At 72.6% G+C, this 57,033-nt stretch carries 46 protein-coding genes (1 of these 46 only partly in view); 19 read left to right on the forward strand and 27 right to left on the reverse strand.

Annotation, left to right across the window (positions count from 1 at the left end):
- The first annotated feature begins 201 nt into the window (after positions 1 to 201).
- Entirely contained in the window at positions 202 to 1,230 is a 1,029-nt protein-coding gene (locus ACIQV3_RS03290; protein ID WP_403709269.1) for an endonuclease/exonuclease/phosphatase family protein, read from the forward strand.
- Between the two features lie 19 nt (positions 1,231 to 1,249).
- Here the strand turns inward: ACIQV3_RS03290 and ACIQV3_RS03295 are convergent, their stop codons facing one another.
- The 4 genes from ACIQV3_RS03295 to ACIQV3_RS03310 form a co-directional block, all read right to left on the reverse strand.
- Positions 1,250 to 3,004 carry an NAD+ synthase gene (locus ACIQV3_RS03295; protein ID WP_403709271.1) on the reverse strand — a complete coding sequence of 585 codons (1,755 nt, stop codon included), beginning with the start codon at positions 3,002 to 3,004 and terminating at the stop codon, positions 1,250 to 1,252.
- Between the two features lie 71 nt (positions 3,005 to 3,075).
- Positions 3,076 to 4,314, reverse strand: coding sequence for a DUF4352 domain-containing protein (locus ACIQV3_RS03300; protein WP_403709273.1), 1,239 nt, complete (start codon positions 4,312 to 4,314; stop codon positions 3,076 to 3,078).
- A 175-nt stretch (positions 4,315 to 4,489) separates the two neighbouring features.
- A complete protein-coding gene (locus tag ACIQV3_RS03305; RefSeq protein WP_403709275.1) occupies positions 4,490 to 6,202 on the reverse strand; it encodes a multicopper oxidase family protein in 1,713 nt (570 codons plus the stop codon).
- Between the two features lie 90 nt (positions 6,203 to 6,292).
- Positions 6,293 to 6,826 (reverse strand): hypothetical protein, encoded by a 534-nt coding sequence (locus ACIQV3_RS03310; RefSeq protein WP_403709277.1) that lies wholly within the window; start codon positions 6,824 to 6,826, stop codon positions 6,293 to 6,295.
- 243 nt (positions 6,827 to 7,069) lie between these two features.
- On the opposite strand from ACIQV3_RS03310, the gene ACIQV3_RS03315 reads away from it, so the two are divergent.
- Both ACIQV3_RS03315 and ACIQV3_RS03320 read left to right on the forward strand, forming a co-directional pair.
- Positions 7,070 to 7,732, forward strand: coding sequence for a DUF998 domain-containing protein (locus tag ACIQV3_RS03315; protein ID WP_403710118.1), 663 nt, complete (start codon positions 7,070 to 7,072; stop codon positions 7,730 to 7,732).
- A gap of 59 nt (positions 7,733 to 7,791) precedes the next feature.
- Entirely contained in the window at positions 7,792 to 8,643 is an 852-nt protein-coding gene (locus ACIQV3_RS03320; protein ID WP_403709279.1) for an alpha/beta fold hydrolase, read from the forward strand.
- Between the two features lie 11 nt (positions 8,644 to 8,654).
- Here the strand turns inward: ACIQV3_RS03320 and ACIQV3_RS03325 are convergent, their stop codons facing one another.
- The 4 genes from ACIQV3_RS03325 to ACIQV3_RS03340 form a co-directional block, all read right to left on the reverse strand.
- Positions 8,655 to 9,074 (reverse strand): CBS domain-containing protein, encoded by a 420-nt coding sequence (locus tag ACIQV3_RS03325; protein ID WP_403709281.1) that lies wholly within the window; start codon positions 9,072 to 9,074, stop codon positions 8,655 to 8,657.
- Positions 9,075 to 9,473: 399 nt separating this feature from the next.
- Positions 9,474 to 10,163 (reverse strand): DUF305 domain-containing protein, encoded by a 690-nt coding sequence (locus ACIQV3_RS03330; protein ID WP_403710120.1) that lies wholly within the window; start codon positions 10,161 to 10,163, stop codon positions 9,474 to 9,476.
- A 23-nt stretch (positions 10,164 to 10,186) separates the two neighbouring features.
- The gene (locus ACIQV3_RS03335; RefSeq protein WP_403709283.1) at positions 10,187 to 10,840 is read right to left on the reverse strand and encodes a DUF3105 domain-containing protein; all 654 of its coding nucleotides are present in this window, start codon (positions 10,838 to 10,840) and stop codon (positions 10,187 to 10,189) included.
- Between the two features lie 87 nt (positions 10,841 to 10,927).
- On the reverse strand, positions 10,928 to 11,329 hold the full coding sequence (locus ACIQV3_RS03340; RefSeq protein ID WP_403709285.1) for a hypothetical protein: 402 nt from the start codon (positions 11,327 to 11,329) through the stop codon (positions 10,928 to 10,930).
- A 172-nt stretch (positions 11,330 to 11,501) separates the two neighbouring features.
- Here ACIQV3_RS03340 and glnA point away from each other — a divergent pair, with 172 nt between their 5' ends.
- Entirely contained in the window at positions 11,502 to 12,863 is a 1,362-nt protein-coding gene (gene glnA, locus ACIQV3_RS03345) for a type I glutamate--ammonia ligase (protein ID WP_243329674.1), read from the forward strand.
- A gap of 84 nt (positions 12,864 to 12,947) precedes the next feature.
- Here glnA and ACIQV3_RS03350 read toward each other — a convergent pair whose 3' ends face one another.
- The 5 genes from ACIQV3_RS03350 to ACIQV3_RS03370 all read right to left on the reverse strand — a co-directional run bounded on the left by ACIQV3_RS03350 (position 12,948) and on the right by ACIQV3_RS03370 (position 18,648).
- Positions 12,948 to 13,190, reverse strand: a complete 243-nt coding sequence (locus tag ACIQV3_RS03350) for a TM2 domain-containing protein (protein WP_327307024.1) — start codon at positions 13,188 to 13,190, stop codon at positions 12,948 to 12,950.
- 127 nt (positions 13,191 to 13,317) lie between these two features.
- Positions 13,318 to 13,728, reverse strand: coding sequence for a DUF2752 domain-containing protein (locus ACIQV3_RS03355; protein WP_403709288.1), 411 nt, complete (start codon positions 13,726 to 13,728; stop codon positions 13,318 to 13,320).
- A 138-nt stretch (positions 13,729 to 13,866) separates the two neighbouring features.
- Positions 13,867 to 15,960 (reverse strand): PIG-L family deacetylase, encoded by a 2,094-nt coding sequence (locus ACIQV3_RS03360; protein WP_403709290.1) that lies wholly within the window; start codon positions 15,958 to 15,960, stop codon positions 13,867 to 13,869.
- Positions 15,961 to 16,236: 276 nt separating this feature from the next.
- Positions 16,237 to 17,262: a hypothetical protein gene (locus ACIQV3_RS03365; protein ID WP_403709292.1), complete on the reverse strand. Its 1,026-nt coding sequence runs from the start codon at positions 17,260 to 17,262 to the stop codon at positions 16,237 to 16,239.
- 249 nt (positions 17,263 to 17,511) lie between these two features.
- The gene (locus ACIQV3_RS03370; RefSeq protein WP_403709294.1) at positions 17,512 to 18,648 is read right to left on the reverse strand and encodes a PIG-L family deacetylase; all 1,137 of its coding nucleotides are present in this window, start codon (positions 18,646 to 18,648) and stop codon (positions 17,512 to 17,514) included.
- A 227-nt stretch (positions 18,649 to 18,875) separates the two neighbouring features.
- Here ACIQV3_RS03370 and ACIQV3_RS03375 point away from each other — a divergent pair, with 227 nt between their 5' ends.
- The gene (locus tag ACIQV3_RS03375) at positions 18,876 to 21,863 is read left to right on the forward strand and encodes a bifunctional [glutamine synthetase] adenylyltransferase/[glutamine synthetase]-adenylyl-L-tyrosine phosphorylase (protein WP_403709296.1); all 2,988 of its coding nucleotides are present in this window, start codon (positions 18,876 to 18,878) and stop codon (positions 21,861 to 21,863) included.
- A 109-nt stretch (positions 21,864 to 21,972) separates the two neighbouring features.
- Here the strand turns inward: ACIQV3_RS03375 and ACIQV3_RS03380 are convergent, their stop codons facing one another.
- From ACIQV3_RS03380 to ACIQV3_RS03395, 4 genes are all read right to left on the reverse strand, one after another.
- Entirely contained in the window at positions 21,973 to 22,914 is a 942-nt protein-coding gene (locus tag ACIQV3_RS03380; RefSeq protein WP_403709298.1) for a hypothetical protein, read from the reverse strand.
- The gene (locus tag ACIQV3_RS03385) at positions 22,911 to 23,435 is read right to left on the reverse strand and encodes a SigE family RNA polymerase sigma factor (protein ID WP_403709300.1); all 525 of its coding nucleotides are present in this window, start codon (positions 23,433 to 23,435) and stop codon (positions 22,911 to 22,913) included. The genes ACIQV3_RS03380 and ACIQV3_RS03385 overlap by 4 nt, the downstream gene beginning before the upstream one ends.
- A 126-nt stretch (positions 23,436 to 23,561) precedes the next feature.
- Entirely contained in the window at positions 23,562 to 24,380 is an 819-nt protein-coding gene (locus ACIQV3_RS03390; protein ID WP_403709302.1) for a siderophore-interacting protein, read from the reverse strand.
- A gap of 176 nt (positions 24,381 to 24,556) precedes the next feature.
- Positions 24,557 to 25,432, reverse strand: a complete 876-nt coding sequence (locus ACIQV3_RS03395; protein ID WP_403709304.1) for an NAD(P)H-binding protein — start codon at positions 25,430 to 25,432, stop codon at positions 24,557 to 24,559.
- Positions 25,433 to 25,541: 109 nt separating this feature from the next.
- Here ACIQV3_RS03395 and ACIQV3_RS03400 point away from each other — a divergent pair, with 109 nt between their 5' ends.
- Positions 25,542 to 25,961 (forward strand): winged helix-turn-helix transcriptional regulator, encoded by a 420-nt coding sequence (locus ACIQV3_RS03400; RefSeq protein WP_403709306.1) that lies wholly within the window; start codon positions 25,542 to 25,544, stop codon positions 25,959 to 25,961.
- A gap of 12 nt (positions 25,962 to 25,973) precedes the next feature.
- Here the strand turns inward: ACIQV3_RS03400 and ACIQV3_RS03405 are convergent, their stop codons facing one another.
- The 3 genes from ACIQV3_RS03405 to ACIQV3_RS03415 all read right to left on the reverse strand — a co-directional run bounded on the left by ACIQV3_RS03405 (position 25,974) and on the right by ACIQV3_RS03415 (position 28,240).
- Positions 25,974 to 26,714, reverse strand: a complete 741-nt coding sequence (locus tag ACIQV3_RS03405) for a PP2C family protein-serine/threonine phosphatase (protein ID WP_403710122.1) — start codon at positions 26,712 to 26,714, stop codon at positions 25,974 to 25,976.
- A 115-nt stretch (positions 26,715 to 26,829) separates the two neighbouring features.
- A complete protein-coding gene (locus ACIQV3_RS03410; protein ID WP_403709308.1) occupies positions 26,830 to 27,501 on the reverse strand; it encodes a hypothetical protein in 672 nt (223 codons plus the stop codon).
- A 106-nt stretch (positions 27,502 to 27,607) separates the two neighbouring features.
- The gene (locus tag ACIQV3_RS03415; protein ID WP_403709310.1) at positions 27,608 to 28,240 is read right to left on the reverse strand and encodes a TetR/AcrR family transcriptional regulator C-terminal domain-containing protein; all 633 of its coding nucleotides are present in this window, start codon (positions 28,238 to 28,240) and stop codon (positions 27,608 to 27,610) included.
- Positions 28,241 to 28,378: 138 nt separating this feature from the next.
- Between ACIQV3_RS03415 and ACIQV3_RS03420 the strand changes: the two genes are divergently transcribed.
- Entirely contained in the window at positions 28,379 to 29,890 is a 1,512-nt protein-coding gene (locus ACIQV3_RS03420; protein WP_403709312.1) for an APC family permease, read from the forward strand.
- Positions 29,891 to 30,029: 139 nt separating this feature from the next.
- Complete coding sequence (locus ACIQV3_RS03425; RefSeq protein ID WP_403709314.1) at positions 30,030 to 31,631, forward strand: amidohydrolase; 1,602 nt, start codon at positions 30,030 to 30,032, stop codon at positions 31,629 to 31,631.
- Between the two features lie 43 nt (positions 31,632 to 31,674).
- Here ACIQV3_RS03425 and ACIQV3_RS03430 read toward each other — a convergent pair whose 3' ends face one another.
- The 3 genes from ACIQV3_RS03430 to ACIQV3_RS03440 form a co-directional block, all read right to left on the reverse strand.
- A complete protein-coding gene (locus ACIQV3_RS03430) occupies positions 31,675 to 32,580 on the reverse strand; it encodes a phosphatase PAP2 family protein (RefSeq protein WP_403709316.1) in 906 nt (301 codons plus the stop codon).
- Between the two features lie 126 nt (positions 32,581 to 32,706).
- A complete protein-coding gene (locus tag ACIQV3_RS03435) occupies positions 32,707 to 33,747 on the reverse strand; it encodes a LacI family DNA-binding transcriptional regulator (RefSeq protein WP_403709318.1) in 1,041 nt (346 codons plus the stop codon).
- 26 nt (positions 33,748 to 33,773) lie between these two features.
- Positions 33,774 to 35,402 carry a glycoside hydrolase family 13 protein gene (locus ACIQV3_RS03440; RefSeq protein ID WP_403709320.1) on the reverse strand — a complete coding sequence of 543 codons (1,629 nt, stop codon included), beginning with the start codon at positions 35,400 to 35,402 and terminating at the stop codon, positions 33,774 to 33,776.
- A gap of 220 nt (positions 35,403 to 35,622) precedes the next feature.
- On the opposite strand from ACIQV3_RS03440, the gene ACIQV3_RS03445 reads away from it, so the two are divergent.
- The 7 genes from ACIQV3_RS03445 to alc all read left to right on the forward strand — a co-directional run bounded on the left by ACIQV3_RS03445 (position 35,623) and on the right by alc (position 43,883).
- A complete protein-coding gene (locus ACIQV3_RS03445; protein WP_403709322.1) occupies positions 35,623 to 36,900 on the forward strand; it encodes an extracellular solute-binding protein in 1,278 nt (425 codons plus the stop codon).
- A gap of 7 nt (positions 36,901 to 36,907) precedes the next feature.
- A complete protein-coding gene (locus ACIQV3_RS03450) occupies positions 36,908 to 37,954 on the forward strand; it encodes a carbohydrate ABC transporter permease (protein WP_403709324.1) in 1,047 nt (348 codons plus the stop codon).
- Between the two features lie 2 nt (positions 37,955 to 37,956).
- A complete protein-coding gene (locus ACIQV3_RS03455; RefSeq protein WP_403709326.1) occupies positions 37,957 to 38,841 on the forward strand; it encodes a sugar ABC transporter permease in 885 nt (294 codons plus the stop codon).
- A 52-nt stretch (positions 38,842 to 38,893) separates the two neighbouring features.
- Positions 38,894 to 40,510, forward strand: coding sequence for a glycoside hydrolase family 13 protein (locus ACIQV3_RS03460; RefSeq protein ID WP_403709328.1), 1,617 nt, complete (start codon positions 38,894 to 38,896; stop codon positions 40,508 to 40,510).
- The gene (locus ACIQV3_RS03465; protein WP_403709330.1) at positions 40,507 to 41,511 is read left to right on the forward strand and encodes a LacI family DNA-binding transcriptional regulator; all 1,005 of its coding nucleotides are present in this window, start codon (positions 40,507 to 40,509) and stop codon (positions 41,509 to 41,511) included. Before ACIQV3_RS03460 ends, ACIQV3_RS03465 begins: the two co-directional genes overlap by 4 nt.
- Before the next feature lie 121 nt (positions 41,512 to 41,632).
- Positions 41,633 to 42,586 carry an IS481 family transposase gene (locus ACIQV3_RS03470; RefSeq protein WP_403709332.1) on the forward strand — a complete coding sequence of 318 codons (954 nt, stop codon included), beginning with the start codon at positions 41,633 to 41,635 and terminating at the stop codon, positions 42,584 to 42,586.
- A 133-nt stretch (positions 42,587 to 42,719) separates the two neighbouring features.
- Positions 42,720 to 43,883, forward strand: coding sequence for an allantoicase (alc, locus tag ACIQV3_RS03475; RefSeq protein WP_403709334.1), 1,164 nt, complete (start codon positions 42,720 to 42,722; stop codon positions 43,881 to 43,883).
- Positions 43,884 to 44,627: 744 nt separating this feature from the next.
- On the opposite strand, the gene ACIQV3_RS03480 is transcribed toward alc, so the two are convergent.
- On the reverse strand, positions 44,628 to 44,957 hold the full coding sequence (locus ACIQV3_RS03480) for a DUF6415 family natural product biosynthesis protein (RefSeq protein WP_403709336.1): 330 nt from the start codon (positions 44,955 to 44,957) through the stop codon (positions 44,628 to 44,630).
- Positions 44,958 to 45,151: 194 nt separating this feature from the next.
- Between ACIQV3_RS03480 and ACIQV3_RS03485 the strand changes: the two genes are divergently transcribed.
- Positions 45,152 to 46,375, forward strand: coding sequence for a tetratricopeptide repeat protein (locus tag ACIQV3_RS03485; protein WP_403709338.1), 1,224 nt, complete (start codon positions 45,152 to 45,154; stop codon positions 46,373 to 46,375).
- Here ACIQV3_RS03485 and ACIQV3_RS03490 read toward each other — a convergent pair.
- Entirely contained in the window at positions 46,356 to 47,021 is a 666-nt protein-coding gene (locus ACIQV3_RS03490) for an HAD family hydrolase (protein ID WP_403709340.1), read from the reverse strand. The genes ACIQV3_RS03485 and ACIQV3_RS03490 overlap by 20 nt on opposite strands.
- Before the next feature lie 134 nt (positions 47,022 to 47,155).
- On the opposite strand from ACIQV3_RS03490, the gene ACIQV3_RS03495 reads away from it, so the two are divergent.
- The 3 genes from ACIQV3_RS03495 (at position 47,156) to pulA (ending at position 55,820) form a co-directional block, all read left to right on the forward strand.
- Positions 47,156 to 47,944, forward strand: a complete 789-nt coding sequence (locus ACIQV3_RS03495; RefSeq protein ID WP_403709342.1) for an aminotransferase class IV — start codon at positions 47,156 to 47,158, stop codon at positions 47,942 to 47,944.
- Between the two features lie 680 nt (positions 47,945 to 48,624).
- Entirely contained in the window at positions 48,625 to 50,397 is a 1,773-nt protein-coding gene (locus tag ACIQV3_RS03500; RefSeq protein WP_403709344.1) for a carbohydrate-binding module family 20 domain-containing protein, read from the forward strand.
- Positions 50,397 to 55,820 carry a pullulanase-type alpha-1,6-glucosidase gene (gene pulA, locus ACIQV3_RS03505; RefSeq protein ID WP_403710124.1) on the forward strand — a complete coding sequence of 1,808 codons (5,424 nt, stop codon included), beginning with the start codon at positions 50,397 to 50,399 and terminating at the stop codon, positions 55,818 to 55,820. Before ACIQV3_RS03500 ends, pulA begins: the two co-directional genes overlap by 1 nt.
- Positions 55,821 to 55,835: 15 nt before the next feature.
- Here the strand turns inward: pulA and ACIQV3_RS03510 are convergent, their stop codons facing one another.
- On the reverse strand, positions 55,836 to 56,381 hold the full coding sequence (locus ACIQV3_RS03510; RefSeq protein WP_403709346.1) for a GNAT family N-acetyltransferase: 546 nt from the start codon (positions 56,379 to 56,381) through the stop codon (positions 55,836 to 55,838).
- Between the two features lie 39 nt (positions 56,382 to 56,420).
- A protein-coding gene (locus ACIQV3_RS03515) for a TetR/AcrR family transcriptional regulator (protein WP_403709348.1) crosses the window boundary here: on the reverse strand, positions 56,421 to 57,033 show its 3' portion. 131 nt of this gene lie beyond the right edge of the window; only the last 613 of its 744 coding nucleotides appear in the window; its start codon lies beyond the right edge, outside the window; the stop codon is at positions 56,421 to 56,423.

Here is a 57,033-nt window from a genome sequence, read left to right on the forward strand (position 1 = left end):
ACGAGCCACGCACGAGGCCCGGTTCGCCGGGGCGGCCGGACCGCGGGGCAATGTGCGCGTTTGGTGACAAGCGGAACCCCGGCCGCTGGGACGTTCGTCCTCCCGGACGTACGGTCGACACAATCGGCGCGGAACCCTCCGTCCATCGCCTAGGGTCAAGAGGCGGGGACGGAGCGCGAGCACGGCAGCGAGGGCAGTGGCATGGCACAGGCGTACATGACGGAGACGGGGAGCAACGGCTCGGAGCCCGAGCCCTCCCGAGCTGGTCTCCGGCGCCGGCTGGCCGAACTGCGGCGGGATCCGGGCATCTGGCGCCGCGGCATCGTGCTCGCCGCGCTCTCCGTCCTGATCTCGCTCGTCATGATCTTCCACGCCGAGCTGCCCAACGACATCGGCAACCTCGGCAGCCTCACGGAGACCTTCCTGCCCTGGCTGGGCCTGGCCGTCCCGCTGCTGTTCGCCGCCGCGCTCTTCCGCAAGTCCGCGACCGCGCTGATCGCGATACTGCTGACCGCCGCGGTCTGGGCGAACCTCTTCGCAGGCCTCGTCACCGACAAGGCGCAGACCGGCGGGAACCTCACGGTCGCCACCCACAACGTCGACGCCGACAACGCCGATCCCGCCGGCACCGCCGCCTCGGTCGCCGCGGCCGGGGCCGACGTCCTGGCCCTGACCGAGCTCAAGGGCAGCGTGGTTCCGGTCTACGAGAAGGCCCTCGCGGAGACGTACAAGTACCACTCGGTCGAAGGCACCGTCGGGCTCTGGAGCAAGTACCCGCTGGTGTCCAGCAAGCCCGTGGACATCAAGATGGGCTGGACCCGGGCCATGCGCGCCACCGTCAAGACCCCCTACGGAGACGTGGCCGCCTTCGTGGCGCACCTCCCCTCGGTCCGCGTCAAGCTCAACGCCGGCTTCACCGCCAACCAGCGCGACAACAGTGCCGACGCCCTCGGCGCCGCGCTCGCCGCCGACCCGCTGCAGCGGGTCATCCTGCTCGGCGACCTCAACGGAACCGTCAACGACCGGGCCCTGTCCGAGGTCACCTCGCAGCTGCGTTCCACCCAGGGCGCGTCCGGCGACGGCTTCGGCTTCAGCTGGCCCGCGCAGTTCCCGATGGCCCGCATCGACCAGATCCTGGTCCGCGGGGTCACCCCCGAGGCCTCCTGGACCCTGCCCCGCACGGGCAGCGACCACCTGCCGATCGCCGCCCGCGTCACCGTGAAGCCGTAGGCCGCGGCCCGCTCCGCTCCTACGCCTGCTCGCGCCAGCCGTTCGTGATGGGCAGCCGGCGGTCCTTGCCGAAGCCCTTCGCGGAGATCTTCGTGCCCGGCGGGTACTGCCGGCGCTTGTACTCGGCGGTGTCCACCATCCGCAGGGTCTTCGCCACCAGCTCGGGCTCGTACCCCGCCGCGACGATCGCCTCCAGGCCCTGGTCGCGGTCCACGTACAGCTCCAGGATCCCGTCCAGCACGGGGTAGTCCGGCAGCGAGTCGGTGTCCACCTGCCCGGGGCGCAGTTCGGCGCTCGGCGGCTTGACGATGGAGTTCTCCGGGATCGGCGGGGTATCGCCGCGCTCGGCCGCCGCCCGGTTGCGGTACTCGGCGAGCCGGAAGACGTCCGACTTGTACACGTCCTTGATCGGGCCGTACGCGCCCACCGAGTCCCCGTACAGCGTGGAGTAGCCGACGGCCAGCTCCGACTTGTTGCCCGGGGCCAGCACGATGTGGCCCTCCTGGTTGGAGAGCGCCATCAGCAGGGTGCCGCGCAGCCGGGACTGGAGGTTCTCCTCGGCGAGCCCGGTCAGGCCCAGCGCACCCATGTACGCGTCGAACATCGGCTCGATGGACACGGTCCGGAAGTTCAGGCCGGTCCGCGTCGCCAGCTCGGCGGCGTCGCCCCGGGAGTGCTCCGAGGAGTACTTCGACGGCATCGAGACGCCGTACACGTTCTGCGCGCCGATCGCGTCGCAGGCGATCGCGGCGACGAGCGCGGAGTCGATGCCGCCGGAGAGGCCGATCAGGACCGACCGGAACCCGTTCTTCCGTACGTACGCGCGCAGTCCCACGACCAGCGCGTCGTAGACCTCCTCGTCGTCCTCCAGCCGGTCGGCGTAACCGCCCGTCACGACCGGCTCGTACGGTTCCACCGGCTCCTCGGTGAGGATCACCCGGTCGATGCGCAGGCCGTCGTCGACGGTGCCCTCGACGGGGGTGGCCGAGGCGGCCGGCAGGTCCAGGTCGACCAAGACGCAGCCCTCGGAGAACTGCGGGGCGCGCGCGATGACCTCGCCCGCGGAGTCGACGACGATCGAGTCCCCGTCGAAGACCAGCTCGTCCTGACCGCCGATCATCGCCAGGTACGCGAGGGTGCAGCCGGCCTCCTGGGCGCGTTTGCGCACCAGTTCCAGGCGGAGGTCGTCCTTGTTGCGCTCGTACGGGGAGGCGTTGACCGAGATCAGCAGCCCGGCCCCGGCGGAGCGGGTGGCGGGGACGCGCCCGCCCTCCTGCCAGAGGTCCTCGCAGATGGCCAGGGCCACGTCCACGCCCCGCACCCGGATCACCGGCTGGGTGTCGCCCGGCACGAAGTACCGGAACTCGTCGAAGACCCCGTAGTTGGGGAGGTGGTGCTTGGCGAAGCGCAGGACGACCTGCCCGCCGTACAGCACGGCGGCCGCGTTCTCCGGGGACCCGGCCGGGCGGCCGAGCCGGGGCGCGGCCTTCTCCGTACGGTCGAGGTAGCCGACGACGACCGGGAGCTCCCCGAACCCCTCGGCCGCCAGGCGGCGCGCGAGGTCGAGCAGAGCCGTACGGGAGGCCTCGACGAAGGAGCCGCGCAGCGCGAGGTCCTCGACGGGGTACCCGGTCAGCACCATTTCCGGAAACGCCACCAGGTGGGCGCCCTGTTCGGCGGAGTGCCGGGTCCAGTGGACGACCGAGTCGGCATTGGCGGCGATGTTGCCGACCTGCGAGTCGATCTGATTCAGAGCGAGGCGTAGTTGAGGCACGCGGCCCAGTCTAATCGTCTTTCTGACGCGATGTCCTGGGAGTCGCCGGAGTCGTCCGGAGCCGCGCCGGTTCAGCGGCCGATCGGACCGCTCCAGATCGCCTCGTCGTACTCGACGCCGGGCGCGATCTCGAAGTGCAGGCTCTTGGTGCCCTCGGGCACGATGAAGGCGAAGGTGCCGGTCATCGACTCGCCGGCCAGGACCGAGCCCTTGAACATCTTCGGCACGGTGCCGTCGAAGACCATCTCGGCCTCCGTCCCCTGGTCGTCGCGGGCGTGCGGCAGGGACAGGCTGACGTCGAGCGCGGCCCCCGAGTTGTTGACGATCTTCACCTTCACCTTGACCGCGTTGCCGTTGCGGGCCTCGTCCGGGATGGCCGTCGAGGACGGCTTGTACGGGACCGCGCTCTGCACGGTGACCTGGACCCCGTCCTCGTAGGCGTAGGGCTTGCCCCAGGCCAGGGCCGAGGTCCTGCCCGGGATGTCGGAGGGCGAGGGCTTGGGGGCGGGGGCCGTCGGGGTGGCGGGGGAGTCCGACTCGTAGTCGTAGTCGTAGTCGTAATCGGAGTCGTAGTCGTAGCGCGAGCGGTTGTCGGCGACGCTCTTGTCGATCTCGTCGATGACGCGCGCGGTGATGAACCAGCCGCCGACGGAAGCGCCGAGGCCGAGGACGGCGAGCGAGGTGCCGATCACGGCCATCGCGCCGCGGGGAGCTCCCTTGCGGGACTTGACGACGGCCGCGATGCCCAGGCCGACGCCGGTCACCGCGAGGAGGGCGCCGGCCCAGAAGAAGAAGGGGATCAGGCCGACGAAGATGCCGAACAGTCCGAGGAGCAGGGCGGCGAGGGCCAGGCCGTTCGTGGCGGGCGGGGGCGGCGGGAAGCCGGGCCCCTGCGGGCCGCCGGGGTAGCCGGCGCCGTAGCCGTCGGCGGGCGCGGCCCAGGGGTTGCCGGGGGCGGGTGCTCCGGGCGCGCCCGGAGCGCCGTACGGGGCTCCCCACGCGGGCGCCGGGGGAGCTGTCGCCCCCGCCGGGGCGGGGGTGACCGGAGCGAAGGCGCCGGGGGCGGGCGCGGGGGCGGCGGCGGGGGTCGCCGGGACGGCGTCCGCGGGCTCGGCCGGGGCCTCCGCCGCCGTCCCGGTCAGGGCCGGGGCGGGGGTGAGGGGCTGGGACGGTGTCAGGGCCGGGAGCTTGTCGAGGGACAGGGGCTGCGCGGGCGCCGGTATGGGAGCCGGCGCCTCGGGTACGGGCGTGCCCGCGGGCTCCGTCGGCGGGCCGGACGGGGTGCTGGGCGGGTTCGGCGGGGTGCTCATACCGGCGGGGAGTCCTTCAGTTCGCAATCGGCGCGTGACGATCACCAGCCTGTCATGGAATCCGGGTCCCCCACCGGGTATTTCGGCCCCGCGGAGACCCCCCGGAGCCCCCGCGGAAGGGCCGCCGGTGGCGCGCGGGAGGGCGCGCCACCGGCCGGTCAGGGGCGGGATCCGGCTAGCGCCGGTAGCCGAGCACGGTCATCATCCCGGCCTCCGAGTGGTACACGTTGTGGCAATGCACCATCCACAGACCGGGATTGTCGGCGTCGAAGTCCACCGTCAGCCTCTCCTTCGGCAGGACCACCGCCGTGTCCTTGCGGGCTCCGCCCGCCCCGCCGCCGAGGGCGAAGGTGTGTCCGTGGAGGTGGAGCGGGTGCCACATCGTTGTGGAATTGTCGAACTCCAGCCGGACCCGTTCCCCCGCCTTCACCGGGTGCCGCTGGTCCGGAGCGTAGGGCTTGCCGTCGAAGGCCCAGTCGTACTTCGCCATTCCGCCGGTCAGTTTGATCCGCACCGTGCGGTCCGGTTCGCGCGCGGCCAGGGCCACCGGCTCCGCGGCCTTCAGCGCGTCCGCCGTCAGGGGCCGCCCGGACAGTTCGGCGGGCCGGGTCGCGGCGGTCGGCGCCGCCCCCGAACCGGTGCGCAACACCGCGAGCGCCGACGCCGCGTCACCCTTGCCCTCGGCGAGCGCGGTCAGCGGGAACACCCCGTCGCCCGCCGTCACCAGGACGTCGTACCGCTCGCCCATGCCCAGCAGCAGTGAGCGGGCGGCCGCGTGCTCCACGGGGAAGCCGTCGGTGTGGGTGACCGTGAACTCGTGGCCGCCCAGGGCGATCCGGAAGGCGGTGTCCCCGCCCGCGTTGATGATCCGGAGCCGGATCCGGTCGCCGGGGCGGGCGGTGAAGACCGAAGGGTCTTCGGGGGTGCGGCCGTTGACCAGGTAGTGCGGGTACGCGACATCGCCCGGGTCCTTGCCGAGCACCTCGCTGACTCCGCCCATGAGGACCCGGGACGGGCCGCCGCTCGCGGCGGGTGCGGGCGTGCCCGTGGCTTGGGAGCCGGAGCCGTGGCCGGAGCCGGAGCCGGAGCCGGAGCCGTGGCCCGAGTGGCCGCCGCCGTCCGGGCTCATGTCCATGCCCTTGCGGAGTTCGCCGAGCACGGCGTCGGGCGTCGAGCCGTCGACCCCGTCGAGCCAGTCGTCGAGCACGACCACCCACTCCTTGTCGTAGGAGAGGGGCTCCTTGGGGTCCTCGACGATCAGCGGTGCGTACAGGCCGCGGTCCTGCTGGACCCCGGAGTGCGGGTGGAACCAGTACGTCCCGGGGTGCGGGACGGCGAACTCGTACGCGAACGAGCCGCCCGGGGCGATGTCCCGCTGGGTCAGCCCCGGTACCCCGTCCATGTCGTTGCGCAGTGCCAGTCCGTGCCAGTGCAGGGAGGTGGCTTCGGGGAGGTTGTTGGCCAGGGTCAGGGCGAGGGTGCCGCCCGCGGTGGCCCGTACCTCTTGGCCCGGGAGCCGGTCCCCGTACGCCCACGAGCGGACGGTACGGCCGGCGCCGAGGTCGAGCGGAGTGGCGGTGGCCGTCAGCCGGACCTTGGTGACGGGCCCGGTGGCCTTGCGGGCGGCCTCGGCGGCCCGGACCTCGGCGCCGGACGGGTCCACGTAACCGCCGGGGGCGGGGGCGGGGGACCCCTTGCCCGTGGAGCCGGCTCCGTGGTCCATGCCGGCCATGCCGGAGCCCGAACAGGCGGCGAGCAGCCCGGAGCCGGCGAGGGCGGCGCCGGCACCTAGGACGGCGCGCCGGGAGGGGGAGTGGGAGTGGGGCGAGGGGGAGTCGGAGGAGGGGGCGGAAGGGGACAGGGGAGAGCGCGCGGAAGAAGAGCGCATGGCGGAACACCTCGTGATGGTGTGGGGCAGGCAGGTGGGCACCGTCTGCCGCCGCCCCGGAGGCATGCGGGGGCGACGACGGAGCCCGGCCTATACGCGCAGCACCGTCAGCAGGGTGAGCAGTTCGCGGGGTGGTGGCGGGTCGGGGCCGCCGGACCGGCCCGGCGCGCGTGCCGCGCCCCCGAGCGGCGCGGTACGGCGCGGGCCGGCCAGTCCGGCTCCGAGGACCAGCAGGGTGAGGGCTCCGAGTACGGCGAGACACACGGACATGGGGTCCATGCCGGTGTGCCGCGGGCCCGGGGCCCCGAAGGCGGCGACGGGGGTGGCGGCGGTGACGACCGGGGCCGTCGTGTGCGACTGGGCCGCCGACGCCGACGCCGTGTCCTGCGCGGTGTCCCGCGCCATGCCATGCGCCGTGTCCGGTCGGCCGCCGTGCGCCGCCCCGGACGGCGTATGGCCGCCCCGGGGAACGAAACGGACCGACGGCACGTCCTCCATGGCGTGGGCCCGCGTCGGATGGCCCAGGGTGTGCATGCTCGCGATGCCCAGCAGCAGCGCGGCGAACAGCAGCAGCCGGGGCCACCGGACTGCTGGTCGCTGGGTGCGCGAGGCGGGGCGGGTCATGGGCGGAACCCTACCCGGGGTGGGTATCCGACCGATGGACCGGGCCCGGCCGCGTTTAGGATTAGTCACACTATGTCCACAAATGGCCCGCAGCTGAGTCAGTCGAATCCATCGAATCCGTCGAATCGACTGAAACCGCTCAAGCACCTGAAGCCCGTGAAGTCCCGGAGATCCTGGAAGTCCGTGAACAGCTCCTCCGCCGCGACGGGTCCCTCCCCCACGTCCCGGACCGGTGTCCGCTCCGTGGCCCTCCTCATCGGGCTGGGCGCCGCCACCTACACCGCGTGGGTCCTCGAAGTCGTCCTCTCCACGGGCCTCAACCCCATCGAGACGTACGTCAGCGAGCTCGCGGCCCAGGACCAGCCGCTCGGCGGCCTGTTCCGGGCCACCGACTTCACCGCCGGCCTCCTCGTCTTCCTCGGCGGCCTCCTGGCCCTGCTCCGCCTCGCCCGACGCGTCGAACCCCGCCGCCTCTGGTCCGTCGCCGGCTGGTCCGGGATCACCCTCTTCGGCGCCTCCACCGCGGCGGACGCCTGGCTGCCGCTGAGCTGCACGCCGACCGTGGACCCCGAATGCGCGGCGCGGGAGACCGCCGGGCTGGTCCCCGCCACCCATCAGGCGCACGCCGTCAGCAGCAGTCTCGCCATGACGGGAGCGCTCGTCGGGATCGTGGCCCTCACGCTCGCCGCCCGCCGCTACGGCCTCTTCGCCCCGCTCGCGCGGTTCGGTCCCGGGCTCGTCGTGCTCGAACTGCTCGCCACCGTCTGGACCCTGGTCTCCATCGCCCTGTTCACCGCCGGGCACGGCACCTGGGCACTCGGCGCCGGGCAGCGGCTCCAGGTGCTGCTGGTGGCGGTCTGGCTGGGCCTGCTCGCGTACTCCGTCCACCGGGAACGCCGTACGTGAGCGGACGCCCGGCCGCCCCCGCCCCCGCGCCTGCCCCCGCGCCCGCCCCCGGAAGGTTCGTGCGCCTCTCCGCCGGCCCCGCCGCTGACGGGGTGCCGCTGCACGTCCTCGTGGAGGGCTCCGGACCGCCGGTCGTCCTCAGCGCCGGGCTCGCCATGGCCTGGTTCGACTGGGACCCCGTGGCGGAGCTGCTCGTCGCCGCGGGCCGCACCGTCGTCCGCTTCGACCGGCCCGGGCACGGGCTGAGCGGCCCCGCCGCGCGGCCGCCGAGCGCCGCCGGGGAGGCGCACCGGATCGCCGGGCTGCTGGACGCGCTGGGGCTGGGCGCCGAGCGGGTCACCGTGGCCGGGCACTCCCTGGCCGGGTTCCACGCCGAGGCCTTCGCCCGCCTGTACCCCGGGCGCACCGCCGCCCTGGTGCTGGTCGACAGCAGCGTGGAGGAGCGGCCGCCCCGTACGGTCCTGCCCGCCGGGGTGCGCACCGGCGCCGCCCGGGTGCTCGGCCGGGCCGTGACCGCCGTCGGGCTGCCGGCCGCGCTGGGGCCCTGGGCCCGGCGCACCGCCGTACGGGCCTCCCGCGCGGGCGGCGGGGACCAGGCTCCGCCCGAGCTCGTACGGCGCTGCTACCGGACCGGCCGGGTCTGGCGCGGAGCCCTGCTGGAGAACGCCCGCTACCCCGACGCGGCCGCCGAGCTGCTGACGCTGCGCGCGGAGCTGCCGCTGACCGCGCCCGCCACCGTCCTGGCCGGCCACGACCCCGGTGCGCGCCGCCCCGACCTGGCCTGGCTGGGCCGCCAGGCGGCGCTGGCGGACGCGCTGGGCGCCCGGTTCGTGGTCGCGGAGCCCGCCGGACACCTGGTCATGCCGGACCGCCCGCACCAAGTGGCGCGGGCGGTCCTGTACGCGGGGTGACTGCGGCCCGGTCAGCTGCGGGCGTAGACCTTCTCGGCCCAGCCGGCTATCTGCTCCTCCGACAGGTGCTTGGCCAGATCGGCCTCGCTGATCATCCCGACGAGCCGCTTGTTGTCGATGACGGGGAGCCGGCGGATCTGGTGGCTCTGCATCTCCTCCAGCACCTCGGAGACGTCCGCGCCCGCGTCGATCCAGCGCGGGGTGCCCTGGGCCATGTCGCCGGCCGTGATCTTCGACGGGTCGTGGCCCTTGGCCACACAGCCGATGACGATGTCGCGGTCGGTCAGGATGCCGCAGAGGCGTTCGTTGGAGTCGCTGATGGGCAGCGCGCCCACATTGAGGCGGCTCATCAGCTGAGCGGCCCGGTCCAGGGTCTCGGTGGCGGGGATCCACTGGGCCCCGGGGTGCATGATGTCTCCGGCGGTGGTCATCGCGTAAACCTCCTGAGCACGCCGTAGCGGCCGGGCGCGGCTGCGCCAGCCTCGGCGTCCTCATCCTCATTCGCCCGTTCGGCCCCCGCGAGTCGGCGGGGTCGGGAGGGGGCCGAACGGGTGACCCCGCGCGGGTGCGGCCATCCGGTGCGGGGGCCCTGCGGGGCTGTCCCCTACCCGCCCTTCCACCGTTCCCCGGGCCGGCCCGGACCCGGTCCTCAAACGCCGGACGGGCTGGAAGGGGCCCGGGCTGCGCCCGGACCCCCTGGGGCTGCGCCCCGGACCCCCTGGGGCTGCGCCCCGGACCCCGCGCCTCAACGCCGGCGAGGCTGGATCTTCCAGCCCGCCGGCGTTCGAGGCGCGGAGCCCCAGGCGGCGGTGCCGCTCGGGGACAGCGGGTCACCCCGCGGCCGGCGGCTCCGCTCCGCGCTGCTTCAGCATGTCGGCCATCAGCTGGAGTTCCGACTGCTGGGCGTCGGCCATGCCCTGGGCCAGTGCCCGCTCGGCAGGGTTGGCGCACTGGGCGGCGCATCCCTCGGCCATGGCGACGCCGCCCTTGTGGTGGTCGGTCATCAGCCGCAGGTAGAGCACCTCGGCCTCCCGGCCCTCGGCGGAGCCGAGCCGCGCCAGGTCCTCCTTGGTGGCCATGCCGGGCATCAGCGCGCCGGGCTTGGTGACGACCCCGGCCCCCCCGCCCATGGAATGGCCCGCCGTGCCGCCGTGCCCGGAGCCGTCCGTCCCCATCCAGGACATCGGCGGCTCGTCGGCCACGACCTTCGGCAGGCCCCACATGTCCAGCCAGCCCAGCAGCATGCCGCGCTGGTTGGCCTGGGTGTTGGCGATGTCGTAGGCGAGGACCCGCACCGGCTCGTCCTTCGTGCGGTCGCGCACGATGAAGGACATCTCCACCGCCTGCTGGTGGTGCACCGCCATGTCCCGGGCGAAGCCCGCGTCGGCGGAGTAGAGCCCCGGCGTACGGGAGGACGCGGGGGCGGAATCGGCGCCCCCCGCGGTGGCGACCGTGGCCCCCACCGCGAAGAGCAGCGCCAGGCCCACGGCCGTGCCCGCGGCCCAGTACGTACGGGTCACGGAGCCCTTGCCGGACGTACGGGTCACTTGTCGGCCAGCCCGTTCGTGCAGGCCGCGCCCGGCTCGGGGGTCTGCGGGCCCGTCACGTATTTGGTGAGGAACGCCGCCACGCGGGCGTCGCCCGCCTTGTCCACGGTCAGCTGCTTGCCCCACGCGCTGAGCATGATCGCGCCGGCCTGCTCCTTGACGGGGCTCATCAGCGTGTACGGGCGCTTGGACACCGTGGCGGCGAGCTTCTCGACGTCGGCCGGGGCGGCCTTCTCGTTGTACGTCACCCACACGGCGCCGTGCTCCAGCGAGTGCACGGCATTGATCTCGGGGATCGGGTTCTTGTACACGTCGCCGTTGCAGTTCATCCAGCGCGGGTTGTGGTCCCCGCCCACCGGCGGGGTCATCTCGTACTTCACCGCGGTCTCGACGTGCTTGCGGCCGAGCTTCGCGGCGTCCCAGCTCTGCTCGCCGGCGACCGGCGCCTTGAGACGGGCCTCTTCGGCTTCCTTCTTGTTCTGCTGGTCGATCATCACCCAGGCGCCGAAGCCGATGAGCCCGGTGACGATGGCGGCCGACGCGGTGATCGCGATGGCCTTGTTGCGCCGGTCGCGCGACTGGTCGGCGCGGCGCATCTCGGCTATCCGCGCCTGGCGGGAGCTGTTGGTTTCGGACTTCCTGCTGGCCATGGCCCTGAATCCTTTTGCTGAGGGGGGTGGGGTGGAGAACGCACTGCCCGAGCGAGCGCCGCGTGAGCGCTGCCGGACCGGGACCGGTCAGGTCCGCAGCACCTGGAGGGCGTACAGGTCGGGGCCGCGCGCGAGCGCCGAAGGGGGCCGGATGCCCTGCGCCGCTCCCGGCTGCGCGGCGGGCGCCGGCGCCCCGCCGGCCACCGGGACCGCGGGCGGCGCCGGGGGCAGCAGTCCGGGCAGGACGTGCGAGAGCGGGGAGCAGCCGGGCCGGTCGTACGGCGCCACGCAGACGGCGCGGTGCGCACCGGCGGTGTGGGCGGCGTGCCCGGCGCGCGCACCGGGGCCGGCGGCGGCCGGATCCCCGGCGACGCCGGCCCGGCACAGGAACGCCGTGCCCGCCAGCACCCCGAAGGCCATCAGGAGGGCGGCACGCCGGAGCAGCGGACGTCTCCGACGTCCCCGCTCGTCCCGCGCATGGCCCCCCATGGGCGCCGATGGTAATGCTCATGACCTGCCCAAGGTCAGTGCGGGGGTGCCACCGGCTTTCCGGGGTGCGTAATCTGGCGGAAACCACCGCTGGCGATACTGGGGCGGCCCGACTGTGCCCGTGCCCTCGCGGCAGTGGTGCACAGGCCGCCTGAACTGCGAGGATGAAGCCATGGACAAGCAGCAGGAATTCGTCCTCCGGACGCTCGAGGAGCGCGACATCCGCTTCGTGCGCCTGTGGTTCACCGACGTACTGGGCTTCCTGAAGTCCGTAGCGGTCGCGCCCGCGGAGCTGGAGCAGGCCTTTGACGAGGGCATCGGGTTCGACGGCTCGGCGATCGAGGGGTTCGCGCGGGTCTACGAGTCCGACATGATCGCCAAGCCGGACCCGAGCACCTTCCAGATACTGCCGTGGCGTGCGGAGGCCCCCGGAACGGCGCGGATGTTCTGCGACATCCTGATGCCGGACGGCTCGCCCTCCTACGCGGACCCGCGGTACGTCCTCAAGCGCATCCTGAACAAGACCTCCGACCTGGGCTTCACCTTCTACACCCACCCGGAGATCGAGTTCTTCCTGCTGAAGGACAAGCCGCTGGACGGCACCCGGCCCACCCCGGCCGACAACTCGGGCTATTTCGACCACACCCCGCAGAACGTCGGCATGGACTTCCGCCGCCAGGCGATCACGATGCTCGAATCCATGGGCATCTCGGTCGAGTTCAGCCACCACGAGGGCGCCCCCGGCCAGCAGGAGATCGACCTGCGCTACGCCGACGCCCTCTCGACGGCCGACAACATCATGACCTTCCGCCTGGTCATGAAGCAGGTCGCCCTGGAGCAGGGCGTCCAGGCCACCTTCATGCCGAAGCCGTTCTCGGAGTACCCCGGTTCGGGCATGCACACCCACCTCTCCCTCTTCGAGGGCGACCGCAACGCCTTCTACGAGTCGGGCGCCGAGTACCAGCTCTCCAAGGTCGGCCGCTCCTTCATCGCGGGCCTGCTCAAGCACGCCGCCGAGACGGCCGCGGTCACCAACCAGTGGGTGAACTCCTACAAGCGCATCTGGGGCGGCTCCTCGCGCACCGCCGGCTCCGGCGGCGAGGCCCCCTCGTACATCTGCTGGGGCCACAACAACCGTTCGGCCCTGATCCGCGTCCCGATGTACAAGCCGGGCAAGACGGGCTCCTCCCGCGTGGAGGTCCGCTCGATCGACTCGGGCGCCAACCCGTACCTCACGTACGCCGTCCTGCTGGCCGCGGGCCTCAAGGGCATCGAGGAGGGCTACGAGCTCCCGGCCGGCGCCGACGACGACGTCTGGGCCCTCTCCGACGCGGAACGCCGCGCGATGGGCATCGAACCCCTCCCGCAGAACCTCGGCGAGGCCATCGCCCTGATGGAACGCAGCGAACTGGTCGCCGAAACCCTCGGAGAGCACGTCTTCGACTTCTTCCTCCGCAACAAGAAGCAGGAGTGGGAGGAGTACCGCAGCGAGGTCACGGCCTTCGAACTCCGCAAGATGATGCCGGTCCTGTAACCCGCGGAGCGGATCAGGGCGCATACGCGTACGGCCGGCCCCCTCGGTCAAGAGGGGGCCGGCCGTACGGCGTTACCGGGCACGTCAGGCGCGCAGCACGCGGCCCGCCTTGTCGGTGCGGTCGTCCTTGACGAGGAACAGGATGCCGTCGATCAGGGCCCAGACGCCGAGGCCGCCGCAGGTGAGCAGCTGGGCGATGGCCATGCCGGTGTGGCCGGTGTAGAAGCGGCCGATGCCGAGGCCGCCGAGGAAGATCTGCAGCAGGCCGGCCACCAGCTTGGACTTGTCGGAGTACGGCTGACCGTTCGGGGCGATGTTCTGGGACATGCAAAAGCTCCTAGTGAAACTGCTGTTCAGCGGGGACGTGTGCCACGACCGCCGGTCGTAGCGGAAGTACTGACCTGCGACGGCTGTCGATGGTTGCCCAGCGGCCCGCAACGTGATCAACTCGTGATCACATGACCGTATTTCGGACAACCGCCCAGGTCAGGGCGACCCCAACGATCGCAGTCCGTCCCCGGACCCCGATCGCCGGGTGGTACTTACGCCCGCGGAGGCCTTCGGTGACCCAGCGGGCGTAGAGGAAGAGGGCGAGCGGCAGCCCCAGCAGGAACAGCACCGCGTTGTCGTGGAAGGCCGCGACGAAGTCGCCGTGCAGCAGGTCGTAACACATCCGGCTGGCGCCGCAGGCGGGACAGAGCAGGCCCGTCAGCCAGTTGAAAGGGCAGCGGGGAAGCCAGTGGCCGGGCTCGTGCGGATTGGTGCCCCAGAGGTACGCGGCTCCCGCGCCCAGCACGGCGAGGGAGGCGATCGGGGCTGCCGCCGGCCGACGGAGCAGCGAGGTGCGCGGCAGGTCGGCCGACATGGGTGCTCTCTCCTTGACGTACTCGCACCTACTCGCACGTACTCGCACGTGCCCGCACGTGGTCGCGTGTGAGCGACTGGAGGGCCATCCTCGCACCGCGGGTCCGCCGGGGGCCGGGTGGCCCCGGCCCGCTCCCGGCTACGCCGGAGGTACCGCGCGGTACCAGGCGGTGCGGCTCGCGCCGGCGGTGGGAGTGGTGACGTGGAGTTCGGCGTCCAGGCCGAGGACCGCGAGGGTCGTCGCGCCGCCCGGTTCCTGGATGCCCGCCGGGGCGCCCGCGTAGAGCATCCGGGACTCCGTCCACGCCGGCGGGCCGCCGAGGCCCGTCGCGGCGACGGTGCCCTGGTCGGCGCGGCCCGTGATGAGGCGGCCCGCCACGCCCACGGCGCCGTAGCCCGCCCGGCCGCCGGCCTCCATGACGCTGGAGACGATGGGCTTCGGCGCGCCGGGCGCCGCCGTGACCAGGGCCGTGCGGACGACCCCCGAGTCGGGGCGCCGGAAGTACAGGCGGACACCCGCCCCTTCCGGGGTGCCGGTGAGGGGGACGGTGGTGGCCGGGAGCCCGGTCGGGAAGGGGCCGGCCAGGGGCGCGCCCGGGGCGGGCTGGATCCAGGCCAGCACCGACTGGGTGGTGGCGGCGTAGACGTGACGGCGCCCCGCGGAGTCGGTGGCCGTCACCGGGTCGGACTGGAGGTCGGCGCCCCCCAGCTGCTGCCAGCCGCCGAAGGCGCCCGAGGGCTCCTGGGCGCGGGCGCGCAGGGTGCGCCGGGAGTCGCGGACGTACACCGTCAGCAGCCCGTCCGGACCGGCGACCGCCGAGGGCGCGCTGATCGAGGAGGTGCTGGGGTCGTCCTTGGGCTCCGGGGTGCCGAGCGCGACCCAGGCCCCGAACGGACCGCCGGGCGTGGACTGGGCGGCGTAGACGATCTCGCGCCGGTAGTCCTGCGGCCGGGGGCCGAAGCCGGTGCGGGTGGCGAAGACGGCCACGCGCCCGTCGGGGAAGCGCGCGGTGGTCGCGCCCGGGTCGATGCCGGTGCCCGGCAGCAGGGCGGGGCCCTGCCAGGCGGCGCCGGGGCCGGTGCCGGCCCCGCGGTTCCAGACGGCCATCTGTCCGTCGAGGACGCCGAAGGCGTACAGCCGGCCGGTCGTGCCCTGCACCAGCCAGGAGGAGTGGTCGCCGCGCGCGTACCGCAGCGACTGGGCCCAGTTGTGGCCGGTCGGGCTGCCCGCGACCTTGCGGTCGCCGCAGCCGGAGGGCGAGCCGCAGTGGTCCTGCCTGTCCTGCCACGCGTACGTCTTCAGGTAGGCGAGCTTCGCCTGCACCGTCTGCGGGTCCAGCGTGTGCGGCAGGGCGCCGTTGTGGTAGCCGACGTAGTTCTGCACGGTGAAGCGGGGGCGCTGTCCGAACGGGACCCGCGCGGCGTACGAGGCGGCCGCGGCCTGCGCGAACCGCGCCCCGTACATGTGGTCCTGATGGTCGGTGAGCCGGCCAGTGCCGGGGTACCGGCCCGGTGACGGGTCCTGCATCCGTATCGTCGTCGGCTTGTACCGCTCCAGGATCCCCGATATCGCCGCCACCACCTGGTCCTTGGTGTACGCGGGCGTCAGTTTCACCGGAGTGCCGGCGGTGAGCTGCGGGGTGATCGCCGGTATCCGGCCGTTCCACAGGCCGCGCAGGCTGTCCGGGCTGTCGGCGAGCGGGGCGCGGGCCTCGCGCATCTGCAGCCAGACCAGGTTGACCTGCGGCTTCGCTATGAGGACGTCGAGCTCGGCGTTGCCGCCGCCCGCGGTGGGGACGACCGTACGGCGCCACGGGCTGGTGCGGTCCCCGGTGGCCATCTGCGCGTAGGCGGCGCGTATGCCGTTCTGCCGGGCTTCCGCGTAGTGGCCGCGGTCGGAGGGCTGCGCCGGGTCCTTGGCCGCGCGGCCGTTGGCCTGGTTGCGGCCGTCGGACTCGCCGGAGGTGAGGTACAGGGTGGTGAGCGGGGTGCCGGACAGCAGGGAGCGGCTGATGTCCGGGTTCATGAAGAACAGGTCGTCGTCCGGGTGGGCGACGATCTGGACGATCGACCCGCCGGTGGCGCTCGCCTGGACGGCGGGCTGGGAGCCGGTTCCGGGGACGGCCTCGGCCGCGGTCTGCTGGCCGGAGGCGACGGCGAGCGCGCCGGTGACCCCGATGGTCAGCATCGGGACCACGGTCGCGAGGAGGAAACGTCGACGGGATACGGGCATGGGTGGCGGCGCCTTGGGTCGTTCGGCAGGGAGAACCGGGTGAAGCTATCGGACAGTCAGTGAGAGTCCAATTCGGGCAAGTTGGTTCACTCGGATCGCCATGAATTCCGATTTGTCGAAACGGCCAACGGGTGCGCGGCCTGCGGATGTTTCCTACGTGACGTAAGTCACGGGTGGGGGTGCCGGGCCGCCGCCCGTGCGCGCACGCACCAAAAAACGCCCCCGTGGGGGGCGTTGATCGGTCCCGTTCCCGTCACTCCCTGCCGGGCCGGGCGGTCAGGGCGCGCCGTTCGGCGGCCCCACCGGCTGCCACGGAGCCAGGTGCGCGTTCGGGTCGTCCGCCGCCGAGGTCACGTACAGCCGTCCGTCCAGCCCCATGACCGCCAGGTTCACCGTGCTCTTGCCGTTCAGGGTGGAGGAGGGCGCCCCGACGAACATCAGCGGTGACCGCTGCCAGGCCCGGCCCGGGCCTGCGCCCGGCCCGCCGCCCTGCCCAACGCCCGGTCCGATGTCGGAGCCCAGTCGCCCGCCCGCCGTCCGCCCGGCCAGCAGCCGGCCGCTCGCCGTCACCGAGCCGAAGCCCGCCTGCCCGCCCAGGTCGGTGAGGCCCGTCACCTTCAGCCCGCCGTCCCCCGTGAACAGGGCGGTGGCCACCCCGCCCGAGTCCGGCTTGCGGAACCACAGCCGTACGCCGTCCTCCCGGCCCTGCGCCGTGATCGGCAGCGCCGGCGCCGGCAGCCCGGTCGCGGTGGCCGGGCCGAGCGGCGCGCCGGCCTTCGGCTGGGCCCACCCCAGCACGGTCTTGGTGGTCGCGGCGAGGACCACCCGCCGGCCGGCGGCGTCGGTCGCCGCGGCCGGGCTGCCGTGCAGGTCGGAGCCGCCGTACCGGTCCCACGGGCCCCAGGCGCCGGTCGGGGACTGCACCCGCCCGCGCAGCGTGTACGCGCCGTCGCGCACGTAGACCGCGAGCTGTCCGGAGCCGTCGACGGCCACCGCGGGCGCGCTGATGTCGGAGGTCCAGTTCTCGTCGGAGGTCTCCGGCGTCCCGAGCACCGTCCACTCCCCGAACTCCCGCGAGCCGGGGGTCCGCTGCACGGTGTAGACGATCTCGCGCCGGTAGTCGGCGGGCCGGGCGCCGAAGGAGGTGCGGGTGCCGAAGGCGGCGATCCTGCCGTCGCCCAGCGTCACGGTGGAGATGCCCTGGTCCATGACGGTGCCATCGGCGCCGGGGAGCAGCCGGGGGCCGCTCCAGGGGCCGAGCAGGCCGTCGCGGTGCCAGAGGGCGAGCCGCCCGTCGAGCACCCGGAACGCCCACAGGCCGTGCTCCTTGTCGGAGGCCAGCCACGAGGTGGCGGTGCCGCGGGCGTAGTTGATGGAGGAGCTCCAGTGGTTGCCGGCCGGGTGGTCGGCGACCTTCAGGTCCCCGCAGCCGACGGCGCTGCCGCAGTGGTTCTGCCGGTCGGTCCACGCGTACGTGTCCAGGACGTCCAGTTTGGCCTTGGCCTCGTCCGGGGCGAGGGCGCTGGGGAGCGAGCCGTTGAAGTAGCCGAGTTAGTTCTGCACGGAGAAGTGCGGACGGTCCTTGACCTCCTTCGCGTAGGCGCCGAGCGCGACCTGTACGAAGCGGGCTCCGTAGAAATGGTCCTGATGGTCCGTGTAGTGCCTGCTGTCGGGGAACCGGCCGGGCGTCGGGTCCTGGGAGCGGACGGTGGTCGGCCCGTACCGCGCCAGGATGCCGACGAGGCTCCGTACGACCTGGTCCTTTGTGTACGTGAACTGCTGCTTGACCGGGCTCCCGGAGGCGAGCATGGACTCCAGCCGGGGGACCCTGCCGTCCCAGGGGCCGTGCAGGCTGTCGGGGCGGTCCGCCCAGACGTTGCCGGCCTCGCGCATCTGCAGCCAGACCAGGTTGACCTGCGGCTTCGCCGTGAGGACGTCGAGCTCGGCGTGGCCGCCGCCGGCGGTCGGCACGACCGTGCGCCGCCAGGGGCTGTCCCGGTCGCCGGTGGCCATCTGGGCGTAGGCGGAGCGGATGCCGTTCTGGCGGGCCTCGGCGTAAGCGGGTTTGTCGGGCGGGGTGGTGGCCGCCCGGGCCGAGCCCGCGTTGATCCCGTCGGCTTCGCCGGAGGTGAGGTAGACCGAGGTGACGGGATGGCCGGCCGCTATGGAGTACCGCAGGTCCGGGTTCATGAAGTAGAGGTCGTCGTCGGGATGCGCCAGGACCTGGAGCACCCGGCCCGGGTCCGCGGGAACCGCCGGGTCGGCGGCGCCGACCGCCTTGCCCTTGGCGTCGCCGGCGCCGGGGTGGACGAGCGCGTCGAGAGCCCCGTTCCCCCACAGCAGCAACCCCCCGACGGCAGCCGCCGCCGCACCGGCCCCGACGGCCTTGAGGACCCGCCCCCGACGCCTGCGGGCCGCCGCCCGGGCCCGCCGGGTACGGGCACCGGCGCGTGCGGGGCCGCTGGTCCGGCCGCCGCCTTGCCCTCCGCCCCGGCCGGCGGCCCCGCCGCTCCTGCCGTCGGTCTGCCCGCCGCTCCTGCCGTCGGCGGAGCCGCTGGTCCGGCTGCCTGCGGGGCTTTCGCCCCGGCCGCTCGCGGGCCCTTCGCCCCGGCCGCTCGCGGGGTCGTCGCGGGGGCCGTCGTTCCGGCGGGCGCAGGGCCCCTCGGCGGGGAGTTCGGGGTCGGACATCGGGCTCCTCCCGGCCTGTCTGCGGGGAGCTGGCCCCATTGCGCCGCAATTCTGCCAAAAATCCGACAATCCGCCGCATCGGGCATGCGGTGAGTCGAACGCCTGCTCCGGCTAGGCTCTCCCCGGGCACAGGCGCGGACCCTGCCGACGGCGACACCGCCGAAGGCGACATCACGCGTAAGCCCGGCCAGGGCAAGGGCAGGCCCACGTACGCGGGAGGCGGCGGGATGACAGTCCCGGGACGCAGGAGCAGTACCTTCAGCCGGCTGCTGCGCAGCGGGTTCACCGACCCCTCGGCCGCCGCCCGGCTGCTCGACACCGACGCGCTGGCCGCCGTACGCACCGATCCGGTGCTCCTCGACGCCCTCGGGGCCACCGCCGATCCCGACCTGGCCCTCCTCGGGCTGGTCCGCGTCGCCGAGGCGCAGGCCCCCGAGGAACTGCCGGTCCTCCTCGACACCCTCGTCAGCGCCAAACCGCTCCGCGACCGCCTCCTCGGCGTGCTCGGCGCCTCCGAGGCCCTCGGCGACCACCTCGCCCGCCACCCCCGGGACTGGCAGGCCCTGGTCACCTACGAGGCGGCCGATCTGCACCCCGGGCTGCCCGAGTTCGAGCAGGGCCTGGCCGGCGCCCACGACCCCGTCGCCCTGCGCGTCGCCTACCGCCGCTGCCTGCTCTCCATCGCCGCCCGCGACGTCTGCGGGACCATAGACGTCGCCCAGACCGCCGCCGAGCTCGCCGACCTGGCCACCGCCACCCTGCGCGCGGCCCTGCGCATCGCGACCGCCGCCGCCCCCGAGGACGCCGCCGTCTGCCGGCTCGCCGTCATCGCCATGGGCAAGTGCGGCGGCAACGAGCTGAACTACGTCTCGGACGTCGACGTCATCTTCGTCGGCGACGCGGCCCCCGGCGCCGACGAGGGCAAGGCCGTCCAGGCCGCCGCCCGCCTGGCCTCCCACCTCATGCGGATCTGCTCCGAGACCACCGTCGAAGGCACCATCTGGCCCGTCGACGCCAACCTCCGCCCCGAGGGCAGAAACGGTCCGCTCGTCCGCACCCTCGCCTCCCACCTCGCCTACTACCAGCGCTGGGCCAAGACCTGGGAGTTCCAGGCCCTCCTCAAGGCCCGCGCCGTCGCCGGCGACGAGGCCCTCGGCGCCGAGTACATCGCCGCCATAACTCCCCTCGTCTGGCAGGCCGCCGAGCGCGAGAACTTCGTCCCCGACGTCCAGAAGATGCGCCGCCGCGTCGTCGACAACATCCCCGCCGCCCAGGTCGAGCGCGAGCTGAAGCTCGGCCCCGGCGGCCTGCGCGACGTCGAGTTCGCCGTCCAGCTCCTCCAGCTCGTGCACGGCCGCTCCGACGCCACCCTGCACTCCGGCACCACCCTCGACGCGCTCTCCGCCCTCGCCGCCGGCGGCTACGTCGGACGGGCCGACGCCGCCCAACTGCACGACGCGTACCGCTTCCTGCGGGCCATGGAGCACCGCATCCAGCTCTACCGGCTGCGCCGCACCCACCTCGTCCCCGAGGACGAGGCCGACCTGCGGCGCCTGGGCCGCTCGCTGGGCCTGCGCACGGAACCCGTCGCCGAACTCAACAAGGCCTGGCGCCGGCACGCCTCCGTCGTGCGCCGCCTGCACGAGAAGATCTTCTACCGGCCGCTCCTCGACGCCGTGGCCCAGCTCGCCCCCGGCGAGACCCGGCTCTCCCCGCGCGCCGCCGGCCAGCGCCTCGAAGCCCTCGGGTACGCCGACCCGGCCGCCGCCCTGCGCCACCTCGAAGCCCTGGCCTCCGGAGTCACCCGCGCCGCCGCCATCCAGCGCACCCTGCTGCCGGTGCTCCTCGGCTGGTTCGCCGACTCCGCCGACCCGGACGCGGGCCTGCTGAACTTCCGCAAGGTCTCCGACGCCCTCGGCAAGACCCCCTGGTACCTGCGCCTCCTGCGCGACGAGGGCGCCGCCGCGGAGAACCTCGCCCGGGTGCTCTCCGCCGGACGCCTCGCCCCCGACCTCCTCCTGCGCGCCCCCGAAGCCGTCGCCCTGCTGGGCGACCCCGAAGGCCTGGTTCCCCGTACCCACGAGGCCCTCGAACAAGAGGTGCTCGCCGCCGTCGGCCGCGCCGAGACCCCCGAAGCCGGGGTGGCCGCCGCCCGCGGAGTCCGCCGCCGGGAGCTCTTCCGCACCACCGCCGCCGACATCATCGGCTCCTACGGTACGGAGGACAGCCCGGCCGAGGAGGACCACGGAGCCCTCGTCGACCGGGTCGGCCGAGCCGTCTCCGAACTCACCGCCGCCACCATCGCCGGAGCCCTGCGCGCCGCCGTCCAGAGCCACTGGGGCGACACCCTGCCCACCCGTTTCGCGGTCATCGGCGTGGGCCGCTTCGGCGGTCACGAGCTCGGCTACGGGTCCGACGCGGACGTCCTCTTCGTCCACGAGCCGCGCGAGGGCGTCGATGAACAGGAAGCCGCCAAGGCCGCCCAGCACGTCGTCTCCGAAATGCGCAGGCTCCTCCAACTGCCCACCGCCGACCCGCCGCTGCTCATCGACGCGGACCTGCGCCCCGAGGGCCGCTCCGGCCCCCTGGTCCGCACCCTGCCCTCATACGCCGCCTACTACCGCCGCTGGTCCCTGACCTGGGAGTCCCAGGCCCTGCTGCGCGCCGAACCGGTGGCCGGCGACCTCGAACTCGGCCGGCGCTTCATCGACCTGATCGACCCCCTCCGCTACCCGGCGGAAGGCCTCGGCGAGGACGCCGTCCGCGAGATCCGGCGCCTGAAGGCCCGGATGGAATCCGAACGCCTGCCCAGGGGCGCCGACCCCACCCTGCACACCAAACTGGGCCGCGGCGGCCTCAGCGACGTCGAATGGACCGTCCAGCTGATCCAGATGCGGCACGCCTGGGCGGAACCGGGCCTGCGCACGACCCGCACCCGAGAGGCCCTGGCCGCCGCGCACGCGGCCGGCCTGATCCGCACGGAGGAGGCGCAGATCCTGGACGAGGCCTGGGTCCTGGCCACCCGGGTCCGCAACGCCGTGATGCTGGTCCGCGGCCGCGCGGGCGACACCTTCCCCTCGGAGGCCCGCGAACTGGGCGCGGTCGGCCGCTACCTCGGCTACGCGGAGGGCACGGTCGGCGACATGCTGGAGGACTACCGCCGCATCACCCGCCGGGCGCGGGGCGTGGTGGACGAGCTGTTCTACGCGGGCTGACCGGCCCGGCGTCAGGAGAGGCCGACGGCCGGTCGGTGAGGAGTGCCGGGGCCCCGCCGCCGACCCCTGTACGGCGGCGGGGCCCCGGGCACCCGGCTGTTGCTCCCGGCTACGGGAGGGACTTGTCGTACACCTCGTCCTGCTCGGAGTCGTAGACCTGCTTGCCCTGGGCGTCGTAGCCCTTGACCCGCGGGGCCTTGGTGACCGACCGGTCCAGCATCCCGGTGGCGGCGAACCAGCCGTGGTCCAGGGCGGCTTCGACCGTGGCACCGCCGTAGCTGACGGTGATCCGGGTGACGCCGGGGTCGAAGGTGCCGATGCTGCCCCAGCGGTAGGGCAGCTTCCAGGAACCCTCGGAGCGCAGCTTCTGGCGGTGGAGGCTGCCGCCGTTGTCGTCGGGGCGGACGGATCCGCGCCCCGGGTCCGCGGCGCCGCCCGTGGACCGGTTGAACCCACTGACCCTGCCCTCCTTGACCGCGCAGATCAGCCGGGTCGCCGGTGGGGAGTCCTTGACGGCGACGATGTACCGGCCGTCACCGGGGGAGTTGTCGTTGCCGGTGCTGTTCTGTCCGAGCAGGATCCGGTAGTCGGAGGCCTTGCCCAGGTCCGTCCGCCCGTACCCCGACGGATCGGGGTCCTGCCGGTTGTCGGCGAGGCACCGTTCGAGTCCGGCGGCCGCCTCCTGGAGGGTGATCCCGTCCACGAGCTGCCCGGGGGTCGCCGGCCCGGCCGGTCCCGGTGGGGCTTGGGGGGTGGGCGGCGCCGCGCTCGGCTTCGGGCCGCCGCCCGCCGCCGGACCGCCACCCGCCGCCGGACCGCCTCCGGCGCCGCTCCCGGTGACGGCCAGGGCCGTGACCGGGACGACGGCCAGCGCCACCAGGGCCGCCCCCGCCACCGCCAGCCTGCGGCCGCGCTGCTCGGCGCGGCCTCGCCGGACGATCTCCGGATACGGCACGGCGGCGGGCCGCAACGCCTCGGCGCCCCGGGCCATCCATCCCCGCAGGTCCCGCTCGAACTCCTCGTCCCGACCGCCGTCGTCCCGCACGTTCACAGGACCGCCCCTTCGCTCCTCGTCGCGATCCGGTCCAGTCCGGGCCAGGCGCGCAGTTTCGCCAGCGCCTTGGAGGCCTGGCTCTTGACGGTGCCCTGAGAGCACCCGAGGACATCGGCGGTCTCGGCTTCGGAGAGGTCCTCCCAGTACCGCATCACCACCACCGCCCGCTGGCGGGCGGGAAGTTGGGCCAGTGCCTCCATCAACGCGCCGCGCTCGTCGGCCCATTGCGCCGCCCGGTCGCCCACCGACGTGTCCGGCACGCTGTCGGTCAACCGCTCGGCGACCCGCCGCTTGCGGAACCGGTCGCTGTTGCACGTGACCAGCATCCGGCGGACGTACGCCTCCGGGCTGTCCATGCGCGCCACGCGCCGCCACGACCGGTAGGCCTTCGCCAGCGCGGCCTGGGTCACGTCCTCGGCGTCGTGCGGATCACCCGTCAACAGGTAGGCCGTGCGCACCAGATGGTTCCAGCGCGCGGCGACGAACGACTGGAACTGGGCTTCTTCCTCGGCCTGCATCGGCACCTCCTCGCCCCCTTGACCACCGCCCGTCCCGATTCGGTTGCCCGGAGGGGCGTACGAATTTTCGCGGGTGCGGGTGCGGGTGCGGGTGCGATGCGGGTGGCGCCGTCGGCCGGGCCGGGCTCAGTCCTCCTCGGGCTGCGCGAGGAGCTGCTCCTCGCTGAGGCCGCGCCGCCAGTAGCCGCAGAACGTGACGGCCCGGCGGTCGAGCCCCCGTTCCCCGACGAGGTGGCGGCGCAGTGCGCGGACGGCGGTGGATTCGCCGGCGATCCACGCGTACGGGCGTCCCGGGTAAGGGGGTTCGTACGCGCGGACCTCCTCCAGGACCCGGTCCGGGTCGCGGACGACCCAGGTGACCTCGGCGTCCGCCGCCGTCGGCAGCGCGATGCGGTCCTCGGCCGTCGGGGCCTCGATCCAGGCCCTGGCCTTCGTACCCTCCGGCAGCCGCTCAAGGATCGCCGCCAGCGCGGGCAGGGCCGTTCCGTCCGCGAAGAGGAGTACGCCGCGCGCATCCGGCGGGAGGTGGAACATGACGCCCGCGTTGTCCGCGACCGCCGGGCCCTGCACGATGATCCGGTCCCCGGGCGCGGCGCCGAGGGCCCAGCGGGTGGCCGGGCCGACGGTGCCCTCGTGGAGGGCGAAGTCGATGTCGATCTCGTTCGGGGCGCGGCGCTGCTCGCGGACCGTGTAGGAGCGCCGGACCGCACGCTCGGCCTCGGGCAGGGCCCGCCACGCGGCGAACCAGTTCTCGCCCTCCTCCACCGGGACCACGGGCACGCGTTGGTGGGGGTGCGGCAGGAAGAGGGAGAGGCTCTGGTCGTAGCCGCCCGACTCGAACCCCTTCAGGCTGTCGCCGCCGAAGGTGATCCGGAGCATGGACGGGCTGATCCGGTGCGTGCGCAGGACCCGCAGGTCGAAGAACGGGAAGGGGGCGATGGCCATGGCGGCTGCCTCTCGGTCCGGGCGGTCCAGGGGTGCGCCGACCTCCCCGCATCCTGCCCGAAACCCTTGCCCGCGCGAACCAGGCGCCCCGCACGCGATCGCGGGGCCGTGCCCGCGGCGCCGTAGCGGTCTCGATGGAGCACGGCCCGTGCTGCGCGGCGTCGGTGCGGGCGTCGTCAGCCGGCGTTCGGGGCGGTGGCCACCGCCTGTGCCACCGTGTGCGCCATCGGCGTCGTCGGGCGGCCGATCAGGCGGGACAAGTCGCCGGAGGTGCCGGCCAGGCGGCCGCGTTCGATTGCGAGGTCCACGTCGACCAGGATCGCGGCGAACGGCGCCGGGACTCCCGCGCCGGTGAGCACCGCGTGGTGGGCCTCGGGGGTCACGGCGTTGTACGTGATCTCCCGGCCCGTGGCCCGCGCCACCGCCGCCGCGTACTCCGCGAAGGACCACGCCACGTCGCCGCTCAGCTCGTACGCCCGGTCGAGGTGGCCCTCCCCGGTCACCACGGCCGCGGCGGCCGCCGCGTAGTCGGCCCGCGCCGCCGAGGCCACCCGGCCCTCGCCCGCGTTGGAGAGGACGGCCCCGTGCGCGAGCACCGGGGCCAGGTTGCCGGTGTGGTTCTCGGTGTACCAGCCGTTGCGCAGGAAGGTGTACGGCAGTCCGGAGGCGAGGATCAGTTCTTCGGTCGTCCGGTGTTCGGCGGCCAGGTCGAAGTCCGCGTCGGGGCCGCCCAGGATGCCGGTGTAGGCGAACTGCGCCACCCCGGCCGCCTTCGCCGCGTCGATCGCGGCGGAGTGCTGGGGCACCCGCCGGCCGACCTCGTTCCCGGAGATCATCAGGACGCGGTCGCCGGAACGGAACGCCCCGGCGAGGGTCTCGGGCGCGCTGTAGTCGGCGATGCGCAGTTCGACGCCCAGCGCGGCGAGCGGGGCGGCCTTCTCCTTGTCGCGCACGACCGCGGCGATCTCCCCGGCGGGGACGCCCCGGGCGAGCAGCTCGTCTATGACGAGACGGCCGAGGGCTCCGGTGGCTCCGGTGACGACGATGCTCATGGCGGTTCACTCCTGGATCTGGACCTTGCTCCCCGTTTCCGGGCTGTGCACTCACCGTACGGCGGGCACTAACCAAATGATAGTACCCACTTTGAAGTAAGGTACTGGCATGGGAGTAAGTGAAGAGATGCGCGAGAAGCTGGTCCGGGCCGAGGCCATGTGTCCGCACCGGCTCGTCCTGGAGCACGTCACCAGCCGCTGGGGCGTCCTCGTCCTGGACGCGCTGCTCGACCGCTCGTACCGGTTCAGCGAACTGCGCCGGGGGATCGGAACGCTCGCCAAGGTCAGCGAGAAGATGCTGACGCAGACCCTCCAGACGCTGGAGCGCGACGGCTTCGTGCACCGCGACGCCAAGCCCGTCATCCCGCCCCGCGTCGACTACTCGCTCACCCCGATGGGCCGCGAGGCGGCCGAGCGGGTCCGCGCCCTCGCCCACTGGACCGGTGTGCGCATGGCGGACGTGCAGCGGGCGCGCGAGGCCTACGACGAGTCGAAGCGCGAGGCCGCGGAGGCCCTGGAGCAGGGCTGAACCGGCCGTCCCTCAGGCGCCGATGCGCACCAGCGCCAGCGTGATGTTGTCGGGGCCGCCGGCCTCGATGGCGGCCCTCCACAGCTCGAAGGCGGCCTTGCCGTCGTCGTGCGTCCGCAACACCTCGTCGATGGTCTCGCCGGGCACCGGGTCGGTCAGTCCGTCGGTGCACACCAGGTAGCGGTCGCCCGTGGCCAGCGGGAACGTGGCCACGTGCGGGGTGAGGACGTGCTCGGCGCGGCTCCCGCCGAGGGTCTGCGTGACGGCCGACGTCGTGCGGTGCCCGGGCAGCGGCGGCGGGCTGTCGTCCACGCTGACCTGGTGCAATCCGTCCGCGGCGACGTGGAACACCTTGCTGTCGCCGACGTTGAACGACAAGAGCGACTCCGGCATGACCAGCGTCCCGGCGACCGTGGTCCCCATCGAGGTCAGCTCCGGACGGCCCGCGGCGGCGGAGTGCACCGCGCGGTTGCAGAGGTTGAGCGCGTCCTCGACCGCCTCCGCGCCGTCCAGCGTGGGGCCGAGCAGGGCGAGTTCCCGGACGACCAGCTCGCTGGCGACCTCGCCGGCCGGCTGCCCGCCGAGCCCGTCGGCGACGGCGACCACGAGCGGCCGGCCGAGGGGGAAGAGGAGCGTCTGCGGGCTCCGGGTCGTGGTCCCGCACAGCGTCCACGGCCCGATGACCAGGCTGTCCTCGTTGTGCTCGCGGACCAGCCCGACATGACTCAGAGCGGTCACGGCTATGTACTCCACCACGAGGTCCCGCCTCTCCGCGAGGGCAGACGCGTTGCTGTCCCGCCCCCATTGTCCCGCCGCCGGGCGAGCGGCGCGTTCCGTGGCTCGCAGGTCAGTACTGCGTGCCCGTAGCTCAGTACTGCGTGCCCGTAGCCGTGAACGGGCCGCTCGCGGGGGCCACGCACTTGTCCGTGACGGGCTCCTCGCCGCCGCCCACCGCACCCCGCACGCAGAGACGCCCGCCGTTCTCGCGGAGGTCGAGCGAGAAGTGCGTGGTCGCACCGGACTGCTCGAGGTCGTGGATGCGCTCGTCGGGGTAGCCGGCGGCGTTCAGGGCCGCCCTGACCTTGGCCGGGGTGGGCTCGGCGATCTTCTCGACGGCCAGGTACACCTGCTGCTCGTGGCTGACGCCCGCGCACCAGTCGCGGGTGTCCAGCTCCACCATGGGGCCCGCCGTGGGCGCGATCGGCGTGACCCCCGGGTTCTGCGCCTCCGCGCCGGGCGGGGCCGGCTGCGGGCTCGGCGGTCCTCCCTGGAGGGTGCCCGGAGCCGGGCACGACTGCGCGATGTGCGCCTGTATCTCCGCGAGGGCCGGAGAGGACAGGCGCCCCATGGGCTGCGCGGCGGCGGCCGGCTTGGCCGAGGCGGCGGGCGCGGCAGGGGCGGCGGCCTCACCGCTCCCGGTGGCCTTGGCGGTGCCGCACGCGCCGAGCGCCAGCACGGCGAGGGCCGTCAGGGCGACGGGGAGCAGCGGGCGGCGCGAGGAGCGGGCGAAGGTGCTGGTGGAGCCATGGGTTCGGGTCATGCGGACAGTCTCTGATCATGCCGAACCCGGCGCGTGAGTACGCGTACTCACCCTGGCCGGGGGTACTTGCTCAAGTGCCTGCTCAGGCTCTTGAGCACGTACCCGCTCAAGCCGGGTCCGCCTCCCCGGCCGCCCCCGCCCCGCCGCGCAGCTCCCGCGCGTACGCCAGGAACGCCGTCAGGCCCACCTCGAAGGCGGCCTCCGCGCGCCCCGGGCCCTGGGCGGCCAGGGCCCGGGCGAGCAGCGGGGTGCCCGGGGTCGGCTCCCACATGGCGTCCGGGGCGGCGAGGTCCAGGGCCGAGCCCAGGACCAGGTTCTCCAGGCCCGTGAGCAGGGGCATCACCTGCTCCGCGGTGAACCCGGCCCGGAGGAGCAGGGCGACCGCGCGTTCGTACTGCGCGAGCACCGCGGGCGCCCGTACCGGGGTGGTCATCAGCAGCGGGATGGCCCGGGGGTAGGCGGCGAAGGCGGCCCGGTACGAGCGGGCCCAGGTCTCCAGGGAGCGGTCCCAGGGCTCCGGTGAGGACAGCGGCCCGCCGTCGATCCCGGCGCACACCCGCTCCCGGATCAGCTCGATCACCCCGGCCCGGCCGTCCACATGGTGATACAGCGACCCGGTCTGCACCCCGAGCGCCCGGGCGATCTGGGGGACGCTGAACTCGCCCTGCTCGGACAGTAGTTGCAGGGCGGTAGCGCCGATCCGCTCCCGGTCGAGCAGTGGGGTGCGCGGCCGCGCCATCGTATTTCTCCCGCCGTCAGGTCTTCCCGTACGTCAAAACCGGAGGCTACATTGCCGCAAACCAAAAGCCTTTAGGTTTTCGGCTCCCCGCCGCCCGCCGCCCGCCGCCCGCCGCCGTTCGCAGAAGGGTGCTCCCGCATGCCCGAAACGCCCGAGCCGCCAAGAACGAGTACCGATCTGCGCCGCGGCGCCCTCGGTACGGCCGACATCTCCTTCTTCGTCGTCTCGGCCGCCGCCCCGCTCACCGTCATGGCCGGCGTCGCCCCCGTTGCGATCCTCCTCGGCGGCGTCGGCGCCCCCGCCGGCTACCTCCTCGCCGGGCTCACCCTCGCGGTCTTCGCCATCGGGTTCACCACCATGAGCCGCCACGTCCGCAGCGGCGGCGCCTTCTACGCCTACATAGCCCGCGGCCTCGGCAAGCGCGTCGGCATCGGCGCCGCCCTGCTCGCCCTCATCGGCTACAACGGCATGGAGATCGGCGTCTACGGGCTTCTCGGCACCACCACCGCCGACACCGGGCGGGCCCTGGCCGGCGTCGACGTCCCCTGGCTGCCCGTCTCCCTCGCCGGCCTCCTCCTCGTCTGGTACGGCGGCTTCCGCTCCATCGACTTCGGCGCCAAGCTGCTCGGCGTCCTGCTCGTCGCCGAGACCGGCATCCTCGTCCTGCTCGCGGGCGGCGTCCTGCTGGAGGGCGGCGCCCACGGCCTCTCGCTGGGCTCCTTCACCCCCGGCGCGGTGCTCGTCCCCGGCACCGCGGCCGTCCTGGCCTTCGCCTTCGCCGCGTTCACCGGCTTCGAGTCCACCGTCATCTACCGCCGCGAGGCCCGAGATCCGGACCGGACCATCCCGCGCGCCACCTACATCGCCGTCGCCTTCCTCGGCCTCTTCTATGCCTTCATCGTCTGGACCGTCATCCAGGCCTTCGGCTCCGCGGAAGTCCTCGCCGCGGCCGCCGAGGACCCCGCCGGGCTCTTCTTCACCGCCATCACCGCCTACGTGGGCCCCTGGGCCGCCGATCTGATGCACGTCTTCATCGTCACCAGCGTCATCGCCTCCCTCCTCGCCTTCCACAACGCCATCAACCGGTACGCGCTCGCCCTCGCCGAGGAGGGAATCCTGCCCGCCGCCCTCGGCCGGATCCACCCTCGCCACGGCTCCCCGTACCTCGCCGGCGCGGCGCAGACCGGCCTCGGAGCCGTGGTCGTCCTCGGCTTCGCCCTCGCCGGAGCCGACCCGTACCAGCAGCTGCTGCTCTGGGTGAACACCCCCGGCATGATCGGCCTCATGGCCCTGATGCTGCTCGCCGCCATCGCCGTACCCGTCTACTTCCGCCGCGTCCGGCACGACGAGGGCCCCTGGCGGACCCTGATCGCGCCCGTCGCCGCCGCGGTGCTGCTGGCCGTCGCGATCTGTCTGGTCGTCTCCAAGGTGGCCCTCTTCACCATGGCCTCCACCACCGTCAACACCCTCCTCGTGGCCCTCGTGCCCGCCGTCTTCCTCGCCGGACTCGCCCTCGCCCAGCGCCTGAAGACCCGACGGCCCGAGGTCTACGCCCGCTTCGCGCAGGAGCCGGCCGGGGCAGCGGCAGCCGCGGCATCCGCCGTACCGGCGGCGCCCGGGGACTCCGCGGCGCCCGTAGCGTCCGGATAGCCCGCAGCACCGTACTGCCGGACCAGCACCTGCCCGACGGGCCCGACGGGCCGGACCTGTCCGACCTGTCCGACGGGCCCAACCGGCCCGGCCAGCCCGACCTGCCCGACCAGCCCGAACCCCCGCAAGGAGCAGAGCCGTGCCCGCTGCCGACACCGTCCTCACCGGAGCCCGCGTCCGCACCCTCGACCCCGCCCGCCCCGAGGCCGGCGCGGTGGCCGTCCTGGGCGGCGAGATCGTCGCCGTCGGCGACGAGGCCGACGTCCGCGACTGGCGCGGCCCCGGCACCGAGACCGTCGACCTCGGCGGCGCCACCCTCACCCCCGGCCTCACCGATGCCCACAGCCACCCCGTCTGGGGCATCGAGATGGCACAAGGTACGGACCTCTCCGCCGTCACCGACCTCGACGGGCTCCGCACCGCCCTGCGCACCGCCGACCGCGGCCCCGGCGGCTGGGTCACCGGCTTCGGCCTCGACCACAACGCCTTCGGCGGCCGCCCGGTCGACAAGGCGCTGATCGAGGAGGTCCTCGCCGGAGCCCCCGCCTTCCTGCGCCTCTACGACGGCCACTCCGCCCTCGCCTCCGGCGCGGCCCTGGCCGCCGCCGGGATCACCGGCCCGCGCGCCTTCGCCCAGCGCTCCGAGATCGTCTGCGACTCCGCCGGGCGGCCCACCGGCCACCTCGTCGAACACGCCGCGATGGACCTGGTCGGCTCGCTCGCGCCGAAGCCCACGTACACCGAGCGCCGCGAACGCCTCACCGCGCTGCTCTGCGACATGGCGGCCACCGGCCTGACCGGCGCCCATGTCATGGACCTCGGCGACGGGGACGTGCCCGCCCTGCTCGCGACCGCCGAGTACGAGGGCGACCTGCCGCTGCGGCTGAACCTCTCGCCCTGGTGCATGCCCGGCGTCACCGGCGAGGACCTGGACGAGCTGATCGGGCTCCAGCGGCTCGCGGGCCGGCACTGGAAGGTCGGCGGGGTGAAGTTCTTCATGGACGGCACCGTCGAGGGAGGCACCGCCTGGCTGGAGCACGCCGACTGCCACGGCCGGGGCACCGACGCCTTCTGGCCCGACCCGCGGGCCTACGCCGAGGCGGTACGGGTCCTCGACGCGGCCGGGGTGCGCACCGCGACCCACGCCATCGGGGACGCGGCGGTCCGGCACGTGCTGGACACCGTGGAGTCACTCGGCCCGCGGGGCCGGATGCGGCACCGGATCGAGCACATCGAGACGGTCCCGGACGGCCAGCTGAAGCGGTTCGCGGAGCTCGGGGTGATCGCCTCGATGCAGCCGCCGCACACCGCGTACACCCGGGCCGACCACAGCGACGAGTGGTCCAAGCGGCTGGGGGAGGAGCGGGCCGGCCGCGCCTGGCGCTGCCGGGACCTGCGCGAGGCCGGTGCGGTGCTCGCGCTCGGCTCGGACTGGCCCATCGCCCACTACGACGCCCGCCAGGTGCTGGCCACCGCCCGCGACCCGCGCGGCGCGGCCTCGGCCGGTACGGGGGCCTGGACCGGGGCGGCCCTGAGCGGGCTGATGGCCCTGGAGGGCATGACCTCGCACGCCGCGCTGGCGGCGGGGGAGGGAGCGGTGGCGGGGCGGATCGCGGCCGGCTTCCGGGCGGACCTGACCGCCTTCGGCCTGGATCCGGTGGCGGCTCCGGCGGACGAACTGGCCGGGGCGCCGGTCCGGCTCACCATGTCGGGAGGCCGGATCACCCACCGGGAGGCGTGAGCAGTGCGGCGCGGGGGCCGGGGCCGGGCCGGGGCCGGGGGCCTCAGCGCCGGAAGCGGACCAGCGCGGGGTGGTTGAGCACGGCCGCCGCAACCGGGTGGCGGCCGGTCTCCTCGGGCCGGCGCGGCAGCCGGTGCGGGAGGGACCCGTACCAGGCGCGGGAGACGGCGTAGCCGAAGGCCAGGCAGAGCAGGCCGCCGACGGCGTCGAGCCAGAAGTGGTTGGCGGTGGCCACGATCACGACCAGGGTCGCCGTCGGGTAGAGCAGGCCCAGGATCCGGGCCCAGGGGGCGGAGGCGACCGCGAAGATCGTCAGCCCGCACCAGAGCGACCACCCTATGTGCATGGACGGCATGGCGGCGTACTGGTTCGACATGTGCTTGAGGTTGCCCGAGGCCATGGAGCCCCAGGTGTGGTGGACCAGCACGGTGTCGATGAAGTTCTGCCCGTTCATCAGCCGGGGCGGCGCGAGCGGATAGAAGTAGTAGCCCACCAGGGCGACGCCCGTGGTGGCGAAGAGGACGAGCCGCGTGGCCGCGTAACGCCCGGGATGAAAGCGGTAGATCCAGACCAGCACGCCGATGGTCATGACGAAGTGGAGCGTGGCGTAGTAGTAGTTCATGCTCACCACGAGCCAGGTCACCGAATTGACGGCGTGGTTGACCTTCTCCTCGACGGCGATGCCGAGCGCCTGCTCCGCCTTCCAGATCCAGTCGGCGTTCGCGAGCGCGGCCGCCTTCTGCTCGGGCACGGCGTTGCGGATCAGCGAGTACGTCCAGTAGCTGACCGCGATCAGCAGGATCTCGAACCAGATCCGGGGGCGCCGGGGGACGCGCAGCCTGGAGAGCACGGCGCGCTCGGACGACTCCGGGCGGTCCTGGTTCTCGGTCACGGGGGATGACGAGACGTCCGTCCGGGTATCCAGTGTCTTCACGCTCGCTTCACCCATAGGAAAAGAGTCTGCCAGATGAGGACTCGCCTCCGATCATCCCCTGGGACGGTCTTGGCCGCAGCCCCTCCGCCTCCGGGACGAGGGGAGGCCTTGTGTCCCTAGGGGAAACGACAGGGCCGCGCCTCAGGCGCGCGCGCCCCCGCGGCCCTGCTGCGGTCCGGACGCGGTCGAGCCGCGGACCACCAGCTCGGGCAGGAACACGAACTCGCTGTGCGGGGCCGGCGTGCCGCCGATCTCCTCCAGCAGGGTCCGCACCGCGGCCTGGCCCATGGCCTGCACGGGCTGGCGGATGGTGGTCAGCGGCGGGTCCGTGAACGCTATGAGCGGGGAGTCGTCGAAGCCGACCACCGACACGTCCTGCGGGACCCTGAGGCCCTGCTGGCGGGCCGCCCGGATCGCACCGAGCGCCATCATGTCGCTCGCGCACACCACCGCCGTGCAGCCGCGCGCGATCAGCGCCGCCGCGGCGGCCTGGCCGCCCTCCAGCGTGTAGAGGGAGTGCTGGATCAGCTCCTCGACCTCTTCCTCGCCGAGTCCGAGCCGCTCCTTCATGCCGAGGCGGAAGCCCTCGATCTTGCGGAGCACCGGCACGAACCGCTTGGGCCCGACGGCCAGCCCGATCCGGGTGTGCCCGAGCGCGGTCAAGTGGGTCACCGCGAGCTGCATCGCGGCCCGGTCGTCGGGGGAGACGAAGGGGGCCTGCACCTTGTCGGAGAAGCCGTTGATCAGGACGTACGGGACGCCCTGGCCGCGGAGCTGGTCGTAGCGGCCCATGTCGGCCGTGGTGTCCGCGTGCAGCCCGGAGACGAAGATGATCCCGGACACCCCGCGCTCGACGAGCATCTCCACGAGCTCGTCCTCGGTGGACCCGCCGGGCGTCTGCGTGGCCAGCACCGGGGTGTACCCCTGCCGGGTCAGCGCCTGGCCGATGACCTGGGCGAGTGCCGGGAAGATGGGGTTGTCCAGCTCGGGGGTTATCAGGCCGACGAGTCCCGCGCTGCGCTGGCGCAGCCGTACGGGGCGTTCGTAGCCGAGCACGTCGAGGGCGGCCAGCACGGATTCACGGGTGCCTGCGGCCACACCGGGCTTGCCGTTGAGCACGCGGCTGACTGTGGCTTCGCTGACCCCCGCCTGGGCTGCGATGTCGGCTAGCCGTGCGGTCACGGGATTGGACTGTACCGGTCGGACGTTCACCATGACCACCACGTGCACGAATCCGGGGGGAGCCGGACGGTGCGGCCGTCCGTCTCCACCGGAGCGCTGGACAGGACGGGGCGTCCGGGCGAGGGCAGTTCGAGCGGGACCGGGCGGGTGTTGAGCGTGCACGCGAAGCCGGGGCGGGTGAAGAGCAGTACCCCCTCGGGCGCGGGCAGCCACTGCATCCCGGGCTCGTCCCCGGTGACGCCCGCCTCCGCGGCCCCGAGCCCCGGCATCGCCCGGCGCAGTTCCAGGGCGGCGCGGTAGAGCTCCAGGGTGGAGTGGGGGTCGCCGGTCTGCGCGGCGACGCTGAGCCCGCCCCAGCCCGCCGGCTGCGGGAGCCAGCTCCCGGCCGGCCCGAAGTCGTACGGGGGCTCCTCGCCGGACCAGGGGATCGGCACCCGGCAGCCGTCGCGCAGCCCGTCCTGCCCGGTGCCGCGGGCGAAGGCCGGGTCCCGGCGGGCGGAGTCCGGGAGGTCGGTCACCTCGGGCAGGCCCAGCTCCTCGCCCTGGTAGACGTACGCCGATCCGGGCAGGGCCAGCATCAGCAGCGCGGCCGCCCGCGCCCGGGCCAGGCTGCCGTACCGGGTGCGGTGGCGCACGACGTCGTGGTTGGACAGCACCCAGGTGGTCGGGGCGCCGACGGAGGCGGTGGCGGCCAGGGACTCGTCGATGACGGTGCGCAGCGCGCTGGTGTCCCACGGGCATTCCAGGAAGCGGAAGTTGAAGGCCTGGTGCAGCTCGTCGGGGCGGACGTACAGCGCGAGCCGCTCGGAGGTGGGCGCCCAGGCCTCGGCGACGCCGATGCGCGGCACCTCGTAGGAGTCGAGCAGCCGCCGCCAGGAGCGGTGGATCGCGTGGACGCCGTCCTGGTCGAAGAAGGGGAGCGGCTCGGTGCCGATCAGGGTGGCCTGCGCTCCGCGGCCGATGTCCGGCATGCCCGGGGCCTTGACCATGCCGTGGGCCACGTCCACCCGGAACCCGTCGACGCCGAGGTCGAGCCAGAACCGCAGGACGGCGGAGAACTCCTCGGCGACCTCCGGGTTCTCCCAGTTCAGGTCGGGCTGCTCGGGGGCGAAGAGGTGCAGGTACCAGGCGCCGTCCGGGGTCCGGGTCCAGGCGGGCCCGCCGAAGACCGACTCCCAGTCGTTGGGCGGGAACTCCCCGGCGGGCCCCCGGCCGGGGCGGAAGTGGTAGCGCTCGCGCGCTCCGGGCTCCCCGGCCAGCGCCGCACGGAACCAGACGTGCTGCTCGGAGGTGTGGTTCGGGACCACGTCCACGATCACCCGCAGCCCCAGGGCGTGCGCGGCGCGGATGAGGTCGTCGGCGTTGGAGAGGTCCCCGAAGAGCGGATCGACGGCCCGGTAGTCGGCGACGTCGTAGCCGCCGTCCGCCTGCGGGGAGACGTAGAAGGGGGTCAGCCACACCGCGTCGACCCCGAGCCGGGCCAGGTGGGGCAGGTGCTCGCGGACCCCGCGCAGGTCCCCGATCCCGTCGCCGTCGCTGTCCGCGAAGGAGCGTACGTACACCTGGTAGATGACGGCATCGCGCCACCAGCCGCCGCTCGCGGTGGCGTTGCTGGAAGCGCTTGCAAGCCGGGCGGCGGTCAACTCGTGGGTCATATCGGGTCAACGCGCGTACGCGCCCCCTGGTTGCGGGCCCGGACAGTCGAAGAGGGTTCGAACTAACAGCAAGCTGCGGCAACCGTCCGGACACACGGATGTAACGATCGCCCCTTCTTGCAGAAAGTTCCCGCAAGGTCTTTCGGTCGGCTTTCAGGCTTGTTACGTTCTCGGCAACTCGGGACCGCGAGGCGCGGCCGGGATCATCGAAGGAGTTCATATGCGGCGTGGCATAGCGGCCACCGCGCTGGTCGCGGCTCTGGCGCTCGCGGCGACGGCTTGCGGCGGTGACACCAAGGACGGCGGCAGCAGCGGCGCCAAGGCCGACGGGGAGCTCTCCGGCACGGTCACGTGGTGGGACACCTCGAACGACGCCGAGAAGGCGTCCTTCCAGAAGCTCGCCGAGGCGTTCACCGCCAAGCACCCCAAGGTGACCGTCAAGTACGTCAACGTCCCCTACGGCGACGCGCAGAACAAGGTCAAGAACGCCTTCAGCAGCGGCTCCGAGGCTCCCGACGTGATCCGCGCCGACGTGGGCTGGGTCGCCGACTTCGCCTCCCTCGGCTACCTCGCCGAGGTCCCGGCCGACACGGCCAAGAAGGTCGACGCCGAGTTCCTGCCCCAGGCCGCCGCCAGCGGCAAGTACGAGGGCAAGACCTATGCCGTCCCGCAGGTCATCGACACCATGGGCCTCTTCTACAACAAGAAGATGCTCGCCGACGCCGGCGTCCAGCCCCCCAAGACGCTGGAAGAGGTGAAGACCGCCGCCGCGGCCATCAAGGCCAAGACCGGCAAGGCCGGCCTCTACCTGCGCGGCGACGACTCGTACTGGTTCCTCCCCCTCATCTACGGAGAGGGCGGCGACCTCGTCGACGCGAAGAACAAGACGGTCACCGTCGACAACGCGGCGGGCGTCAAGGCCTTCAAGGCCGCCCGCGACCTGGTCACCTCGGGTGCGGCGATCACCAACGCCACCGACGGCTGGACCAACATGCAGACCGCCTTCAAGACGGGCGAGGCCGCGATGATGATCAACGGCCCCTGGGCCGTGGCCGACAGCTACGCGGGCGACCAGTTCAAGGACAAGGCCAACCTCGGCATCGCCGCGGTCCCGGCCGGCTCCGTCAAGGCGGGCGCCCCGCAGGGCGGCCACGACCTCGCCGTGTACGCGGGCTCCAAGAACATCGCCGCCGCGAACGCCTTCGTCGACTACATGACCTCGCAGGAGGTGCAGGTCCAGTCCGCCAAGGAGCTGAGCCTGCTCCCGACCCGGACGGCCGCCTACGAGCAGCCCGACGTCAAGTCCAGCGAGATGGTGCAGTTCTTCAAGCCGGCCGTGGACAAGGCCGTCGAGCGCGCCTGGATCCCGGAGAACGGATCCCTCTTCGAGCCGCTCAAGGTCGAATACACCAAGGCGATCACCGGGGCCTCGAGCCCGGAGGACGCGGCCAAGGCGGCCGGCGCCGAATTCCGCAAGATCCTCAAGGGCTGGAAGTAACGAAAAGATGGCTGCTCACACCAGCCAGTCGGTGGCGAAGGCCGCGGGCAGCGAGACCGGTCCTGACGCCGGTCCCGCCGCCCGCGGCCGGAGCCGCAGGACTGACGGCAACGCCGGCGGGAAGAACCGCCCCGGGCTGAAGCGGGCCCTGGCCACCCACTGGTACGCCTGGGCCATGATCACCCCCGTGGTGCTCGTGCTCGGCGTGATCATCGGCTGGCCGCTCGTCCGCGGGATCTACCTGTCGCTGACCGACGCCACCGAGCGCAACGTCGGCCGCACCATCGGCGCCAACCACATCGAGGCCACGTACCAGTTCATCGGCCTCGACAACTACGCCGAGGTCCTCGCCGACCCGGTGTTCCTGCAGCGGCTGGTGTGGACGGTGACCTGGACCGTCGCCTGCGTATCGGTCACCTTCGCGCTGGGCCTCGGCCTCGCCACCGTGCTCAACCGCGAGTTCAAGGGACGCGCCGCCTACCGGATGGCGCTCATCCTGCCCTGGGCCGTCCCCGGATTCGTCTCCGTCTTCGCCTGGCGGTTCCTCTTCAACCGCGACAACGGCATCCTCAACAAGATCCTCGAAGGCGGCGGCATCTCCGCCGTCCCGTGGCTCGACGACCCGACCTGGGCCAAGATCGCGGTCATCGCCGTCAACGTCTGGCTCGGCGTCCCCTTCATGATGGTCGCCCTGCTCGGCGGCATGCAGTCGATCCCCGGCGAGCTCTACGAGGCGGCCGAGATGGACGGGGCCAGTCCCTGGCAGCGGTTCCGCCACATCACCCTGCCGGGACTGCGCACGGTCAGCATGACCGTGATCCTGCTCTCCACCATCTGGACCTTCAACATGTTCCCGGTGATCTTCCTGCTCACCCGGGGCGGCCCCGGCGACTCCACGGAGATCCTGGTGACCCAGGCCTTCCGCGAGGCGTTCGTGACCAGCCCGCGCGACTTCGCCGTGTCGGCGACCTGGGGCGTACTGATCCTCCTGCTGCTCATGATCTTCGCGCTGGTCTACCGGCGCTCGCTGCGCAAGCAGGGAGAGGTGTGGTGACCATGACGACGACCGACTCCGTTCGTTCCGCCAGTTCCGCGAAGACCGGCTCCGCCCGCCCCCGGGGCAAGCGCTCCGCGCTCGCCTCCGCCGGCCTGCACGGCACCCTGGCCGTCGCCGCCGTGATCGCCGTCTTCCCGGTGCTGTGGATCCTGCTGACCTCCCTCAAGCCCGCGAAGCACGCCATCTCCACGGACTTCGTCAAGGAACCGACCCTCGACAACTACCGCTACCTGGTGGAGTCGACCTCCTTCCTCGCCTGGTTCGGCAACTCCGTCCTGGTCGCGGGCATCACCACCGTCCTCGGGGTGTTCATCGCCGCCACCACCGGATACGCCGTCAGCCGCTTCAAGTTCCCCGGAATGAAGCCGCTGATGTGGACCCTGCTCATCACGCAGATGTTCCCGATGGCCATCCTCATCGTGCCGCTCTACAACCTCATGGGAGACCTGGGGCTGCTCAACCAGCCGCTCGGCCTGGTGATCACGTACCTCACGATCGCCGTGCCGTTCTGCGCCTGGATGATGAAGGGCTTCTTCGACACCATCCCGGTCGAGATCGACGAATCCGGCCGCGTCGACGGGCTCAACCCCTTCGGCACCTTCTGGCGCCTGATCCTGCCGCTCGCCAAGCCCGGCCTCGCCGTCACCGGCTTCTACGCCTTCATCACCGCCTGGGGCGAGGTCGCCTACGCCTCCGCCTTCATGGTCGGCGACGAGCACCTCACGCTGGCCGGCGGCCTGCAGACCTTCGTCACCCAGTACACCTCCAACTGGGGTGCGATGAGCGCCGCTTCCATCCTCATCGCGATCCCCGCGGCGTTCTTCTTCCTCTTCGCCCAGCGTCACCTCGTCGCCGGGATGACGGCGGGCGCGACCAAGGGCTGACCACCCCGCGCCCCGCCCTCGTACCACCCGGCCCGACCTCTTCAAGGACGACATGACCCAGCACCTCGCCGCCGAACCCTCGCTGGACGGCCTCCCCACCTCCACCGGCACCCAGCCCGGCTGGTGGAGAGAAGCGGTGATCTACCAGGTCTATCCGCGCAGTTTCGCCGACTCCAACGGGGACGGCATGGGGGACCTCGAAGGCATCCGCAGCCGACTGCCCTACCTCAAGGACCTCGGCGTCGACGCCGTGTGGCTCAGCCCCTTCTACGCCTCCCCGCAGGCCGACGCGGGCTACGACGTCGCCGACTACCGGGCCATCGACCCGATGTTCGGCAGCCTCCACGACGCCGACGCCGTGATCCGCGAAGCCCACGCGCTGGACCTGCGGATCATCGTGGACCTGGTCCCCAACCACTGCTCCGACCAGCACGAATGGTTCAAGCAGGCACTGCGCGAAGGGCCCGGTACGCCGCTGCGCGAACGGTTCCACTTCCGCGCGGGGCGGGGCGCCGACGGCACGGAGCCCCCCAACGACTGGGAGTCCATCTTCGGCGGACCGGCCTGGACCCGGGTCGCCGACGGGGAGTGGTACCTGCACCTCTTCGCGCCCGAGCAGCCCGACTTCAACTGGGAACACCCGGCCGTCCAGGACGAGTTCCGCTCGATCCTGCGGTTCTGGCTCGACCTCGGCGCCGACGGCTTCCGCATCGACGTGGCCCACGGCCTGGTCAAGGCCCCCGGCCTGCCCGACCTCGGCCGCGGCGAACAGCTCAAGCTGCTCGGCAACCAGGTGCTGCCCTTCTTCGACCAAGACGGCGTCCACGAGATCTACCGCTCCTGGCGCCGGGTCCTCGACGAGTACGCCGGTGACCGCATCGGCGTCGCCGAGGCCTGGACCCCCAGCGCCGACCGGACCGCCATGTACCTGCGGCCCGACGAACTGCACCAGGCCTTCAACTTCCACTACCTGAACACCGGTTGGGACGCGGCCGCGCTGCGGGCCACCATCGACGAGTCGCTGGACGCGATGCGCCCGGTGGGCGCCCCGACGACGTGGGTGCTGTCGAACCACGACGTCGTACGCCACGTCACGCGGTACGGCGGAGGTGCCGAGGGCCTGGCCCGGGCGCGGGCGGCCGCGCTGCTGATGCTGGCGCTGCCCGGTTCGGCGTACGTCTACCAGGGCGAGGAGCTGGGACTGCCGGAGGTCGTCGACCTCCCGGACGCCGTCCGCCAGGACCCGGCCTTCGCCCGCGGCGCCGGGCAGGACGGGCTGCGCGACGGCTGCCGCGTCCCGATCCCGTGGTCCGGCACCGAGGCCCCGTACGGCTTCGGCGACGGCGGCAGCTGGCTGCCGCAGCCAGCCGACTGGGCCGGCCTGAGCGTGGCCGCGCAGACCGGCGACCCGGCCTCCACCCTGGAGCTCTACCGCTCCGCGCTGCGCCTGCGCCGCGCGGACCCGGAGCTGGGCGCGGGCGACCGGGTGGAGTGGCTGGAGGCCCCGGCGGGCGTCCTGGCCTTCCGCCGGGGGGACTTCACCTGCACGGTCAACACCACGGGCGAACCCGTACGGATGCCCGCGCGGGGCACCGTACTACTGGCGAGCGGGCCCCTGCCCGACCCGTCGGAGCTGCCGGCCGACACGGCGGTGTGGTGGCGGGGATGACCTCCCCGCTGCGGCTGACGGACATCGCCGCGCAGGCCGCGGTCAGCGAGGCGACCGTCAGCCGCGTGCTCAACGGCAAGGCGGGCGTGGCGTCCGGCACCCGGCACAAGGTGCTGGCCGCCATGGACCTGCTCGGCTACGAACGCCCGGTCCGGCTGCGCCGGCGCAGCAACGGCCTGGTGGGTCTCCTCACCCCCGAGCTGACCAACCCCATCTTCCCGGCGTTCGCCCAGGTCATCGAGCAGACCCTCGCGGGCCACGGCTACACCCCGGTGCTGTGCACGCAGACCCCGGGCGGGGCCACCGAGGACGAGCTGGTGGAGCAGCTGGAGGAGCGCGGAGTCACCGGCATCGTGTTCCTGTCCGGCCTGCACGCGGACTCCTCGGCCGACCCGTCCCGCTACCAGCGGCTCGCGGCCCGCGGGGTCCCGTTCGTCCTGATCAACGGCTTCAACGAACAGGTACAGGCCCCCTTCATCTCCCCGGACGACCGCGCGGCGGCGGAGATGGCGGTCCGCCACCTGGAGGACCTGGGCCACCGCAGGATCGGCCTGGCCATCGGGCCGACGCGCTACGTCCCGTCGGCCCGCAAGGAGGCGGGCTTCGTCGCCGCCCTCCCGTCGGCGGCGGCCGACGGCCTGATCCAGCGCACCCTCTTCACGGTCGAGGGCGGCCACGCGGCGGGCGGAGCCCTCCTGGACCGGGGCTGCACGGGCATCGTCTGCGGCAGCGACCCGATGGCGCTGGGCGTCATACGGGCCGCCCGCGAACGGGGCCTGCGCGTACCGGAGGACATCTCGGTGGTCGGCTTCGACGACTCCCCGCTGATCGCCTTCACGGACCCACCCCTGACGACGGTCCGCCAGCCGGTCCGCGCCATGGCCACGGCAGCGGTCGGCGCCCTCCTGGAGGCGGTGGCCGGCACCCCGGTCCAGCGCACGGAGTACGTCTTCCAGCCGGAGCTGGTGGTCCGGGGGTCCACGGGGCAGGGGCCGGGCTAGGTGTATTGCCCCGGGAGGTTGTGGACGGGTGATGGAGGTCTCGGCCGAGGCGTCTTGAACGGGTGAGGGCCTTCCGGGTTCGGTGTGGATTGCGACGTCTACACCGACCAGAAAGGCCCTCATGCCCCACCGTAATGCACCCCTGACCGAGACCGGACGGCTGCGGCTGGCCCGCTGCGTGGTCGAGGACGGCTGGACCTACCGGCGGGCCGCCGAGCGCTTCCAGGTCTCGCCGACGACCGCCCAGCGGTGGGCCGACCGCTACCGCGCTCACGGCGAAGCCGGCATGGACGACCGGTCCTCGCGCCCGCACCACAGCCCACGCCGGACCCCGACCCGCACCGAACGCCGGATCATCAAGGTCCGCCTCGCCCGCCGGTGGGGACCGGCCCGCATCGCCCACCTGCTGGGCCTGGTGCCCTCCACCGTGCACCGCGTCCTGACCCGCTTCCGGCTGGCCCGCCTGGACCATCTGGACCGGGCCACCGGCCGTGTCATCCGCCGCTACGAACGCGAACGCCCCGGCGAGCTCGTCCACGTGGACATCAAGAAGCTGGGCAACATCCCCGACGGCGGCGGCCACAAGACCCTCGGCCGCCAGGCCGGCCGCAAAAACCGGCCCCGCCTGGGCTACCAGTACATCCACACCGCCGTCGACGACCACTCCCGCCTCGCCTACAGCGAGATCCTGGTCGACGAGAAGAAGGAAACCGCCACCGCGTTCTGGCAGCGGGCCCAGGCGTTCTTCACCGCGTGCGGGATCACGGTCGAACGCGTCCTGACCGACAACGGCTCCTGCTACAAGTCCCACGCCTGGCGCGACACCCTGGCAGCGGCCGGGATCACCCACAAGCGAACCCGGCCCTACCGGCCTCAAACCAACGGCAAGGTCGAACGCCTCAACCGCACCCTGCTGGAGGAGTGGGCCTACGCACGCCCCTACCGCTCAGAGCAGGAACGACGCGACGCCTTCCCCCAGTGGCTCCACACCTACAATCACCACCGCGGACACACCGCGCTCGCAGGCAAACCACCCGCCAGCCGCGTCCCCAACCTCACAGGGCAATACAGCTAGGTAGTCAAACCGTTCGGAATTATTGAAAGGAAAGATCGAAAACCGTCGATGGACGTGAGTGATCGCGGGCTGTGAGAGTTGTCGGTGTCACCTCAACTCCCTTGCCGACACCGCTGAAAGGCGTCCCTCACTCATGCGTCCTTCCCCCGCCGAGCAGTCCGCCCCCGCCGAGTCCGCCCCCGCCGAGTCCGCCTACGCCGCTCCGTACGTCTCCGGCGACCCGTACGCCGACTACCGCGGCACCGACGCCGCCTTCACCCGGCTCACCGACCTCGCCGACCGCCGGCTCGGCGCGGGCGTCGTCGCGGCCAACGACGAGTTCTTCGCCGACCGGGAGAACCTCCTCTCCCGCACCCCCGCCGTCTTCGACGTCCACGACTACGGGAACAAGGGCAAGGTCATGGACGGCTGGGAGACCCGCCGCCGGCGCGGGGCCGACGCCGTCCACCCCTTCCCCACGGACGCCGACCACGACTGGGCCCTGGTCCGCCTCGGCGTCCCCGGCGTCATCCGCGGCATCGTCGTGGACACCGCGCACTTCCGGGGGAACTTCCCCCAGCAGGTCAGCATCGAGGCCGCCGCCTTCGACGGCACCCCCTCCGCCGCCGAACTGCTGGCGGACGACGGCGCGTGGGAGGTCATCCTGCCCCGCACCCCCGTCCGCGGCCACGCCGCCAACGCGTTCCCCGTCGACTCGGGCCGCCGCTGGACGCACCTGCGGATCAACCAGCACCCCGACGGCGGCATCGCCCGCCTCCGCGTCCACGGCGAGGTCGTCCCCGACCCGGCGTGGCTGGACCTGCTCGGGGCCTTCGACGTGGCCTGCGTCGCCAACGGAGGCAGCGTGACGGACGCGTCGGACGGCTTCTACTCCTCGCCGGGCAACACGATCATGCCGGGACTCTCGCAGAAGCAGGACGACGGCTGGGAGACCCGGCGCCGCCGCGACAAGGGCAACGACTGGATCGAGTACCGGCTCGCCGCGCAGAGTGAGATCCGTGCGGTGGAAGTCGACACGGCGTACCTGAAGGGCAACGCCGCCGGCTGGGTGTCCCTGTCGGTCAAGGACGGCGAGGCCGCCGACTGGACCGAGGTGCTGCCCCGGACGCCCCTCCAGCCCGACGCCCTGCACCGCCTCCCCCTGGCGGTCCCCGCCACGGCCACGCACGCCCGCCTGGACGTCTACCCCGACGGAGGCCTGGCCCGCCTGCGCCTCCACGGCAACCTCACCCGGCCCGGCGCGACCGCCCTGACCGACCGAGTGACCCGCGCGACGCGCGCGACGCGCCGGGACTAACCGGCCTGCTGCGGGTCGTTCCTTGGCTGCGGATGGTCCGGTGGGAGCCCGGCAGTCCAGTGTCCTTTCGGTGCGGGCCGGTCCCTCAAGGGCGCTCCCTGCGGTCGCGTCGCTCCGCGATGGCCTTCGGCCACCCTGGACAGACCGACCCACCCCGAAACGCCACAAGACTCCCGGGATCCCCCCGGGGAACGGCCGGGAGGGAGGAGAGGGAGGAGCGGCCCGGTCACAGATGCGCAGCCCCCTCCCGCCGGCGGACATCAGCACACCGCCCCGGCAGGACAGCAAGCTCAATCACCACAGACGCGCGGGGCGATCAGAGCATCCAGGGACGGGCGGCTGGACACCCTTCCCGCGACGTCGACCGCCACCGCGAGCGTGAGGAGGACGGGAAGCACCTCAGAGTCGGTGGGCGCATTGGATCGCCACCCGCTCTCGCCCGGCTTAGCGACTGCGGCCGTCTTGGGCTGGGAAGCCTATGAGTACGGCGTTGGACCTCGCAGACGCCATCGGTGCGGTCAGTCGGTGCCGGCGACGATGACGGCTAAGGCTCCGAGGACGATCAGGACGTAGAGGATCTGCCGCAGCCGCTCGGTCACCGGTCACGCGCCCGGATCGGCCGGCACTCCGGATCCGTCCGGCCGTGAGCGTGCTGGTCTGGGCGCGCGCCGGACATCGAATGCCCGGGGATCGTCTCGTAGTCCTCGCTCAGGATCGGCCGGTCGCAGCGGCAGCAGAAGCGCGTCACTGGAGGCTACTCGGCTGGGTCTCGTGAAGCACCGACGCCAGGATGCGGAGGATGCGGGCGAGGCCGCGGGCGTGGTTCCAGGCCGCGTGATCGCCGTCGCTCAGCGGGCCCGCCTCGGCGAAGTATGTCCACTCGGCCAGCGCGGCCCCTGCACGTTCAGTCCGCCGGGCCAGTGGCAGCCGGGACACCGCTGCGTGCAGCTTCTGCCCTTCGGTCATCAGATCGTCGACCAGTTGTGCCACGCCGTCGGCGCCGGGCCGCTCCGCGTAGGGCACCAGAGCGCGCGCCGCGAGCTCCTCGATCGTCTGCCTCTCGCCTGGGTTCATGCCGGTGCTCCCTGCCATCGTCAGTGAGTGGTGAGAGACACCATGGCCCCGCAGCGGTCCTATGAGGAGGACTTTTTGGAGGCCTTTTCGGGCCCTGGAATAGGGCTTCGCCGACCGAGTTGCGAGGGCTCGTGACAGTTGAGAGGACGTTCTGAGAGAGTAGGTCAGGACACCTATGCACTATGGGAGTTGGAATGACCCGACCCACCGGGAACGCGCGATTCAGGGCGGCCCGCCAAGCCGCCGGCTACCGAACTCAGCAGGAACTCGTCGACGCGCTCGCGGCAGGCGGGATCCACGTCGGCCTGCGTCAGGCCCGACGCTACGAAGGCGAGAACCCGCCCCTGCCCCACCCCGACGTTCGTCAAGCCATCGTTGACCTTCTCGGCCGTCCCCTGGACGAACTCGGTTTCAACGTGCCGCCCGGGACCGGGCCGCACGTCACGTCAAGCCTCATCGCGCCCGCGAACCGTGGCCCTCTCCGGACCTCCAGTGCGCCGCAGCCGGCCACCGCCGGGGCTGACTTCCTCGCTGTCACCCGCGTGCACCGTCGGCTCTACTGGACCGTGACCCCGGCGATACTGCATCCCGCCGTCGCGGCTCACGCCACCCTGGGCGGCCAGCTCCTCGACGCAACCACCGGCCGCACGCGTCAGACCCTTGCCGCCGCCCTTGCGGAAAGCTGGTTGTTGGCGGGCCGAATCGAGTTCTTCGACCTCCGTGAACCCAACCGTGCCGGCGACACGTGGGTGCGCGCCCTTCAAGCAGCCGGGGAAGCCGACGATGCTCTGCTCGGGTCCGCGATCCTTGCCCACATGGCGTTCATTCCCGGGTGGGCTGGGCAGCGTTCCGCCGCCACTGAGCGGATGGTTGCGGCCCGGACTTACGCTCGGCGCGGGCAGGCCAGTGGCTACTTCGTGGCCTGGCTCGACGCGGTCGAGGCGGAGTGCGCTACCCGTTGCGGGGACAACCGGGCCGCTCTCAACTCGATTGCCCACGCTGAGACTGTCGTCGGGGACACAGAAAGCCAGCGCACCCCGGAGTGGATGGACTGGTTCAGTCCGGTCCGGCTGGCCGCGTTCAAGGGGAACGTGCAACTGACTGCAGGGCACCTGCCGCAGGCCCGCGAGACGCTGCTCCACGCGCTGGACGATCTCCCGGGCGACGCGGACAAACAGCGCACGGTCATCCTCGGAGACCTTGGTTCGGTGGAGGCCGCCGCTGGACGCCCGGAGGAGGCGGCCCAGTACGCCCTCCGTGCGCTGGAGCTGTTGGAGGCGCACTGGTACGCGACCGGGCTGGATCGGGTCCGGGAGGTACGGCGCGCACTCGGCCCCTGGGAGCACGAGCAGTACGTCCGCGACCTCGATGACCGTCTCTACGGCTGGGGGGCTGTGGTCAGCTCGCTTGCTTGTTGAACCGGGCGATCAGGGGGGACAGGTCAGCGAGGGTCTCGATGCGGAACGTCGGCAGTTCCCGGGCCTCGACGGTGTCCCACTGGATCGTGGCCCACGGGCCCCGGCGGACGAGCGCGGTGTGCATTCCCGCTTGCTTGCCGGGGCGGAGGTCGTTGTCGACGCGGTCGCCCACGTAAAGGATCTCGTCCGGCGCGAAGGGAACGGCCTTGGCCACATGGAGGAAGAACTCAGGGTCGGGTTTGCTGGCGCCCCAGTCGTCCGAGGTCCCGATCAGGTCGACGTCACCTGTGAAGAGACCGCGGAGCAGGCCACCGGCCCGGACGGTCTGGTTCCCGGCGATCCCGAGCCACAGGCCGTCGGCGCGAAGCTGTGCGAACGCGGGCCGCACGTCCGAGTACAGGTCGGACTCGTCGAAGTGTTCCGGCTGTCCGGCGGCAGCGCGGGCCTCCCGCTGTTCAGTGAGGTCGAAGCCGGGGCGGAACTCCTGGAACACCTCGCGATAGTCCCGATTCTGAGCCACGACGGCGCCGAACATCGCCGCGAAGGTGTGGCGGGGTACACCCAGCCAGTCGGCCCAGGTGCCGTACTCCCGGGTCTCGTCCACAAGGCACTCGCCGACGTCAAAAACCACAGCGCGAATCGTCATACGGGGCAGCCTAGCCACGGGTCCGGCGACCCACGCCAAGTAGGCGTCTGAGCCGCTGGCGTGCTCTTGGCCCGCTCACAGCGCACGGATCGCCAGGAATTGGCGGACAAAGTGGCTGTGACAGCATGGCGCGAGTGCTGAGCATAGAGATCAACGGTCTGCCCGCAGAGGTGGAGGACGTGCACCGGGTGGCGACCTGGAACTACGGGCACTTCACGTCGATGCAGGTCCGCGAGGGGGCGGTGCCGGGGCTGGAGCTCCACCTCCGACGGCTGGCCAATGCCTCTCTGGAGCTCTTCGGCGGGATGGCCGTGCAGGACGACCACAGAATCCGCGAACTCATCCGGCACGCGCTCGGCGACCGGCCGGCTGCGTCAGTGCGGGTGAGCGTCGTTCCCGCGGTCGGCCCAGCGGGCGGTACGGACGTCATGGTGTCGGTCTCGGACGCCGTCGCCGACAGCCCACGGCCGGCCCTACGGGTTCGCACGGCGACGTACGAGCGCGACCTGCCGCACCTCAAGCACGCGGCGACGATGGGGCTCACCTACGGGATGCTCCAGGCCCGCGAGGCGGGCTTCGACGATGTCCTGTTCGTCGGCCGGGACGGGTTCGTACGTGAGGGCTCGGTCTGGAACGTGTCGTTCTGGGACGGGGAACAGGTGCTGTGGCCCGAGGCCCCCGTGCTGCCCGGCATCACCATGCAGCTGCTCCAGGCCGGCCTGACCCGCGTCGGTGCGATGTGGTCGACCCGCCGGCTGACGGCCGCCGACCTGCCGGAACTTCGAGCCGCCGCGGCGAGCAACTCTCATTGCCCCAGCCAGCCGCTGGCCTCCATCGACCAACTCAGCTACTCCGGCGGGGGCCCGGTCCTGACCGATGTCCTCAACAGGGCCTGGGCCTCGGTCCCCTGGGACGTCATCTGATAGCCGCATCGGCACGTCACCACGACGTGTCAAACGCCCCCGTGCAGATCAGCCACAGCCGGTCGCTAGTCGCTAAGCCGAGTGGGAGTGTGTAGCGATCTGTCGCGCCCACCGACCCTGAGGTCTGCCGCTTCCCCCTCTCGCTCATGCTGGCGGTCGACAGTCTCGGGAAGGGTGTCCAGACGCCCGGCCCTGGATGCTCTGATCGTCCCGCGCGTCCGTACCGGCTGAGGTCACGGTCCTGCCGGGGCCGTGTTGCGGATGACCGCCGGCCGGAGGGGGCTGCGCATTTCCCGACCAGGCCGCTCCTCCCGAGGTCCTCCCCCAGGCCATTCCCCGGGGGGGTCCCGGGAGTCTTGTGTTTTTCCGTGGTGGGGCGGTCCGTCAAGGGTGGCCGAAGGCCATCGCGAAGCGACGCGACCGCAGGGAGCGCCCTTGACGGACCGCCCCACCACGGAAGGACGCTCGACTGCCGGGACGCCGCCCGGCACCCACGCAGCCACCGACCGGCCCGCAGCCCCGCCGCCCCTCACCCCCGACTCCGCCCGGAAACAATTCTGCAATCTCTTACGCAAGGTCTTGCAGCGCCTCCTCCTGGCACCTACGGTCGCTGCAATCCCCAACTCGGCCGTGACCGGTCCCCACCCGGCTGCGCGCCTCTCCGCCAGGAGGAACACCCCATGCCCACCCGTGCTCGCGCCGTCAGAGCCGCCGCCGCGCTGCTTTCCGTATCCGCCGTCACCGCCGTGGCCGCCTTCGCCGTTGTCGGCGGGCCCGCTCCCGAGGCGCGTGCCGCCGCCCCTGGTGAGAAGGACGTCACGGCCGTCATGTTCGAGTGGCGGTTCGACTCCGTCGGGAAGGCCTGCGGGGAGAGCCTCGGGCCCGCCGGGTACGGCTACGTCCAGGTGTCGCCCCCGCAGGAGCACATCCAGGGGGCCCAGTGGTGGACCTCGTACCAGCCCGTCAGCTACAAGATCGCCGGCCGGCTGGGTGACCGTACCGCCTTCAAGGCCATGGTCGACGCCTGTCACGCCGCCGGAGTGAAGGTCGTCGCCGACTCCGTCATCAATCACATGGCGGCCGGCGACGGGACCGGAACGGGCGGGAGTTCGTACACGAAGTACAACTACCCGGGCGTCTACTCCGGCGGCGACATGGACGACTGCCGGTCCTCGATATCGAATTACAACGATCGCGGGAACGTACAAAACTGCGAACTCGTCCAGCTCGCCGACCTGGACACGAGCGAGGACTACGTGCGCGGCCGCATCGCCGGCTACCTGAACGACCTGCTCTCCCTCGGCGTCGACGGCTTCCGGATCGACGCCGCCAAGCACATGCCCGCCGCCGACCTCGCGAACATCAAGTCGCGGATGTCGAACCCGAACGCCTACTGGAAGCACGAGGCCATCCACGGCGCCGGGGAGGCGGTCTCGCCGAGCGAGTACCTCGGCAGCGGCGACGTGCAGGAGTTCCGGTACGCGCGGGACCTCAAGCGGGTCTTCCAGAACGAGAACCTCGCCTACCTGAAGAACTTCGGGGAGGCCTGGGGGCACATGCCCTCCGGGCAGTCCGCCGTCTTCGTGGACAACCACGACACCGAGCGCGGCGGCGACACCCTCAGCTACAAGAACGGCTCCGCCTACACGCTCGCCAACGTCTTCATGCTGGCCTGGCCCTACGGCTCGCCCGACGTGCACTCCGGTTACGACTGGACCGACCGCGACGCCGGACCGCCCAACGGCGGTACCGTGAAGGCCTGTTACACCGACGGGTGGACGTGCCAGCACTCCTGGCGGGAGATCTCCTCCATGGTCGGCTTCCGCAACTCCGCGCGCGGCCAGGCCGTCACCGGCTGGTGGGACAACGGCGGCGACCAGATCGCCTTCGGCCGGGGCGCCAAGGCGTACGTGGCGATCAACCACGAGGGCTCGGCCCTGACCCGGACCTTCCAGACCTCCCTCGCGGCCGGCGACTACTGCGACGTGCAGAGCGGCCGCACGGTGAGCGTGGACTCCGGCGGGCGGTTCACCGCCACCCTCGGGGCCGGAACGGCCGTCGCCCTGCACGTGGGCGCCCGCGCATGCGGCGCGACCTCCACGCCGACCCCGACGCCGACCGCCAGTCTCACCCCGACCCCCACCCCGACCCCCACCCCCACCGCCGGTGCCTCCTTCGCCGTCAACGCCACCACCGTCGTCGGCCAGAACATCTACGTCACCGGTGACCGCGCCGAGCTCGGCAGCTGGAACACCGGCGCCGCGCTCAAGCTCGACCCGGCCGCCTACCCCGTCTGGAAGCTCGACGTCACGCTCCCGCCCGGCACGGTCTTCGCGTACAAGTACCTCCGCAAGGACGCCGCCGGGAACGTCACCTGGGAGAGCGGAGCCAATCGCTCCGCGACGGTCCCCGCCAACGGCAAGGTCTCGCTGACCGACACCTGGCGCAACTGATCCTCCCGTCCCACCCCGTCCCGCACCCGAGGAGATCCGCCTTGATACGCCCCGCCCTCGCCGGCGCCGCGGGAGTGCTCGCAGCCACCCTGGCCGTGACGCTCCTGCCCGCCCTTCCCGCCGCCGCGGCGGCCGCCGCCAAGGCGCCACCGGCCCCGCCGTCCGACGCCAAGCTGGCGGCCGAGTCCGCACGGCACGACCTGACCCGGGAGCAGTTCTACTTTGTGCTCCCGGACCGGTTCGCGAACGGCGACCCGCGCAACGACCGGGGCGGTCTGACCGGCTCCCGGCTGGAGACCGGCCTGGACCCGACGGACAAGGGCTTCTACCAGGGCGGGGACCTCAAGGGGATCGCCGACCGGCTGGACTACATCAAGGGGCTCGGCACCACGGCCATCTGGATGGCGCCGATCTTCAAGAACCAGCCGGTGCAGGGGACGGGCAAGGACGTCTCGGCCGGCTACCACGGGTACTGGATCACCGACTTCACCCAGGTCGACCCGCACTTCGGGACCAACGCCGATCTGGAGCGGCTGATCGACAAGGCGCACGCGAAGGGGATGAAGGTCTTCTTCGACGTCATCACGAACCACACCGCCGACGTCGTCGACTACCGGGAGGCTTCCTACGGGTACCTGTCCAAGGGCGCCTTCCCCTACCTGACGAAGGACGGGGAGCCGTTCGACGACTCGGACTACAGCGGCGGGAAGGGGAAGTTCCCGAAGACCGACGGCGACTCCTTCCCCCGCACCCCCTTCGTCCCCGCGGCGAAGAAGAACCTCAAGGTCCCGGCCTGGCTCAACGACCCGACGATGTACCACAACCGGGGCGACTCCACCTTCGCCGGCGAATCCTCCGACCAGGGCGACTTCTTCGGCCTCGACGACCTGTGGACCGAGCGTCCCGAGGTCGTGGAGGGGATGGAGAAGATCTACGAGAAGTGGGTCGAGGAGTTCGACGTCGACGGCTTCCGGATCGACACCGTCAAGCACGTCGACACCGGCTTCTGGACGCAGTGGGCCACCGCCCTCGACGCGTACGCCGCCCGGCAGGGCCGCAAGGACTTCTTCATGTTCGGCGAGGTCTACTCCGCCGACACCGCGATCACCTCCCCGTACGTGACCCGGGGCCGCCTGGACGCCACCCTCGACTTCCCGCTCCAGGAGGCGATCCGCTCGTACGCCGCCCAGGGCGCGGAGGCCGGGCGGCTGGCCTCCGTCTTCGGTGACGACTACCGGTACACCACCGACAAGGCGAACGCCTACGAGCAGGTCACCTTCCTCGGCAACCACGACATGGGCCGCTTCGGGACCTTCCTGAAGCAGGACCGGCCGGGGGCGGGGGAGCAGGAACTGCTGGACCGTTACCGGCTGGCCAACGAGCTGATGTTCCTCTCCCGGGGCAACCCGGTGATCTACTCCGGCGACGAGCAGGGCTTCACCGGCGCGGGCGGGGACAAGGACGCCCGCCAGCCCCTCTTCGCCTCGCGGGCGGCCGACTACCTGGACGACGACCAGCTCGGAACGGTGCGCACACACGCGAGCGATGCTTACGATCCGGAGCACCCGCTCTACAAGCAGATCAGTGCTCTCGCGAAGCTGACCAAGGACCACCCGGCCCTCCGGGACGGCGTCCAGAGCGAACGTTTCTCCGACGGTTCGGCCTACGCCTTCGCCCGCACCGACCCCCGCACCCGCACCGAGTACCTCGTCGCGGCCAACAACGCCACCGCCCCCCGCACCATCGAGCTCGACGCCCCGGCCGGCGTCCAGTACGCCGCCCTCTACGGCGGCACGGCCACCCTGATCCGCTCCTCCGCGGCCGGCAAGCTCACCGTCACCCTCCCGGCCCTCGGCTCCGTGGTCCTCCAGGCCGCCACCCCCGCCGCCAAGCCCACCACCAAGCCCGCCCTCACCCTCAAAGCCCCGGCCCCCGGCGCCACCGGCACCGTCGAGATCTCCGCCGAGGTCTCCGGCGACCCCCTGAGCCGGGTCGTCTTCGCCGCCCAGACCGGCACGGACAAGTGGCAGGCCCTCGGCTCCGCGGACCACGCCCCGTACAAGGTGACCCAGTTCATCGATCCGGCCACCGCCGCCGGCACCCCGCTGCGCTACAAGGCCGTGGTCATCGACTCCGCCGGCCGCACCGCGAGCGCCCTCGCCGCCTCCGCCACCGGCCAGACCCCGCCCGCCGAGGTCCCCACCGCCACCCAGCGCGACTACGCGATCGTCCACTACAACCGCCCCGACGGCGACTACACGAACTGGCGCCTGTTCGCCTGGGGCGACCTCGCCGAGGGCGAGGCCACTCCCTGGCCCGCCGGCCACGACTTCACCGGCCGCGACGCCTACGGCGCCTTCGCCCACGTCAAGCTGAAGCCCGGGGCGAGCAGCGTCGGCTACCTCGTCATCGACAAGGACGGCACCAAGGACGTCGCCGCCGACCGCACCATCGACGTGACGAAGACCGGCGAGATCTGGCTGGAACAGGGCAAGGAGCCCGTCCGCACCGACCGTCCCGCCTACCCGCCGCAGGACCAGTCGAAGGCCGTCCTGCACTACCAGCGCCCCGACGGCGCCTACGAGGGCTGGGGCCTGCACGTCTGGACCGGAGCGGCGACCCCCACCGACTGGTCCAAGCCGATCCTCCCCACCCGCACCGACTCCTACGGCGCCGTCTACGAGGTCCCCCTCGCCGCCGGGGCCACCAGCCTCAGCTACATCCTCCACAAGGGCGACGAGAAGGACCTCCCCTCCGACCAGTCCCTCGACCTGAAGAGCAACGGGCACGAGGTGTGGATGCTGGGCGGCAAGGAGAAGTACCTCCTCCCGCAGCCCGCCGGCAGCGCCGCCGCCCTGGACCTCACCAAGGCCCAGGCCGTCTGGATCGACCGCGACACCGTCGCCTGGAACGCCCCGCCCGCCGCCGCCTCACTCCAGCTCCTCGCCTCCCGCGAGGGAGCCGTCAAGGCCGAGAACGGCACCCTGACCGGCCGGGCCCAGTGGCTCCGGCTGGCCAAGACCGAGCTGAGCGCCGCCCAGAAGGCGAAGTACCCGCACCTGGCCGCGTACGCCGCCTACACGGTCGACCCGCGCGACCGGGACCGCGTCCGCGAAGCCCTGCGCGGCCAGCTCGTCGCCAGTGCCCGCGCTGCCAACGGCGCCGTCCTCGCCGCCACCGGCGTCCAGCTCGCCGGGGTCCTCGACGACCTCTACGCGAGGAACGCGACGACGACCGCCCTCGGCCCCGTCTTCAAGGACGGCCGCCCCACCCTCTCCGTGTGGGCCCCGACCGCCCAGCAGGTCGCCCTCGAACTCGACGGCGGCCGCACCGTCCCCATGCGCCGCGACGACGCCACCGGCGTCTGGTCGGTGCGCGGCGACCGCGACTGGACCGGCAAGCGCTACCGCTTCGCCGTCACCGTCTGGGCCCCGAGCACCGGCCGGGTGGTCCGCAACCTGGTCACCGACCCGTACTCCACCGCCCTGACCACGGACTCCACGTACAGCCTGGCCGTGGACCTCACCGATCCGAAGCTCGCCCCGGCCGGCTGGCGCGAGCTGAAGAAGCCCGCGCCCGTCCCCTTCACCTCCGCGCAGATCCAGGAACTGCACATCCGCGACTTCTCGGTCGCCGACCGCACCGCCACCCACCCCGGCCGGTACCTGGCCTTCACGGACACCGCCTCGGCGGGCATGCGCCACCTGCGCGGCCTGGCCGCCGCCGGCACCTCGTACGTCCACCTGCTGCCCGCCTTCGACATCGGCACCATCCCCGAGAAGCCCGGGGACCGCACCGAACCCGCCTGCGACCTGAAGGTCTACGCCCCCGACTCCGAGGAGCAGCAGGCCTGCGTGGCCGCCGCGGCCGCGAAGGACGCCTACAACTGGGGGTACGACCCGCTGCACTACACCGTCCCCGAGGGCTCGTACGCGAGCGACCCGAACGGCACGGCCCGCACGGTGGAGTTCCGCCGCATGGTGCAGGCCCTGAACGGCGCGGGCCTGCGCACCGTCATGGACGTGGTCTACAACCACACCGTGGCCGCCGGCCAGTCCGACAAGTCGGTGCTCGACCGCATCGTCCCCGGCTACTACCAGCGGCTGCTGGCCGACGGCTCCGTCGCCACCTCCACCTGCTGCGCCAACACCGCCCCCGAGAACGCCATGATGGGCCGCCTCGTCGTGGACTCGGTGGTCACCTGGGCCAAGCAGTACAAGGTCGACGGCTTCCGCTTCGACCTCATGGGCCACCACCCGAAGGCCAACATCCTGGCCGTGCGCACCGCCCTCGACGCGCTGACCCCCGCCAAGGACGGGGTCGACGGCAAGAAGATCGTCCTCTACGGGGAGGGCTGGAACTTCGGCGAGGTCGCCAACGACGCCCGCTTCACGCAGGCCACGCAGCAGAACATGGCCGGCACCGGCATCGCCACCTTCTCCGACCGGGCCCGCGACGCGGTCCGCGGCGGCGGCCCCTTCGACGAGGACCCGCGCGTCCAGGGCTTCGCCTCCGGCCTGTTCACCGCGCCCAACGCCTCCCCGGCGAACGGCACTCCGGAGCAGCAGCGGGTGCGGCTCCTCCACGGCCAGGACCTGATCAAGGTCGGGCTGACCGGCAACCTCGCCGGGTACGCCTTCACGGACTCCACCGGCCGCAAGGTCAAGGGGGCCGAGGTGGACTACAACGGGGCCCCGGCCGGGTACGCGGCGGCCCCCGGCGACGCCCTCGCGTACGTCGACGCCCACGACAACGAGACGCTCTTCGACGCCCTCGCGTTCAAGCTCCCGGAGGGCACCACGCCGGCCGACCGGTCCCGCGCCCAGGTCCTGGCGATGTCCGTCGCCGCCCTCTCGCAGGGCCCGGCCCTCTCCCAGGCGGGCACGGACCTGCTCCGCTCCAAGTCCCTGGACCGCAACTCCTACGACAGCGGGGACTGGTTCAACGCCATCCTGTGGGACTGCGAGGACGGCAACGGCTTCGGCCGCGGCCTGCCCCCGGCGGCCGACAACCGCCCGAAGTGGACCTACGCGAAGCCCCTGCTGGCAGCGCCCGCACCCGGCTGCGCGGAGATCGGCGGCGCCTCGTCCGCGTACCGGGACCTGCTGAGGATCCGTACGACGGAACCGGCCTTCGCCCTCACCACCGCCGACGCGGTGCAGGCGAAGCTGGCCTTCCCCCTCTCGGGGCCCGAGGAGACCCCGGGCGTGATCACGATGGCCCTGGGCGACCTGGTGGTGGTCTTCAACGCCGCCCCCACCGCCCTGACCCAGCGGGTCCCGGCCCTGGCGGGCACGGCGTACGCCCTGCACCCGGTCCAGGCCTCGGGCGCGGACCCGGTGGTCCGGCGGGCGGCGTACGACGAGGCGAAGGGGGAGTTCGCCGTCCCGGCCCGCACGGCGGCCGTCTTCAAACGGGGGTGATGACGCGGGCGGGGGTCAGGCGGGGTTGACCAGAGTGAGCTGATCCAGCCGCTTCTCCAGCAGGATCACCCCGTACACCCGCCCGTCCCTGCCCTCCTTGTGGGGGAACTCCCCGACCACCCGGTAGCCCGCGGACTGGTAGTACGCGAGCAGCCGGGGGTTGGTGGAGACGCAGTCCAGCCGCGCCCGCTCGCGGCCGGTCCTGGCGATGCGCCGCTCGAAGTGTTCGAGCAGCCGCCGGCCGGCCCCGGCGGGCGCGGCCTCGCGTTCGACCATGAGCCTGTGCACGTAGCCGGCCACGGGCGGCTGGATGCCCCAGGCCTCCTCGTCGGACCACCACAGCTCGTACGCCCCGACGGCGTGCCCGTTGCCGTCCGAGGCGAGCCACACCTCGCCCTCGCGCATGACCGCCAGGAAGTGCGCGGGATCCTTCTCCCCGGGCTTCCACTGCTCGATCCCGTGCGCGGCCATCCAGCGGGCGGCCTGGTCGTACAGCGCCATCAGCGTGCCGGCGTCCTTCTCCTCGGCCTGCCGGAACACGATCCCGTCGTCAATGATCACGCGGGCATTATTGCGCGCCATTCGATCAAGAACGGTCCATCAACGCGGACCGGGCACGGAGGGGCCGGGGCCCGTGGGGGCGGATCCCGTGGGGACGAGGGCCACCAGCCGCCCCACCAGCTCCCCGAACGGCCCATCGGCCGGCTCGTCCACGAGGATCCGTACGAGGATCCCCGCCATCTCCTCGTCGTAGGCGGCGCTCACCGCGGCCAGCGCCGCGAAATCGTGCACCAGCTGCAACTCCAGCTCGGCGCGCGGGATCCGCCGGCCGTCCAGCCAGATCAGCGCCGTCGACTCGGCCAGCGACACCCACGAGCGCACCACCAGCTCCAGCCGGGCGGGCGGAGCCTGCCGGTCGACGCCCAGGTGCGAGAGGATCTGCTCGTACGCCGCCTGGCGGACCTCGTCGATCATCGCGTTGGCCCGGCTGCTGCCGACCGCCGGACCGCCCCGCATCAGCGCCGAGAAACCGGGCCCGTGCTCGTCGACGAAGGCGAAGAACCGCCCCATGACCCGGAGCAACCGCGCCCCGAGCGGCCCCTCCCGGGGCTCCACGAACCGCAGCGCGAGCTCGTCGGCGGCCCGCCGCAGCGCAGCCTCGTAGAGGCTCAGCTTGCCGGGAAAGTAGTGGTAGACCAGCGGCCGCGATATC

Source organism: Streptomyces sp. NPDC099050 (assembly GCF_044759865.1).
Classification (GTDB): Bacteria; Actinomycetota; Actinomycetes; order Streptomycetales; family Streptomycetaceae; genus Streptomyces.

Bases quoted from the DNA above. Each gene is read 5' to 3' on its own strand.
- ACIQV3_RS03290 (WP_403709269.1), top strand. From the start codon at position 202: ATGGCACAGGCGTACATGACGGAGACGGGGAGCAACGGCTCGGAGCCC.
- ACIQV3_RS03300 (WP_403709273.1), bottom strand. From the start codon at position 4,314: ATGAGCACCCCGCCGAACCCGCCCAGCACCCCGTCCGGCCCGCCGACG.
- ACIQV3_RS03305 (WP_403709275.1), bottom strand. From the start codon at position 6,202: ATGCGCTCTTCTTCCGCGCGCTCTCCCCTGTCCCCTTCCGCCCCCTCC.
- ACIQV3_RS03310 (WP_403709277.1), bottom strand. From the start codon at position 6,826: ATGACCCGCCCCGCCTCGCGCACCCAGCGACCAGCAGTCCGGTGGCCC.
- ACIQV3_RS03325 (WP_403709281.1), bottom strand. From the start codon at position 9,074: ATGACCACCGCCGGAGACATCATGCACCCCGGGGCCCAGTGGATCCCC.
- ACIQV3_RS03335 (WP_403709283.1), bottom strand. From the start codon at position 10,840: ATGGCCAGCAGGAAGTCCGAAACCAACAGCTCCCGCCAGGCGCGGATA.
- ACIQV3_RS03340 (WP_403709285.1), bottom strand. From the start codon at position 11,329: ATGGGGGGCCATGCGCGGGACGAGCGGGGACGTCGGAGACGTCCGCTG.
- glnA (WP_243329674.1), top strand. From the start codon at position 11,502: ATGGACAAGCAGCAGGAATTCGTCCTCCGGACGCTCGAGGAGCGCGAC.
- ACIQV3_RS03350 (WP_327307024.1), bottom strand. From the start codon at position 13,190: ATGTCCCAGAACATCGCCCCGAACGGTCAGCCGTACTCCGACAAGTCC.
- ACIQV3_RS03355 (WP_403709288.1), bottom strand. From the start codon at position 13,728: ATGTCGGCCGACCTGCCGCGCACCTCGCTGCTCCGTCGGCCGGCGGCA.
- ACIQV3_RS03360 (WP_403709290.1), bottom strand. From the start codon at position 15,960: ATGCCCGTATCCCGTCGACGTTTCCTCCTCGCGACCGTGGTCCCGATG.
- ACIQV3_RS03370 (WP_403709294.1), bottom strand. From the start codon at position 18,648: ATGTCCGACCCCGAACTCCCCGCCGAGGGGCCCTGCGCCCGCCGGAAC.
- ACIQV3_RS03375 (WP_403709296.1), top strand. From the start codon at position 18,876: ATGACAGTCCCGGGACGCAGGAGCAGTACCTTCAGCCGGCTGCTGCGC.
- ACIQV3_RS03385 (WP_403709300.1), bottom strand. From the start codon at position 23,435: ATGCAGGCCGAGGAAGAAGCCCAGTTCCAGTCGTTCGTCGCCGCGCGC.
- ACIQV3_RS03390 (WP_403709302.1), bottom strand. From the start codon at position 24,380: ATGGCCATCGCCCCCTTCCCGTTCTTCGACCTGCGGGTCCTGCGCACG.
- ACIQV3_RS03395 (WP_403709304.1), bottom strand. From the start codon at position 25,432: ATGAGCATCGTCGTCACCGGAGCCACCGGAGCCCTCGGCCGTCTCGTC.
- ACIQV3_RS03400 (WP_403709306.1), top strand. From the start codon at position 25,542: ATGGGAGTAAGTGAAGAGATGCGCGAGAAGCTGGTCCGGGCCGAGGCC.
- ACIQV3_RS03410 (WP_403709308.1), bottom strand. From the start codon at position 27,501: ATGACCCGAACCCATGGCTCCACCAGCACCTTCGCCCGCTCCTCGCGC.
- ACIQV3_RS03415 (WP_403709310.1), bottom strand. From the start codon at position 28,240: ATGGCGCGGCCGCGCACCCCACTGCTCGACCGGGAGCGGATCGGCGCT.
- ACIQV3_RS03420 (WP_403709312.1), top strand. From the start codon at position 28,379: ATGCCCGAAACGCCCGAGCCGCCAAGAACGAGTACCGATCTGCGCCGC.
- ACIQV3_RS03430 (WP_403709316.1), bottom strand. From the start codon at position 32,580: ATGGGTGAAGCGAGCGTGAAGACACTGGATACCCGGACGGACGTCTCG.
- ACIQV3_RS03440 (WP_403709320.1), bottom strand. From the start codon at position 35,402: ATGACCCACGAGTTGACCGCCGCCCGGCTTGCAAGCGCTTCCAGCAAC.
- ACIQV3_RS03445 (WP_403709322.1), top strand. From the start codon at position 35,623: ATGCGGCGTGGCATAGCGGCCACCGCGCTGGTCGCGGCTCTGGCGCTC.
- ACIQV3_RS03450 (WP_403709324.1), top strand. From the start codon at position 36,908: ATGGCTGCTCACACCAGCCAGTCGGTGGCGAAGGCCGCGGGCAGCGAG.
- ACIQV3_RS03455 (WP_403709326.1), top strand. From the start codon at position 37,957: ATGACGACGACCGACTCCGTTCGTTCCGCCAGTTCCGCGAAGACCGGC.
- ACIQV3_RS03460 (WP_403709328.1), top strand. From the start codon at position 38,894: ATGACCCAGCACCTCGCCGCCGAACCCTCGCTGGACGGCCTCCCCACC.
- ACIQV3_RS03465 (WP_403709330.1), top strand. From the start codon at position 40,507: ATGACCTCCCCGCTGCGGCTGACGGACATCGCCGCGCAGGCCGCGGTC.
- ACIQV3_RS03470 (WP_403709332.1), top strand. From the start codon at position 41,633: ATGCCCCACCGTAATGCACCCCTGACCGAGACCGGACGGCTGCGGCTG.
- alc (WP_403709334.1), top strand. From the start codon at position 42,720: ATGCGTCCTTCCCCCGCCGAGCAGTCCGCCCCCGCCGAGTCCGCCCCC.
- ACIQV3_RS03480 (WP_403709336.1), bottom strand. From the start codon at position 44,957: ATGAACCCAGGCGAGAGGCAGACGATCGAGGAGCTCGCGGCGCGCGCT.
- ACIQV3_RS03485 (WP_403709338.1), top strand. From the start codon at position 45,152: ATGACCCGACCCACCGGGAACGCGCGATTCAGGGCGGCCCGCCAAGCC.
- ACIQV3_RS03490 (WP_403709340.1), bottom strand. From the start codon at position 47,021: ATGACGATTCGCGCTGTGGTTTTTGACGTCGGCGAGTGCCTTGTGGAC.
- ACIQV3_RS03500 (WP_403709344.1), top strand. From the start codon at position 48,625: ATGCCCACCCGTGCTCGCGCCGTCAGAGCCGCCGCCGCGCTGCTTTCC.